The organism is Sphaerisporangium rufum, assembly GCF_016863395.1.
Taxonomy (GTDB): Bacteria; Actinomycetota; Actinomycetes; order Streptosporangiales; family Streptosporangiaceae; genus Sphaerisporangium; species Sphaerisporangium rufum.
The window spans coordinates 57,522-115,192 of the sequence record NZ_BOOU01000067.1 but is presented as its reverse complement, the minus strand read 5'-3'; the positions used below and the strand labels follow the sequence as shown (position 1 = coordinate 115,192).

At 74.6% G+C, this 57,671-nt stretch carries 44 protein-coding genes (1 of these 44 only partly in view); 28 read left to right on the top strand and 16 right to left on the bottom strand.

What is annotated here, in order from left to right; all coding sequences use genetic code 11:
- Window positions 1–132 precede the first annotated feature (132 nt).
- The 12 genes from Sru01_RS24855 (at window position 133) to Sru01_RS24800 (ending at window position 13,543) form a co-directional block, all read left to right on the top strand.
- Window positions 133–1,551 carry a coproporphyrinogen-III oxidase family protein gene (locus tag Sru01_RS24855; RefSeq protein ID WP_203990274.1) on the top strand — a complete coding sequence of 473 codons (1,419 nt, stop codon included), beginning with the start codon at window positions 133–135 and terminating at the stop codon, window positions 1,549–1,551.
- On the top strand, window positions 1,548–2,738 hold the full coding sequence (locus tag Sru01_RS24850) for an aminotransferase class I/II-fold pyridoxal phosphate-dependent enzyme (protein WP_203990273.1): 1,191 nt from the start codon (window positions 1,548–1,550) through the stop codon (window positions 2,736–2,738). Before Sru01_RS24855 ends, Sru01_RS24850 begins: the two co-directional genes overlap by 4 nt.
- A complete protein-coding gene (locus Sru01_RS24845; protein ID WP_203990272.1) occupies window positions 2,731–4,464 on the top strand; it encodes a thiamine pyrophosphate-binding protein in 1,734 nt (577 codons plus the stop codon). The genes Sru01_RS24850 and Sru01_RS24845 overlap by 8 nt, the downstream gene beginning before the upstream one ends.
- Complete coding sequence (locus tag Sru01_RS24840) at window positions 4,461–5,105, top strand: SRPBCC family protein (protein ID WP_203990271.1); 645 nt, start codon at window positions 4,461–4,463, stop codon at window positions 5,103–5,105. The genes Sru01_RS24845 and Sru01_RS24840 overlap by 4 nt, the downstream gene beginning before the upstream one ends.
- Window positions 5,102–6,148 carry a 3-oxoacyl-ACP synthase III family protein gene (locus tag Sru01_RS24835; RefSeq protein ID WP_203990269.1) on the top strand — a complete coding sequence of 349 codons (1,047 nt, stop codon included), beginning with the start codon at window positions 5,102–5,104 and terminating at the stop codon, window positions 6,146–6,148. The genes Sru01_RS24840 and Sru01_RS24835 overlap by 4 nt, the downstream gene beginning before the upstream one ends.
- A complete protein-coding gene (locus tag Sru01_RS24830; protein WP_203990267.1) occupies window positions 6,145–6,414 on the top strand; it encodes an acyl carrier protein in 270 nt (89 codons plus the stop codon). Before Sru01_RS24835 ends, Sru01_RS24830 begins: the two co-directional genes overlap by 4 nt.
- Before the next feature lie 16 nt (window positions 6,415–6,430).
- Complete coding sequence (locus tag Sru01_RS24825; protein ID WP_203990265.1) at window positions 6,431–6,682, top strand: phosphopantetheine-binding protein; 252 nt, start codon at window positions 6,431–6,433, stop codon at window positions 6,680–6,682.
- Window positions 6,679–8,001: a hydroxymethylglutaryl-CoA synthase family protein gene (locus Sru01_RS24820; protein WP_203990263.1), complete on the top strand. Its 1,323-nt coding sequence runs from the start codon at window positions 6,679–6,681 to the stop codon at window positions 7,999–8,001. The genes Sru01_RS24825 and Sru01_RS24820 overlap by 4 nt, the downstream gene beginning before the upstream one ends.
- A complete protein-coding gene (locus Sru01_RS24815) occupies window positions 7,983–8,834 on the top strand; it encodes a polyketide synthase (protein WP_203990261.1) in 852 nt (283 codons plus the stop codon). Before Sru01_RS24820 ends, Sru01_RS24815 begins: the two co-directional genes overlap by 19 nt.
- Complete coding sequence (locus tag Sru01_RS24810) at window positions 8,831–10,750, top strand: polyketide synthase (protein WP_203990259.1); 1,920 nt, start codon at window positions 8,831–8,833, stop codon at window positions 10,748–10,750. The genes Sru01_RS24815 and Sru01_RS24810 overlap by 4 nt, the downstream gene beginning before the upstream one ends.
- Window positions 10,750–12,033, top strand: a complete 1,284-nt coding sequence (locus Sru01_RS24805) for a beta-ketoacyl synthase N-terminal-like domain-containing protein (RefSeq protein ID WP_275412210.1) — start codon at window positions 10,750–10,752, stop codon at window positions 12,031–12,033. Before Sru01_RS24810 ends, Sru01_RS24805 begins: the two co-directional genes overlap by 1 nt.
- A 130-nt stretch (window positions 12,034–12,163) precedes the next feature.
- Window positions 12,164–13,543: a DUF4142 domain-containing protein gene (locus tag Sru01_RS24800; RefSeq protein WP_203990255.1), complete on the top strand. Its 1,380-nt coding sequence runs from the start codon at window positions 12,164–12,166 to the stop codon at window positions 13,541–13,543.
- Between the two features lie 116 nt (window positions 13,544–13,659).
- On the opposite strand, the gene Sru01_RS24795 is transcribed toward Sru01_RS24800, so the two are convergent.
- Together Sru01_RS24795 and arfA are read right to left on the bottom strand one after the other, a co-directional pair.
- Window positions 13,660–14,157: a MarR family winged helix-turn-helix transcriptional regulator gene (locus tag Sru01_RS24795; protein WP_203990253.1), complete on the bottom strand. Its 498-nt coding sequence runs from the start codon at window positions 14,155–14,157 to the stop codon at window positions 13,660–13,662.
- 38 nt (window positions 14,158–14,195) lie between these two features.
- On the bottom strand, window positions 14,196–15,686 hold the full coding sequence (gene arfA, locus Sru01_RS24790) for an arabinosylfuranosidase ArfA (protein WP_203990251.1): 1,491 nt from the start codon (window positions 15,684–15,686) through the stop codon (window positions 14,196–14,198).
- A gap of 186 nt (window positions 15,687–15,872) precedes the next feature.
- On the opposite strand from arfA, the gene Sru01_RS24785 reads away from it, so the two are divergent.
- The 3 genes from Sru01_RS24785 to Sru01_RS24775 all read left to right on the top strand — a co-directional run bounded on the left by Sru01_RS24785 (window position 15,873) and on the right by Sru01_RS24775 (window position 20,339).
- Window positions 15,873–16,697: an SDR family NAD(P)-dependent oxidoreductase gene (locus Sru01_RS24785; protein WP_203990249.1), complete on the top strand. Its 825-nt coding sequence runs from the start codon at window positions 15,873–15,875 to the stop codon at window positions 16,695–16,697.
- 92 nt (window positions 16,698–16,789) lie between these two features.
- Window positions 16,790–18,985 (top strand): NACHT domain-containing protein, encoded by a 2,196-nt coding sequence (locus Sru01_RS24780; RefSeq protein WP_203990248.1) that lies wholly within the window; start codon window positions 16,790–16,792, stop codon window positions 18,983–18,985.
- Between the two features lie 502 nt (window positions 18,986–19,487).
- Window positions 19,488–20,339, top strand: a complete 852-nt coding sequence (locus Sru01_RS24775) for a nitroreductase/quinone reductase family protein (RefSeq protein ID WP_239137712.1) — start codon at window positions 19,488–19,490, stop codon at window positions 20,337–20,339.
- Window positions 20,340–20,605: 266 nt separating this feature from the next.
- On the opposite strand, the gene Sru01_RS24770 is transcribed toward Sru01_RS24775, so the two are convergent.
- Both Sru01_RS24770 and Sru01_RS24765 read right to left on the bottom strand, forming a co-directional pair.
- Window positions 20,606–21,898, bottom strand: coding sequence for a lanthionine synthetase C family protein (locus Sru01_RS24770; protein ID WP_203990246.1), 1,293 nt, complete (start codon window positions 21,896–21,898; stop codon window positions 20,606–20,608).
- Window positions 21,895–24,879 carry a lantibiotic dehydratase gene (locus tag Sru01_RS24765; protein ID WP_203990245.1) on the bottom strand — a complete coding sequence of 995 codons (2,985 nt, stop codon included), beginning with the start codon at window positions 24,877–24,879 and terminating at the stop codon, window positions 21,895–21,897. The genes Sru01_RS24770 and Sru01_RS24765 overlap by 4 nt, the downstream gene beginning before the upstream one ends.
- A 200-nt stretch (window positions 24,880–25,079) precedes the next feature.
- Here Sru01_RS24765 and Sru01_RS24760 point away from each other — a divergent pair, with 200 nt between their 5' ends.
- The 6 genes from Sru01_RS24760 to Sru01_RS24735 all read left to right on the top strand — a co-directional run bounded on the left by Sru01_RS24760 (window position 25,080) and on the right by Sru01_RS24735 (window position 32,084).
- The gene (locus Sru01_RS24760; RefSeq protein WP_203990244.1) at window positions 25,080–25,298 is read left to right on the top strand and encodes a hypothetical protein; all 219 of its coding nucleotides are present in this window, start codon (window positions 25,080–25,082) and stop codon (window positions 25,296–25,298) included.
- 10 nt (window positions 25,299–25,308) lie between these two features.
- On the top strand, window positions 25,309–27,282 hold the full coding sequence (locus Sru01_RS24755; protein WP_203990243.1) for an ABC transporter ATP-binding protein: 1,974 nt from the start codon (window positions 25,309–25,311) through the stop codon (window positions 27,280–27,282).
- A gap of 136 nt (window positions 27,283–27,418) precedes the next feature.
- Window positions 27,419–28,687: a S8 family peptidase gene (locus Sru01_RS24750; protein WP_203990242.1), complete on the top strand. Its 1,269-nt coding sequence runs from the start codon at window positions 27,419–27,421 to the stop codon at window positions 28,685–28,687.
- A gap of 1 nt (window position 28,688) precedes the next feature.
- Window positions 28,689–29,915: a S8 family peptidase gene (locus Sru01_RS24745; RefSeq protein ID WP_203990241.1), complete on the top strand. Its 1,227-nt coding sequence runs from the start codon at window positions 28,689–28,691 to the stop codon at window positions 29,913–29,915.
- 72 nt (window positions 29,916–29,987) lie between these two features.
- A complete protein-coding gene (locus Sru01_RS24740) occupies window positions 29,988–31,307 on the top strand; it encodes a S8 family peptidase (protein ID WP_203990239.1) in 1,320 nt (439 codons plus the stop codon).
- Window positions 31,308–31,364: 57 nt separating this feature from the next.
- Window positions 31,365–32,084 carry a hypothetical protein gene (locus Sru01_RS24735; protein ID WP_203990238.1) on the top strand — a complete coding sequence of 240 codons (720 nt, stop codon included), beginning with the start codon at window positions 31,365–31,367 and terminating at the stop codon, window positions 32,082–32,084.
- Window positions 32,085–32,212: 128 nt separating this feature from the next.
- Here the strand turns inward: Sru01_RS24735 and adhE are convergent, their stop codons facing one another.
- The 4 genes from adhE to Sru01_RS24715 all read right to left on the bottom strand — a co-directional run bounded on the left by adhE (window position 32,213) and on the right by Sru01_RS24715 (window position 37,245).
- The gene (adhE, locus tag Sru01_RS24730; protein ID WP_203990237.1) at window positions 32,213–34,849 is read right to left on the bottom strand and encodes a bifunctional acetaldehyde-CoA/alcohol dehydrogenase; all 2,637 of its coding nucleotides are present in this window, start codon (window positions 34,847–34,849) and stop codon (window positions 32,213–32,215) included.
- 136 nt (window positions 34,850–34,985) lie between these two features.
- On the bottom strand, window positions 34,986–35,456 hold the full coding sequence (locus tag Sru01_RS24725; protein WP_239137711.1) for a hypothetical protein: 471 nt from the start codon (window positions 35,454–35,456) through the stop codon (window positions 34,986–34,988).
- The gene (locus Sru01_RS24720; RefSeq protein WP_203990235.1) at window positions 35,453–36,598 is read right to left on the bottom strand and encodes a glutathione-independent formaldehyde dehydrogenase; all 1,146 of its coding nucleotides are present in this window, start codon (window positions 36,596–36,598) and stop codon (window positions 35,453–35,455) included. The genes Sru01_RS24725 and Sru01_RS24720 overlap by 4 nt, the downstream gene beginning before the upstream one ends.
- A 233-nt stretch (window positions 36,599–36,831) precedes the next feature.
- Entirely contained in the window at window positions 36,832–37,245 is a 414-nt protein-coding gene (locus Sru01_RS24715) for a hypothetical protein (RefSeq protein ID WP_203990234.1), read from the bottom strand.
- Window positions 37,246–37,466: 221 nt separating this feature from the next.
- On the opposite strand from Sru01_RS24715, the gene Sru01_RS24710 reads away from it, so the two are divergent.
- Window positions 37,467–38,495, top strand: coding sequence for a LacI family DNA-binding transcriptional regulator (locus Sru01_RS24710; RefSeq protein WP_203990233.1), 1,029 nt, complete (start codon window positions 37,467–37,469; stop codon window positions 38,493–38,495).
- Window positions 38,496–38,638: 143 nt separating this feature from the next.
- Here the strand turns inward: Sru01_RS24710 and Sru01_RS24705 are convergent, their stop codons facing one another.
- Window positions 38,639–40,360 (bottom strand): carbohydrate binding domain-containing protein, encoded by a 1,722-nt coding sequence (locus Sru01_RS24705; protein WP_203990232.1) that lies wholly within the window; start codon window positions 40,358–40,360, stop codon window positions 38,639–38,641.
- A gap of 655 nt (window positions 40,361–41,015) precedes the next feature.
- Entirely contained in the window at window positions 41,016–41,888 is an 873-nt protein-coding gene (locus Sru01_RS36330; protein WP_203990229.1) for a DUF4142 domain-containing protein, read from the bottom strand.
- A gap of 456 nt (window positions 41,889–42,344) precedes the next feature.
- Between Sru01_RS36330 and Sru01_RS24695 the strand changes: the two genes are divergently transcribed.
- The 4 genes from Sru01_RS24695 (at window position 42,345) to Sru01_RS24680 (ending at window position 46,689) form a co-directional block, all read left to right on the top strand.
- On the top strand, window positions 42,345–43,526 hold the full coding sequence (locus Sru01_RS24695; RefSeq protein ID WP_239137710.1) for an acyltransferase family protein: 1,182 nt from the start codon (window positions 42,345–42,347) through the stop codon (window positions 43,524–43,526).
- A 107-nt stretch (window positions 43,527–43,633) separates the two neighbouring features.
- Complete coding sequence (locus Sru01_RS24690; protein ID WP_203990228.1) at window positions 43,634–43,897, top strand: GlsB/YeaQ/YmgE family stress response membrane protein; 264 nt, start codon at window positions 43,634–43,636, stop codon at window positions 43,895–43,897.
- 279 nt (window positions 43,898–44,176) lie between these two features.
- Window positions 44,177–45,250: a cellulose binding domain-containing protein gene (locus Sru01_RS24685; protein ID WP_203990227.1), complete on the top strand. Its 1,074-nt coding sequence runs from the start codon at window positions 44,177–44,179 to the stop codon at window positions 45,248–45,250.
- Window positions 45,251–45,345: 95 nt separating this feature from the next.
- Complete coding sequence (locus tag Sru01_RS24680) at window positions 45,346–46,689, top strand: poly(ethylene terephthalate) hydrolase family protein (RefSeq protein ID WP_203990226.1); 1,344 nt, start codon at window positions 45,346–45,348, stop codon at window positions 46,687–46,689.
- Between the two features lie 55 nt (window positions 46,690–46,744).
- Here Sru01_RS24680 and Sru01_RS24675 read toward each other — a convergent pair whose 3' ends face one another.
- Both Sru01_RS24675 and Sru01_RS35880 read right to left on the bottom strand, forming a co-directional pair.
- Window positions 46,745–48,091 carry a glycoside hydrolase family 6 protein gene (locus Sru01_RS24675; protein ID WP_203990225.1) on the bottom strand — a complete coding sequence of 449 codons (1,347 nt, stop codon included), beginning with the start codon at window positions 48,089–48,091 and terminating at the stop codon, window positions 46,745–46,747.
- Between the two features lie 374 nt (window positions 48,092–48,465).
- Window positions 48,466–50,739, bottom strand: a complete 2,274-nt coding sequence (locus Sru01_RS35880) for a beta-L-arabinofuranosidase domain-containing protein (RefSeq protein ID WP_239137709.1) — start codon at window positions 50,737–50,739, stop codon at window positions 48,466–48,468.
- A gap of 863 nt (window positions 50,740–51,602) precedes the next feature.
- On the opposite strand from Sru01_RS35880, the gene Sru01_RS35875 reads away from it, so the two are divergent.
- Window positions 51,603–53,057: an arabinofuranosidase catalytic domain-containing protein gene (locus tag Sru01_RS35875; RefSeq protein WP_239137708.1), complete on the top strand. Its 1,455-nt coding sequence runs from the start codon at window positions 51,603–51,605 to the stop codon at window positions 53,055–53,057.
- A gap of 69 nt (window positions 53,058–53,126) precedes the next feature.
- On the opposite strand, the gene Sru01_RS24660 is transcribed toward Sru01_RS35875, so the two are convergent.
- The 3 genes from Sru01_RS24660 to Sru01_RS24650 all read right to left on the bottom strand — a co-directional run bounded on the left by Sru01_RS24660 (window position 53,127) and on the right by Sru01_RS24650 (window position 55,828).
- The gene (locus Sru01_RS24660) at window positions 53,127–54,446 is read right to left on the bottom strand and encodes a hypothetical protein (protein WP_203990224.1); all 1,320 of its coding nucleotides are present in this window, start codon (window positions 54,444–54,446) and stop codon (window positions 53,127–53,129) included.
- 10 nt (window positions 54,447–54,456) lie between these two features.
- Window positions 54,457–54,843, bottom strand: coding sequence for a cupredoxin domain-containing protein (locus tag Sru01_RS24655; RefSeq protein ID WP_203990223.1), 387 nt, complete (start codon window positions 54,841–54,843; stop codon window positions 54,457–54,459).
- Window positions 54,844–54,922: 79 nt separating this feature from the next.
- Window positions 54,923–55,828 (bottom strand): copper resistance CopC family protein, encoded by a 906-nt coding sequence (locus tag Sru01_RS24650; protein ID WP_203990222.1) that lies wholly within the window; start codon window positions 55,826–55,828, stop codon window positions 54,923–54,925.
- A 543-nt stretch (window positions 55,829–56,371) separates the two neighbouring features.
- On the opposite strand from Sru01_RS24650, the gene Sru01_RS24645 reads away from it, so the two are divergent.
- Window positions 56,372–56,770, top strand: coding sequence for a ChaB family protein (locus tag Sru01_RS24645; RefSeq protein WP_203990220.1), 399 nt, complete (start codon window positions 56,372–56,374; stop codon window positions 56,768–56,770).
- Window positions 56,771–56,925: 155 nt separating this feature from the next.
- On the opposite strand, the gene Sru01_RS24640 is transcribed toward Sru01_RS24645, so the two are convergent.
- On the bottom strand, window positions 56,926–57,671 hold the 3' portion of the coding sequence (locus Sru01_RS24640) for a PaaX family transcriptional regulator (protein WP_203990218.1). The gene runs 88 nt beyond the window's last position; the window shows 746 of its 834 coding nt (coding positions 89–834); the start codon falls outside the window, past its right edge; the stop codon is at window positions 56,926–56,928.

Genomic DNA, 57,671 nt, shown 5'->3' with positions numbered 1-57,671 from the left:
GCGAGGCTCGTGTTATCGCAGCGAGGACAGGTATCGGATCCGGCGGGGAACATCCGCCCGTCCGTACCGCCCGGGCTGGGCGAAACACTGGAATACGCTCAGACGAAGGTCGGCGAGTTACCACTGGGCGAGTTGCGCGCCGCCGGCGTGCACCGGACGCCCCTGGAGTACTACCTGGTGGGCACCTACCCGCCGCTGAAATACCTGCGCGACATCGAGGAGGACGAGGTCTACGCCGGCCTCACCCCCTCGCAGAATCTCTACCTGCATCTGCCGTTCTGCGAGCAGTACTGCACCTTCTGCCACTTCTACAAGGAGATCCGGGCCGACGCCGGCCGGGTGGACCGCTACCTGGCCGCCCTGCGCGAGGAGATCACCCTCGCCGCCGCCCGCGCGCCCGGCGGATTCACCGCCTCCTCGGTCTACTTCGGCGGCGGCACCCCCTCCTACCTGGACGCCGCCCAGCTCGACGGGCTGTTCGCCCACCTGTGGCGGCACGTCCGGACCGGCGGCGACACCGAGATCACCTTCGAACTCCACCCCGGCGTGGTCCGCCGCCCCGACTACGAGGACCGGCTGGACGCCATCGCCGCCGGCGGGGTGAACCGCTGGGTGTTCGGCATCCAATCCATGGACGAGCAGGTCCTCGCCACGCTGAACCGCGGGCACGGGCGCGCCGAGGTGTACCGGCTGCTGGAGCTGCTGGCCGCCCGCGACGTCCGCGACCTGAACGTCGACCTGATCTTCGGCCTGCCCTCGCAGACCGTGGAGAACTGGTACGCCACCCTGGTCGAGCTGCTGGCGGCGGGCATCGAGAAGTTCAACATCTTCCCGCTGATGTTCAAGCGATCCGACCCGATCACCCGGCACTACATCCGCGCCCCCCAGGAGTTCCCGGACGAGCGCGAGCGGCTGGTCATGCACTACATGGCCGAGTACGTGCTCGGACACGCCGGTTTCACCCGCGGGCCGGTCTTCTACTACTCGCGGCGCGGGGAGCACTCGCGCCAGCAGCGCAACAAGTTCGACTCCATCGAGGCGGACAACCTCGTCGGACTCGGCGTGAGCAGCTTCGGCTACATCGGCGGCACCCAGTACTACAACCTGTGCGACAACTCCGCCTATATGGCCGCGGTCGCCGCCGGCCGGACCGGGGTGTGGCGCGGCCACACCCTGTCGGCCGAGGAGCGGGTGCGGCGCGCGGTGATGTTCGGCATCCGGTCCGGCGGCGTGGACTTCGGCGCGCTGCGGGACGCCTTCGGCGTCGACGGCACCGAGCTGTTCGCCGCCGAGCTGCGCCGGCTGCGCGCCCTCGGCCTGGTCGAGGTGGACGGCGCGCACCTGGCGCTCACCGACCTCGGCGGCGCCTTCGTGGACGGCATCGGGCACCTGTTCGCCAGCGACGAGGTCCGCGCGCGGGTGGCCGAGGCCAACGAGCGCATCGAGTCGCCCGCCTCCGACCCGGTGGACCGGCACGACTACTCGCCGATCGGCCGGCTCGACCTGCCGGGCGGCATCGAGGACCGGCACCGGGACCGGGCGGTCCGATGACCCGTACCGGGCTGCGCGCCGTCGAGGAGTGGCCGGATCTGGTGCCCTACCTGCTGGCCGGGTCCGGCCAGGGGCACAACCTGGCCACCGGCATGCCGCTCGTGCATCCGCCGGTCGCCGAGCTGGTCCGCTCGGCGTTCCGCCGCGCCGTCGAGGACGCGAGCTTCACCCGGCGGGTGAGCCTCTACCACGGCGTGCTCGGCGACCCCGAGCTGCGCGAGCGGCTGGCCCGGCTGTACGGCGAGCACTACGCGCTGCCGGTGACCGCCGAGGAGGTGCTGATCACCCCGGGCGCGCAGGCCGCGTTCCACGCGGTGTCGGCGCTGGCGGCGGCGCGCGGCCGGCGGGTGGTGTTCTTCGCCCCCGAGTACCCGGGCTACCGCACCCACCCCGAGGTGCGGTACGACATGCTGCTGCCCGAGGTGGTCGAGCAGGGCGACCGGGAGTTCCGCTACCTGCCGCCGGCCGGCCGGCTCGATCCGGACGTCGGCGCGGTCATCGTCTCCCGGCCGGCCAACCCGTCCGGCAACGTCATCGGGGACGCGGCGCTGGCCGCGCTGGCCGGCGAATGCGCGTCGGTGGGCGCGCTGCTGGTCGTCGACAACGCCTACGGCCCGCCGATCCCGGGGCTGGCCTACCGCGACATGGGGCTGCCCTGGGGCGACAACGTCGTCTGCGTGCAGAGCTTCTCCAAGGGGGCGCTGGCCGGCGAGCGGCTCGGCTTCGTGCTGGCCCCGGCGCCGGTGGTGCGCGAGCTCGGCGAGCTGCAGGCGCGGGTGGCCACCTTCCCGCCGCAGCTGGTCCAGTTCGCCGCGGCCATCCTGCTGCGCGACGGGCGGTACGTCGAGCTGTGCGGGGGCGAGCTGCGCGACGCCTATCAGGAGCGGCACCGGCTGGTCCGGGACCGGCTGGCCGCCGGCCTGACCGTGCCGTACCGGGTGCACGCGGTGGACGGCGGCCAGTTCGCCTGGGTGCGGCTGCCCGGGCTGGCCGGTCGCACGGCCGAGCTGTTCTTCACCCTGCTCGACCGCGGCGTGCTCGTGGCGCCGGCCGCGCCCTTCTATCTGCCGCACCTGCACGACGACCCGCATGCCCGGCAGTGCGTCCGCATCGGGGTGACCGCCCCGGCCGAGGCCATCATCGCCGGTCTGGACATATTCACCGAGGTGGTCAATGAGCATGGCTGAGCCGGTGCCTCCGGGCACGCCGGGCCGGGTCGCCGACCAGATCGTCGCGCACCTCAGCCGGGCGGCCGGGGTCCGGCACCTGTTCGGCGTGCACGGCGCCAACGTCGAGGACCTCTTCGACGCGGTGTTCCGGTCCGCCGAGCCGGTCCAGGCGGTCGTCGCCAAGCACGAGTTCTCCGCGGCGGCGATGGCGGACGGCTACCACCGGGCCGGCAACGGCCTGGCCGTGGTGATGGCCACCTCCGGCGGCGGCGCGCTCAACCTGGTGCCCGGACTCGGCGAGGCCTACGCCTCGGGGGTCCCGGTGCTGGCGCTGATCGGGCAGCCGCCCATCGCCCTGGAGGGCCACGGCGCCTTCCAGGACCAGAGCGGGCTGGCCGGCTCGCTGGACGGTCCGGCGCTGTTCGCGCCGATCTCCCGGTTCTGCGCGCGCGTCAACCATCCGGACGCCATCGGCCAGGCGCTGGACCGGGCGATCCGGGCGGCCCTCGGCGATCCGGGCGGCCCGGCCGTCCTGCTGCTGCCCAAGGACGTCCAGCAGGCTCCGGCCACCGGGCCCTGGCCGCCGGCGGGGCCGGCCCGGCCGGAGCCGGCCGAGGTCCGCGCCGACCCCGCGGCGGGCACGGTGCTGGCCGGGCTGCGCCGCGACCAGGCCGCCGTGCTGATCATCGCCGGGGCCGGGGTGGCCCGCGCGGACGCCCGCGCCGAGCTGGCGGCGCTGGCCGAGGGACTCGGCGCCTGGGTCGCCGTCGAACCGGACGCCAAGGACGTCTTCGACAATCACCACCGGCGCTTCGTTGGGGTGGCCGGCGCGAGCGGCCACCCGAGCGTGCGCCTGGCGCTGGACCGGGCCGCCGCCTGCCTGCTGGTCGGCACCCGGTTCCCGCAGGTCGCCCGGGCCGGGCTGGAGGACGGCCTGGCCGGCAAGGTGCTCATCTGCTTCGACCGGCGGCCCCCGCACGTGGACGCCGGGGTGCCGGTGCTGCGGGTGGACGGCGAGCTGCGCGCCGAGCTGCGGGCGGTGACCCGCGCGTTCACCGGGCCGGCGCCGCACGGGCCGGACGGCTGCCCGCCGCACCCGGGCCTGTCGTACCTGCCGCACGAGCGCAGCCGGGACGGGCGGATCGCCGTCCGCGAGGTGATCGAGACGGTGGCCGGATTCGTCCCCGAGGACGCCAACGTGGTGTCGGACGCGGGCAACACCGGCTGCGGCGTCCTGCACTTCCTGCCCGCGCCGCGCCGCGGCCGCAGCCTGCTGGCCCTCGGCATGGGCGGCATGGGGTTCAGCTTCGGCGCCGCCATCGGCGCCGCGTTCGCCACCGGCCGGCGCACCTTCCTGCTGGCCGGGGACGGATCGTTCCTCATGCACGGCCTGGAGGTGCACACCGCCGTCGAGTACGACCTGCCCATCACCTTCGTGATCTTCAACAACAACGCGCACGCGGCCTGCCTGTCCCGCGAGGAGCTGTTCTACGGCGGTGACACCTCCTACAGCGCCTTCCGGCCGAGCGATCTCGGTACCGGCGTCGCGCGCATGTTCCCCTCGATCAGGTCCGCGACCGTCCATCGACTGGACGAGCTGCGCGACTTCCTGGCCGACGGCGGCGCGAGCGGGTCGCCGTCGCTGGTCTCGGTCGAGGTGCGGCCGGAGGAGCCGCCCCCCTACCTGCCCCTGCTGCGACCGGCCGACCGGCCGCGACCCGTCGAAAGGACCATGGCGACATGAGGGTGTCCGAGGAAGAGCTGGCCGAGATCCCGGGGCTGGCGCGGTTCGAGAACATGCCGCTGCCGGAGGCGTTCAAGCTGGTGGGCGAGCACACCAAGGAGTTCTACTCCCACCAGGAGGTCTATGGGGACTTCTGCACGCTGCAGGGGTACATCGACTGCCCGCCGCGGCAGGTGTACGACTACCTGGCGGACATGTTCAGCCAGGAGGAGTACACCTACAGCGTCCGCGACCTGGAACCGGTGGACGACACCGGCCTGCACGTCGGGTGGGACCGGCTGTCGGGCACCACCCGCATCTACGTGCGGATCGACGCCAACCCCGACGCGCTCACCGTCGACTACCACGCGGCCTGGGACCAGGGCCACGACCTGTGGATGATCTACCTGTTCCGGGTGGTCGACGCGCAGACCGTGCTCAAGCGGCCCGGGTCGGTGGTGTTGTGGACGAACTGCCACCATCCGTACTACGAGAAGAACCCCTACCCGGAGCTGGCGCCCAGCCCGGACCGCCGCTGGGTCGGCGACTTCTGGCACCAGTTCTACGGCGGACACCTGCTGGAGCTGGAGAACCTCAAGGCCATCCTGGAGTACCGGCACCGGATGGGCATCCCGATCACCGCGGGCGGGGCGCGGCCGTGACCGCCGTCAGCCTGGTCGACGTGGCGAGCCACCTGCCGCCGGAGCGGGTGGGACGCGAGTACTTCGAGCGGTACTCCCGTCCGGACGATCCTCTGCTGCGCAACCCGATGTTCCGCGCCCCCGAGTACCGCCGGTACGCCGCCCGGGAGGACACCGGCGCCGACCTGGTGGAACGGGCCGCCGCGGTGCTGTTCGAGCGGCACGGGAGCGACCTGGCCGGCGAGATCGACCTGCTGGTCACGCACAACGCGCTGCCGGACGTGCCGTTCCTCGGCTCGGGCGCGGAGATCGCCCGCCGGCTCGGCTGCCGGCCGGCGCAGATCGTCGACCTGCACAACGGCCACTGCGCGGTGTTCCCGTACATGCTCGGCCTGGCGCGGTCGCTGATGCGCGACACCGGTGCCCGGACCGCGCTGCTGTGCACCGCGCAGACCGCCGGGCGGATCTTCACCCAGCCCGGGGTGCGCCGGTCGGCGCACGCCGCCGTTCCCGGGGACGGCGCGGCGGTGGGCCTGCTGCGCGCCTCCGGCGAGTCCCCGATCCTGGCCACCGAGGTCCGCCACTATCCCGACCACGCCCCCGACGTCGCGCTGAAGCTGGACGACGGGCGGCTGTACTGGGAGCCGGGCACCTCCGAGTTCGACGTCGCCTTCGACAACTCCAAGGCCTACAACATCATCGAGCGGGGCAGCGAGATCGTCCCGGAGGTCGTCACCCGGGTCTGCGAGCGCATCGGCGCCACCCCCAAGGACATCGACCTGCTGGTGACCAACCAGCCCAACCGGCTGCTGCTGCGCAACTGGGGGGCGGCGCTCGGCATCGAGGCGCCCCGGCACTTCGACACCTTCGACTCCTACGGCAACCTCTTCGGCGCCGGCGTGCCGGTGAACCTGGACCACGCGCTGCGCGCCGGCCGGCCGGCCGGCGGCGGGCTGGTCGTGATGGCCGGGTTCGCCGGCGCCGGCGAGCTGGCCGCGGCGGCGGCCGTCCGCCTGCCCGGCCCGGACCGGCCGGCCACCCCCACGACAGGAGGACCACGATGACCACCGAACCCGGCACCCGCGTGCCACCGGAGCCGGTCGAGCCGGTCGTGATGCGGCTGCTCGCCGAGATCCTCTACGTCGAGCCGGAGACGCTCTCCCTGGACACCGGCTTCGCCGACCTCGGGCTGGACTCGATCCTCGCTGTCGAGTACCTGGCGCAGCTCAAGCGGGAGCTCGGCGCGACCGAGACCGTCGAGTCGCTGCTCGACCTCGGCACGCCCAGGGCCCTGGCCGAGCGGCTGCGCCACCGGACGCTCGCCGGCTGACCGAGGGGGAGGGGGCATGGGCAGGGACCAGGTATTCGCGGTGGTCCGCGACAACATCCTCGCGGTCCGGCCCGGGCTGGACCCGGCGGAGATCCGGGAGGACCGCAGCATGACCGAGCTGGGCTGCGACTCGCTGGACCGGATGGACGTGGTCTCCGGCGCGCTGGACGAGATCGGCCTCGAACTGGGCACCGACCGGCTGGCGAAGGTCCGCGACATCGGCGGCCTGGTCGACGTGCTGTGGCACGGCATCGGCGGGCCGGCGTGACCGCCGCGACCGGCGGGCCGGCGACGGGCGGCGAGCCCGGGGGGCCGTGGAGGAGCACCGAGCCCGGGACGCCGCGGGGCGGCGGCGAGCCCGGCGGGCCGCAGGTGGGCATCGAGGCGGTCGCCGCCTACTGCGGCAGCGCGTACGTGGACGTGGCGGACCTGTTCCAGGCCCGGGGGCTGGACCCGGCCCGGATGGGGAACCTCGGCATGCGCCGCAAGAGCGTGGCCCTGCCCGGCGAGGACGTGGTGGCGATGGCGGCGACCGCCGCGCGCCCGCTGGCCGACGCGCTCACCGAGGCGGAACGGGCGAGCGTGCGGACCCTGATCGTCGCCACCGAGTCGGCGTTCGACCTGTCGAAGTCGGCGAGCACCCATGTGCACCGGCTGCTCGGCCTGCCCCGCCAGTGCCGGCTGCTGGAGATCAAGCAGGCCTGTTACGGCGGCGTCGCCGCGCTGCGGGCCGCGGCGGCGCTGGTCGCGGTGGAACCGGGCAGCCGGGTGCTGGTGGTGGCCACCGACCTGCCGGTGCCGAACCGGGGTACCTACGCAGAGCCGTCCCAGGGCGCCGGCGCGGTCGCGATGCTGGTCGGCCCGCGGCCCGCGGTGGCCCGGCTGGAGCTCGGCACCGCGGGGGTCTACGGCTACGAGGTGGCCGACTTCGCCCGTCCCCGCGCCGACCTGGACGTGGTGGACACCGACCTGTCGCTGCTGGCGTACCTGGAGTGCCTGCTCGGCGCGTTCACCGACCACGCGGCCCGGCGGCCGGGCACCGACTTCGCCGGCACCTACGACCTGCTGGCGATGCACACGCCGTTCCCCGGCATGGTGCGCGGCGCGCACCGCCACGCCCTGCGCCGGCTCGGCGGCCTGGCCCGCGACCGGGAGCAGGAGGACTTCGACCGCCGGGTGGCACCGTCCCTGGTGTTCCCGCGCGACGTCGGCAACATCTACGCCGGCACCGCGCTGCTCGCGATGGCCGGGGCGATCGCCCACGCGCCGTCCCCGGGGCCGCTGTCGCTGGGCGTGTTCGGCTACGGGTCGGGGTGCTCGTCGGAGTTCTTCGCCTGCCACGTCCCGGCGGGCGCGGCCCGGCTGGTCGCCGGGACCGGCCTGGCCGCCGAGCTGGCGGCCCGGCGGCGGCTGACGGTGGCGGAGTACGACGCGGCCACCGCGGCGCTGCCCGACATGGCGTTCGGCGCGGCGGAGGCGAAGTTCGACCCGGCCGGGCTCGCCGGGGTGGGCGCCCCGCGTCCCCGGGCCGTGCTGACCGCGATCCGCGACCACCACCGGGAGTACACGTGGCTGCCGCCCCGCTAGCCCGCGGCCGGGCGGCCGCGGCCGGGCCGGTGTCGGTGGAGTCGATCGGCCGGGTGGCGCTGGTACGGATGGCGGACGCCGCGCGCGGCAACGCGATCGGCCCGGAGCTGGCCGCCGGCCTGGCCGCCGCGCTGGCCGCGGTGGCCGGCGATCCGGCCGCGCACGTCGTCGTGGTGACCGGCCTGCCGAACGTGTTCGCCGGCGGGGCCGACCGCGATCACCTGCTGCGCCCGGAACGGGCGGCGGTGGAGCCGTTCGTCCGGGCCTTCGCCCGGTGCGCGCTGCCGGTGGTGGCCGCCATGCAGGGGCACGCCTTCGGCGGCGGGCTGACCCAGGGGCTCTATGCGGACGTGCCGGTGCTGAGCGAGCGGTCGGTGTACGCGGCGAACTTCGCCAACTACGCGCTGGTCCCCGAGTACGGGACGACCTGGCTGCTGCGGGAGCGGCTCGGCTCGACCCTGGGCACCGAGATGCTGCTGACCGCACGCGGCTACCGCGGCGCCGAACTGCGCGACCGGCGCGCCCCGGTCCGGATCGTGCCGCACGAGCAGGTGCTGCCGGTGTCGCTGGCGCTGGCCGAGGGCATCGCCCGGGCGCCGCGGCACACCCTGCTGCTGCTCAAGCGGCAACTGGCCACCCAGCTGCTGGCGGCCGCCGACGCGGCCACCGCCGTGGAGATCGGCCCGCACGAGGAGGCCTGGGCGTCCGCCGACCGCGGGCGCCTGGTCGCCGAGCGGTACGGGCGCCCGGAGGAGATCTGGCGCCCGGAACCGGCCGGCGCCCGCGGCACCGGGAATGGCGGCCCCGGCGAGAAGGAGGAGACCGCGACGTGACCGCACCCCATCCGGCTCCCGACCCGGCGTCCAACGCGACATCACGCCCGGCGTCCGACCCGGCACCCGGCCCGGCGTCCGACCCGGCACCCGGCCCGGCGTCCGACGCGGCACCTCGCCCGGCGTCCGACCCGGCGCAGGGCCTGGCCCGTGCGGCGGCCCCGCGGGCCGCGGGCCGCGGCGCGTCCGGCCCGCCGCCGGTGGCCGTCGTCGGCCTGGCCTGCCGGGTGCCCGGCGGCGACGGCCCGGACGAGCTGTGGCGCACCCTGGTCGCCGGCCGGCTGCGCACCGGGCCGGTCCCGGCCGACCGCCTGGACGGCTACGACCCGGACATCGCCGGCACCGGCGGGGGGCGTGCGGCGCTGCTCGCCGACCCGGGCTCCTTCGACCTGGACTTCTTCCGCATCGGCCGCCGGATGGCCGTCTGGATGGACCCGCAGCAGCGGATGCTGCTGGAGACCAGCTGGCACGCGCTGGAATCGGCGGGCATCCCGCCGTCGTCGCTGGCCGGCACCGACACCGCGGTGTTCGCCGCCGCGGCGACCGCGGACTTCCGCGAGCGGATGATCCGCACCGGCACGGTGGACCGCTACGCGGCGGTGGGGTCGCTGTCGACCTACCTGGCCAACCGGCTGTCCCATCACTACGACCTGCGCGGGCCCAGCGTCACGCTGGACACCGCCTGCTCCAGCGGGCTGAGCGCGCTCGCGCTCGCCGTCTCCGGGCTGCGCGCCGGGGAGTTCGGCACCGCGCTGGTCGGCGCCGCCAACCTGTGCGCCGAAGGCTGGTACTTCGCCGCGATGTCCATGATGGGAGCGCTGTCGCCGTCCGGGGTGTGCCGGCCGTTCTCCGCCGACGCCGACGGTTACGTGCGCGGCGAGGGCGCGCTGTGCCTCGTACTGCGCCGGCTGGACGACGCGCTCGCCGCGGGCGACCCGGTGCTCGCGGTGATCCGCGGCGTCGCGCTGAACCACGACGGCCGGGCGGGCGGCCTCACCCGGACCGACACCGAGTCGCAGGCCCGGCTGCTGCGCCGCGCCCTGGACCAGGCCGGGCTGGCGCCCGCCGATCTCGGCTACCTGGAGGCGCACGCCCCCGGTACCCGGGCGGACGTGCTGGAGGTCGAGGCGGTGCGCCGGCTGCTCGCCGCCGGCGGCGCGCCGGCCCGCTTCGGCGGCCCCGGGGGCGGGCTGTGGATGGGCTCGGCGAAGGCGGTCGTCGGCCACCTGGAGGCGGCCGCCGGGCTGGCCAGCCTGGCCAAGGCCGTGCTGGTGCTGGTCAACCAGGCCATCCCGGTGAGCACCGGAGTGCTCAGGTTCGACGGCGGCGCCGAGCCGGCCGCGACCGCGGTCACCGGGGGCGACGTCGTCCCCTGGCCGCGCGTCCCCGGACGGCCGCGGCTGCTCGGCGTCAGCTCGTTCGGCATCGGCGGGTCGAACGCGCACGTGGTGCTGGCCGAGGCGCCGGAGCCCGGCGGGCCGGCCGCCGCGGGTGACGGCGGCCGGTACCCGGTGCCGGTGAGCGGTACCGGACCCGACGGGCTGCGCGCGGTGGCCGCCCGGCTGGCGGAGTTCCTGGCCGGCCCGGCGGCCCCCGCGCTGCCCGCCACCGCGTGGACCCTGCAGACCGGTCGCGATCATCTGGCCGCGCGGGCCGTCGTCCCGGCCGCCTCGGTGCCCGAGCTGGTCGCCGGGCTGCGCGCCCTGGCCGCGGGCGGCGGGCCGCCCGAGCCGGACGGCTCCGGCCTGCCGGAGCGGGCGGCGGCCGCCGCGCGGGAGTGGCAGGCGGGCGGCGCCCCGGACTGGGCCGCGCTGTGGGACCGGCCGCCGGCCCGGGTGCGGCTGCCCGGCTACCCCTTCGCCCGGGTGCCGCTCGGGTTCGTGCCCGGCCCGCGGCCCGCCACGGCCGCCCGGTGATGGGGGCGCCTCGCCCTCTTCACCGCGCGCAGGTCGTCCTCACCGCCGCGGCGGTGAGCACCGCGGTGGCCGAGGATCTGGACGGTTTCTCCGCCGCGTTGCGTGCGGGGCGCAGCGGCGTCCGGGTCACCGGGGACGAGATGGCGGCCGAGGCGCGGACCCCGGTGGCCGCCTGGCCGGCCGAGCCGGACCTGACGGGGTGGGCGGCCCGCCGGTTGGCCGGCGACACCGAGGCCGCCGCCCGGCTGGTCCGGGCGGTGAGCCGCACCGCGCCACCCGCCCGCGGCGCGGCCCGCGTCGCCGCCGCCGCCCTGCACGACGCCGGACTCGGACCGCAGGAGCGGGCGGCGGCCGGCCTGATCGTCGCGGGCAACAACCTGGCGCTGGCCTACCAGGCGGAGGTCTGGCGCGGTTTCATCAGCCGCCCGGGCGGCGTGCGGCCCTCGCACGCCCTCACCCATCTCGACACCGACGTGATCGGCGCGGTCAGCGAGGCGACCGGGGTGGTGGGCGAGGGATGGCAGGCGGGCGGCGCGTCCGCGGCCGGCACGCTGGCGGTGATCCTCGCCGCCCGGATGATCGCCGCCGGCGATCTGGACCGCTGCCTGGTGGTGGCGCCGGTCACCGAGCTGTCCGCCGCCGAGCTGCGGGCCTTCCACGCCACCGGTGCGATGGTCTCGCACGCGGATCCGGAGCGGCCGTGGCAGGCGTGCCGGCCGTTCGACCGGCACCGCCAGGGGTTCGTGTACGGAAAGGGCGCGGCGGCGGTCCTGCTGGAGGAGGCGGGCGCGGCGGCGGCCCGCGGTGCCAAGCCGCTGGCGCTGGTCGCCGGGTACGGCCAGCGGCTCGACGGGCGCCGCGGCACCCGGCCGGATCCGGCGGGACAGGTCGCCGCGCTGCGCGCCGCGCTGGCCGCCGCGGGGGTGGACCCGGGCGAGGTGGACTACGTGAACGCGCACGGCACCGGCTCGGTGGTCGGGGACGCGGTCGAGGCCCAGGCGCTGCTGTCGGTCTTCGGCGCCGGCCCGGCGCCGCTGATCAACTCCACCAAGCCGCTGACCGGCCACTGTATGGGCGCGTCCGGGCTGCTGGAGCTGGTCGCCACCGTGCTGCAGATGCGCGACGGCTTCGTGCATCCCAACCCGAACCTGGCCGAGCCGCTGGACCCGGAGCTGCCGCTGGCCGGGCGGTCGGCGACGCCGGCCACGATCCGCACCGCGGTGTCCAACAGCGTCGCCTTCAGCGGCATCAACTGCGCGCTGGTGCTGCGCAGCCCCGGGTGACCCATCAGCCATAACAATTGCTCTGAGGCAAATTTTGCATCATGCCGAACCGTCGGCGGCCGCGTCCCGTACCTCCCGATGACGCCGGGAGGATCCTCGGCCTTCGGCCGCGCAGATGGGACGACGGAACATGCGACTTCAGCAGACCCGGGTGGCGCTCGCCGCGGCGAGCGGTCTCGCCGCGATCCAGTTCACCGGTGGATGCGCCGGCGACCAGGGGACCGACGGCGCCACGGCGGCCGGCGCCCCGGCCTTCGCCGCGCCCACGGCGACCCCCGCCGGCGGCGTGCCGCTCGCGCCGGCCCGCGGCGGCCCGCTGAGCGGCGCCGACCGTGACCTGCTGGTCAAGGTCCGGCAGGCCGGGCTGTGGGAGACCCGGGTCGGCGACGAGGCCAGGACCCGGGCGTCCCGGGCGAAGACCCGCGAGCACCTGGGCGAGATCGCCCGCCAGCACCGCAAACTCGACGCCGACGTCCGTTCGGTGGCCACCAGGCTGCGGGTGCCGCTGCCGGACGAGGCCACCGAGGAGCAGCGGGGCTGGATCGCGGAGATCTCCGGGAAGTCCGGTCTCGACTACGACCGCACCGCGGTGAAGCGGCTGCGGCTGGCGCACGGCAAGGTGTTCCCGGTGATCGCGCAGGTCCGGGCCACCAGCCGTAACACGCTGATCCGCGACTTCGCCGAGCGCGCCGCCCGCTTCGTCAACGACCACATGGACATGCTGGAGGCCACCGGCCTGGCCGGCCCGTCGGCGATACCGCCTCCGCCGCCGGTGCTCACCGCCCCGGACGTGGTGCCCTCCGGCGAGCCCGCACCGGTCGCGCCGCCGGTCGAGGAACTGAACGCGCGGCTCGGCAACGGCCATCCGGCGGCCGACCGGATCCGGGTGGACGGACCGGCCGCCACCGGGTACGGCCCGCTCAGCGGCGCGGACCTGGACCTGCTGGTGAAGGTCCGCCAGGCGGGACTGTGGGAGATCCCGGTCGGCCGGCAGGCGGAGCGGCGGGCGTCGCGGTCCAGGACGCGGCGGAACCTCGGCGAGATCTCCCGGCAGCACGTGCGGCTGGACGCCGACGTCCGTTCGGTGGCGGCCCGGCTGCGGGTGCCGCTGCCGGACGAGGCCACCGAGGAGCAGCGGGGCTGGATCGCCGAGATCTCCGGGAAGTCCGGTCTCGACTACGACCGCACCGCGGTGAAGCGGCTGCGGCTGGCGCACGGCAAGGTGTTCCCGGTGATCGCCCAGGTCCGGGCCACCACCCGCAACACCCTCGTCCGGGCCTTCGCCGACCGCGCCCAGCGGTTCGTCGGAACGCACATGGCGCTGCTGGAGGGTACCGGTCTGGTCGGCCCGATGGCTCTGCCCTCCGCGCCGCCGGTGACCTCCGCGCCGCGGCCGGCGCCGCCCGGCGGCCCGGCGCCGAGCGCGCCTCCGGCCACATCCCTGCCCCTGTCCGGCCTGCCCCTGTCCGGCGATTCGGACGAGTACGCAATGAACGGCCACGGTATGTGAGGCACCGGAACCGGCCCGGCGACCCGGCCCGGCGACTCGGCCCGCCGGTCCGCGCCCGCCGGTCCGCGCCCGCCGGTCCGCGCCCGCCGGTCCGCGCCCGGTGGGCCGGGCGGTGGTCAGGCCGGTGGCGCCTCGGGCCAGCCGAGCGGGAAGGATGCGCCGGCCGGCGGCTCGCCACCGGCCTCGGTGAAGGCGCGCATGGCGGTCACCAGTGCCCGCCGCTGGTCCGGCGCCATCCGCGCGACGATCGCGGAGATCTCGGCCAGCCGCCGGTCGGTCACGTCCTGGACGATGCGGCGGCCCTCGCCGGTCAGCCGCAGCACGGTCTCCCGACGGTTGCGCGGGTTGACCTCCCGGCTGACCAGGCCGGCCGCCTCCAGCCGGTCGATCATGCGCATGGCGGTCGAGGGATTGACCCCCAGGCGGTCGGCGAGCGCGACCAGCTTGGTCTCGCCCTGCCCGACGACCACCAGCATGCGGAACTGCGGCACCGTGACCCGGTCCTCGGCGGCGGCCAGCGACCGGGCCGAGATCCCCACGAGCAGCCGGGAGGCGGTCAGCACGGCGGAGGTCACCGCCGCCAGGTCGTCGGCGGCGGTGTCGTCATGTTGCATGAAAGGTGTTCTACACGTTCGGCGCCGCCGCCGGAGGGTCAGCCCAGCCGGATGACGTTCCAGGAGACCGGCGGCAGCACCACCCGCGCCGGGTCGTGCCGCACGTCCGGGTTGGCCCGGGGGGCGATCCGGTCCGGGTCGTCGGCGGTGTTGGCCGCGTAGAAGTCGTCGTCGGCGAGCGTGACGGCCTCGACGATCCGCACGTCCCCCAGGGCCCGGGCGTCGATGTCCAGTACCAGCGGCCGGTCGGTCGCCCGGTTGACGGCGAACAGCGTGGTGCCCTCGGCGGAGTGGGTGGCCACCGCGTGCAGCAGCGGGACCTCACCGTAGGCGGCGGTCTCGTACACCGGCGACACCGCCGCGAGCCGCAGCACCTCGCCGGCCGCGTACCGGGAGGCCTGGGCGAACGGATGGAAGGTGGTCTGCCGCCACGCCCGCCCGCCCGGCTCGGTCATGATCGGCGCGATCACGTTCACCAGCTGGGCCAGCGACGCGGCGGCCACCCGGTCGGTGTGGCGGAGCAGGGTGATCAGCATGCTGCCGACGGCCACCGCGTCGGCCAGATGGTAGTGGTCCTCCAGCAGCGGCGGCGCCACCGGCCACCCCTCGGGCGGGCCGGCCGCCATGGAACGGCTCATGTACCAGACGTTCCACTCGTCGAACGAGATGTCGATCTTCTTGCGGGAGCGGAGCCGGGCACCGACGTGGTCGGCGGTGGCCACCACCGTGTCGATGTAGTGCTCCATGTCGGCCGCGCAGGCCAGGAACCCGCCGAGGTCGCCGTCCTTCTCCTCGTAGTAGGCGTGGGCGGAGATGAGGTCGACGACGTCGTAGGTCTCCTCCAGCACGGTGGCCTCCCAGGCGCCGAAGGTCGGCATGCCGGTGCCGGAACTGCCGCAGGCGACCAGTTCCAGGCCGGGGTCGGCCATCCGCATGGCCCGCCCGGTCGCGGCGGCCAGCCGCCCGTACTCGCGGGCCGGGCGGTGCCCGAGCTGCCAGGGCCCGTCCATCTCGTTGCCGAGGCACCACATGCGGATGTCGTGCGGATCCTTGGCGCCGTTGGCGATCCGCAGGTCCGACAGCGCGGTGCCGGACGGGTGGTTGCAGTACTCCAGCAGGTCCAGCGCCTCCTCGATGCCCCGGGTGCCGAGGTTGACGGCCATCATCGGCTCGACCTCGGCCCGCCGGCACCAGCGCATGAACTCGTCCACGCCGAACTCGTTGGTCTCGGTGGTGTGCCAGGCCAGGTCGCGGCGGCGCGGGCGCTCGGCCACCGGCCCGATCCCGTCCTCCCAGCGGTAGCCGGACACGAAGTTGCCGCCCGGGTAGCGCACCGTGGACACGCCGAGCTCCCGGGTCAGCGCCAGCACGTCCTGGCGCAGGCCGTCCTCGCCGGCCGCCGGATGCCCCGGCTCGTGGACGCCGGTGTAGACGCACCGCCCGAGATGCTCGATGAACGCGCCGAACGTCCGGCGCCGGACCGGCCCGACGCGGAAGGCCGGGTCGATGGTCACCTGAGCCTGATGCACCGTGGGACTCCTCAGGGGTGCCCGCGCGGCCGGAGCGCTTCCCGCCCGCCGCGGGGGACGTGCGGGATCATTAGGATTGTTAGCGCTACCACTCCGCAGGTCAAGACCTCTCACCCGGGTGGTGGCGCACGCGCCGGCGGCGAAAACCGGTGGCGCCCGCCGGGCGCGGGCAGGCAGGGTGGCCGAATGATCGATCCGAGGCTGGACGGGCGGGTGGCGCTGGTCACCGGGGCGAACCACGGGATCGGCGCCGCGATCGCGGTGGCACTGGCCGGGCAGGGCGCGCGCGTCCTGATCACCTACAAGCGGCTGGATGCCGCCGAGTACGCCGGCGACCCGGCCTTTCCCGAGCAGTACGGCCGGCTGCGCGCCGCCGGCGCCGGCGAGGTGGTGGCGCGCGTCCGCGCGGCCGGCGGGCAGGCCGTCGCGGTGGAGGAGGACCTGGCCGACCCGGCCGCGCCGGCCCGGCTGTTCGACCGGGCCGAGGCGGAGCTGGGCCCGGTGGAGATCCTGGTCAACAACGCCAGCGGCTGGCTGGGCGACACCTTCCTGCCCGACGCGCGCGACCGGTTCGGCCGCCCGCTGCGCCCGGTGGACGCGGCCGGCCACGAGCGGCTGTTCGCGGTGGACGTCCGGGCGCCCGCGCTGCTGATCGCCGAGCTGGCCCGCCGGCACGTCGCCCGCGGCGCCGGCTGGGGACGCGTCATCGGCCTGAGCTCCGGCGGCCCGGACGGCTTCCCCGAGGAGGTCTCCTACGGTGCCGCCAAGGCCGCCCAGGAGAACTACACGATGTCGGCCGCGCACGAGCTGGGCCGGTACGGCATCACCGCCAACATCGTGGTGCCGCCGGCGACCGACACCGGCTGGGTCACGCCGGAGATCGCCGCGCACGTCGAGTCCTCCAGCCCGCTGCGGCACGTCGGGACCCCCGAGGAGGTGGCCGAGGTGGTCACCTACCTGGCCTCCCACCAGGCCCGTTGGCTCACCGGCCAGATCATCCGGATGCGCTGACCCCGGCCGCCGGGCGTGCGGATCGTCACGCCTTGGTGACAGGGCGTCGGATTTTTGGCGGATGAGCGGATCATCCAGCCATCATCTGGTTCATGCAGCTGTGGATCGGACGCCGGATGGCCGGCTTATGGGCGGCGATGGCCGTGATCATCTTCGCCGGTGCCGTGGCGATAGTGGTCCGATACGACCTGCGGGCCGGCGACATCGACCCGGCGGGGCTGGTCATCGGCGCCGCGGGGCTGTGCTTGAGCCTGTTCTCCTGCTGGATGGCCGTCCGGGCCGCCCGCTGGCAGGAGTCGGACATCGAGGCGGCCGCGGCCCGGCTGCGGCTGGCGGTGCTGACGGGTGAAAGTGCCGCGCGCGTCCAGATGCTGGGTACCGACGCCGGCCGGATCGACCTGGACTACGCGCTGGACGGCAGGCCGGTGGACCGGGTGGCCGGTGCCGAGCCCGAGGGCCGGCTGACCGAGATCGTGGCGTACCACCGCAAGCTGGACCCGCGCCGCATGGTGATCACCGGGGCGCCCGGGGCGGGCAAGACCGTGCTGGCCGTCGAGCTGATCCTCGGGCTGCTGGACGGCCGCGCACCGGGCGAGCCCGTGCCGGTGCGTATTTCCGCGGCGTCGCTGGACACGACGCCGCCCGCAGCGGTCGCGGTGCGGCAGTGGCTGTTCCGCCACCTCACCGAGGTATTCCGGACGCCGCGGGCCGAGGCCGAGGCCCTGATCGCCGCGCGACTGGTCATGCCGGTGCTGGACGGGCTGGACGAGCTGGACGAGCGGCACGACCCGGCGGAGGACGGGGCCGAGCCGCCGGCCGACCGGATCGCCCGGGTCATCATGGCCGTCAACGCCTACCAGGACGTCGAAGGCCGGGCGCCGGTCGTGCTGACCTGCCGCACCGAGCAGTACCGGCGGGTCAAGGAACTGAAGATCTGGGTGCGCGACGCCGCCCAGGTGGAGATCCGTCCGGTCGCCGGGCGGGCCGCCCGCACGTTCCTGGCCCGCCGCGCGCAGGACCCGGACCGGTGGGAACCGGTGCTGGCCGAGATCGAGCGGGCGCCGCGCGGGCCGCTCGCCGCCGGGCTCGCCACCCCGTGGCGGCTCACGCTGGCCGCCATCGTCTACGAGGAGCGGGCCGCGGACCTCACCTTCCTGCGCGACCCGGCCGACCTGGTGCGCCTGGCCGCCCGGACGCCCGAGGCGGTCCGCGATCACCTGCTGGAGCTGCTCATCCCGTCCGTACTGGCCCGGACGCCCGCACCGGGCGACCCGGACCCGGAGCGGGTACGGCGCTGGCTCGCCACGCTGGCCGCCTATCTGAACGCCAACGCCGCCGGCCGCGCGCTCGGCGGCCGGCGGCTCTCGGCGACCGACCTGGCGCCGCACGCGCTGTGGCCGCTGGCCGGCGCGCTGTCCCCCCGACTGGTCACCGCCGCGGGCGTGGCGGCCGGCTACGCCGCGCTGCTCGTCGTCGTGCGGCGGTCGTCGACGCCCGACCTCACGGATCAGGCCATGCTCGGAGTGTCCGCACTCGTCTCGGTGACCATGGGCTTCTGGCGGACGTCGACGCCGCCCAGCCGTTTCGACGCGCGCCGGCTGCGCAGTGCCGCCGGGCGCCGGGCGCTGCGGCACACCATCCTGTCCTGCACAGTGATCGGGTTCGTCTTCGGTGCGATCGGCGTTCTGGGGACGATGGCCGGTTTGGTGTTCTATGGCGGGAAGGTGGTGGTCTGGAATCCGCAGGGGGCCGCCTCGCTGGCCGGTTACCTCGCCCTGGCGGGGCTGCTGTTCGGCGTGATGGCCGCCTTCCACGCGCCCGCCACCGGACAGGCCCGCGATCCCCGGCACGTGCTGCGCACCGACGCGGTCTTCGGCGTGGTGGGCGGGATCTTCGCCGGCGCCTGGTTCGGGCTGCCCGACCTGCTGGTCAACGGTCCGGTGGCCGCGGTCGGCACCGGTGCCGCGTTCGCGATCCCGGTGACGTTGCTGGGCGGCTTCGCGGGGTTCCGCTACCTGGCGATGCTGGCCTGTACCCGGCGGTGGACGGACCGGTGGCTGCCGTGGCGGCTCGGCCGGTTCCTGCACTGGGGCCGCCGGGCGGGGCTGCTCCGGGTGGCCGGGGTGGCCTACCAGTTCCGGCACCGGGAGCTGCAGGACTTCCTCGCCCCACCGGCGGAACCGCCGGTGACCACCCCGCCGGCGCGACCGCCGGTCACCGGCCCTTCGGCCGGGCGGGCGACGCCGGGCGGCCGGCGGTCCGGGCGGCCGCGGTCCCGGCGGCGTTGACAGGCGGGGGGACGGCGGGCTGTAATGATCAGCGGTGCCGAGCTGCCGCGGTGGACATCACCCCGCCGGCGGGCGGCACCCCGATCACAAGGGGATGATGTCGTGAGCGTTTACATCACGGACCACGCCTGATCGCACCGCGCCCGCGCGCCGTTCCCGCGCCCGGCCGCCGTTCGCCGTGGTGACACCCCTTCCCTGGAGCTGACCGGCCGTCCACCGGCCCCGGTCGGCATCGTCGCCTCGGTCCGGCCCGCCGGTGTCCGGGGACGTCGCGCGCCGCCGTCCCTTCGACGGCCATCGCCCCTGCGATGGCCGCCCCCCGGGCACGCCTTCCCGGCCCTTTCGTTGCCGCCCCGCCGGTTCGCCATGCGCCGTTCTCTCCGCGCCGGCGTCCGGCGCGGCGGTCGCGTGGGGCCGTACCGGGTGCCCGGCCCTGGTCTGCCGACCGATCCATTCCGCGGCCCGCGCCGGCGCGGCCGCCACCATGCCCTGGAGCAGTGCATTGCCCGATCTGAACGAGTTCCACGACTTCAACCAGCGGATCATCGACGAGTTCCGCGCCAACGCCGGCCGGGTCGCCGGCCCGTTCGAGAACGCCCGGCTGCTGTTGCTGACCACCGTCGGCGCCCGCACCGGCCGGCCGCACACCGTGCCGGTGGGTTACCTGCCGGACGGCGACCGGCGCCTGATCATCGCCTCGGCCGGCGGCGGGCCGCGGCACCCGGCCTGGTACCACAACCTGGTGGCCCGGCCACGGGTCACCGTGGAGGACGGCGCCTTCACCTACCAGGCGGACGCGACGGTGCTCGGCGGTGCCGAGCGTGACCGGGCGTTCGCCCGGGCGGTGGAGGCCGACCCCGGCTGGGGGGCCTACCAGGCGAAGACCGAGCGGGTCATCCCGGTGGTCGCGCTGGTCCGGGCGGACGTCGGGCCGCCGCCGGGACGGTTCGGCGACGCGCTGATCGCGATCCACGGGGCGTTCCGCCGCGAGCTGGAACTGATCCGCCGGGAGGTCGCCGAGTCCGGGCCCGGCGGCCTCGGCGCGCAGCTGCGGGTCAACTGCCTGACGCTGTGCCAGGGGCTGGAGATGCACCACGGGCACGAGGACGCGGCGATGTTCCCCACGATGGACGCCCGGCACCCCGAGCTGGCCGGCACGATGGCCCGGCTGCGCGAGGAGCACGAGGTCGTCGCCTGGCTGGTCGGCCGGCTGCGGGAGGTCGTCTCCGAAGGCGGCGCCGGTGACCGCGCAACGGTGCTGGCCGAGGTGGACCGGCTGGTCGCCGAGCTCACCGCACACCTGGACCACGAGGAGGAGCGGCTCGTCCCCATCCTCAACGCGATGAGCCCCTGACCGGGCTCGTACCCCCATGCAGCGGCCGGGTGGACCCGCCGCCGCACCCCCGAAACCCTGAAAGGCGACATCCTGAACATCACGCACATCCCGAGCACCGAGGACGGCGTGGCCGCGCACTCCCTCGGTGGCGTCTGGAGCCGGCCGTCCCGGGTGAGTCGGAGCAGGACGCCTTCCGGTCGCCGGTCGCCGGTCAGCGGTCACGGCGACGGCGACAGAGACGGAGACAGAGACGGAGACGGACAGATGGCCGTCACGGCCGGTGGCTAGTTCAGCAGCAGCGCGGCGTCCCAGCCGGTCGCCGGGGCGGTGCCGGTCGCGTAGTGGTGCAGGGCGAGCGCGATGCCAGTGGCCCCGTCCAGCAGCCCGGCGCGGTCCGGCGCCATCCGCGCCTCGCCCGCCACGGCGTAGCGGAAGCCGAACGGCGCGTCCGGTTCGAAGCACTCCATGAGCCGCCCGGCCAGCGCGTCGGCCCCCGCCGCGAGCAGCGGGTCGCCGCTCTCCCGGGCGATCAGGCAGGTGACGTGCAAGATGCCGGCCCAGCCGTGGCACAGGCCGGCGTCGGTCATGCCCCACTCGTCCAGGGGCTGCTCCAGCGCCCGGCGCAGCGCGAGCACGGCGGCGGCGCGCCAGTCCGGCCGGTCCAGCGCGGTCCCGGCGAGATACAGCGCGCGGGCGATGCCGCCGGTGCCGTAGCACCAGCCGGGCCGGGCGGGCGGTCCGGGCGCCGGCGGTCCGGCGGCCTGCCGGCACGGTGTCACGGTGAACGGCCACCCGCCGGCCGATTCCCAGCCGAGCAGCCAGCCGGCGATCCGCTCGACCGCGGTGACCAGGCCGGGCGGGCGCGCGCCGTCGCGGTGGGCGAGGGCGAGCAGCGCGAGCGGGCCGGCGATGCCGTGGGCCAGGCCCAGGTTGAAGTGGCCGCCGCCGTCCGGGCGGCCCTGGATCGGCGCGTGCCGCACCCACCATCCCGGGACGCGGGCGCCGTTCAGCTCGATCGGCTCGGTGAGGGCGACCAGGTACGTCAGGGCCTCGGTGTCGCCGTACGGCAGCACCAGGCGGCCGAGTCCGGTGAGGCCCTCGATGACGTCGTAGGCGGTGAACCGGGTCCCGGGCGGCCCGGCCGCCGGCAGTTCCCGCTCCTCGGCGGCCCGGCCGCGGGTCATCGCGCGCACCTGGGGCTCGATGCGGGCCAGCAGGGACGCGTAGTCGCCCGGCCGGGTGACCGCCGCGCGGGTGGCGAACAGCAGGGCCGGCAGGCCGGTCAGCAGCGAGCGGCCCCGGGCGCCCTCCGGGCCGGCCAGGAACCGGGCCGCGCCGCTCAGATGGGCGTGCGCCGCCGCGCGGTCGCCCAGCTCGGCGTGCAGCAGCGCGACGCCGAGCGGCCCCTCGTTCAGCGAGCCGGGATACCAGATCGGCACCTCGCCGTCGGGGAAGACGTCCACGGCGGCCCCGGTGATCGCGGTGACCTCGCCGGGGTCGGCGAGGCCGCGGGCGACCCGCGCCACGATCTCCGCCGCCCGCGCCGCCAGGGCGGCAGGTGAGAGCGTCGCGCTCACCGGCCGTGCCTCGCGCGGTCGCGCAGCGCCCGGACGGCGCCGCGCGCGATGGCGTAGGAGGCGCCCTCCGACGACTCCGACACCCCGACCAGCCGGTTGTGGTGCATGTGGAGCAGCGCGGCCGGGGACGCCCCCCGGCTGAGCGCGCGCACCAGCTCGCCGTATCGGGCGACGGCCGGCCGGCGGGCCCGCCAGATCTCCGCGACCCGCGGGTCCAGGTCCGCGCCGCCGATGAAACCGATCGCCGTCCGCCGGATCGCCTGGAACGCCGCGTGGTGCTCGGCGGAGCCGCGCGCCGCCGTCCAGTCGTCACCGTGCTCGGGGTCGAACGCCCGGACCAGGTCGACGTGGTTGGCGGCGGCGAGCAGGCCGGTGGGCAGGTCCAGCCGCAGCCGCAGCTGCGCGAGCACCGCCACGCTGTCGGCGTGGAACACCCGCTCGGCCGCCTCCAGCGCCGCCGGGCCGCCGTAGCGGTCGACCTCCGGCTCGTAGGCGTCCAGCAGCATCGCCCGGGCCAGGCCGGCCCGGCACAGGTCCGCCGACCAGTCGTGCACCAGCGGCAGCACCTCGGCGGCGAGCCGCGCCGGGTCGCCGTGGAAGCGCAGGCGCAGGTGCGGGGCGGGGTCGAAGTAGCGGATGAAGAACCATCGATCCACACATTCGGGCAACGCGTCGGTCAGCACCGGCAGCCGGTCCCGCAGCAGTTCGGTCTGCCGGCCGGCCGCGGCGTAGAGCTTGGCGAACAGCCACTCGCCGCCGGGATGGTGCCGGACCGCCCGGGCCCGGGTGCGGACCGGCAGCCGGACCGGCCCGCGGACCGCCGGGGCGGGCGGTTGCGCCGAGCGCAGCGTGACGACCAGCTCGCCGGCCCGGCCGTCCAGCCAGCCGGTGCCGAAACCGGCGCCGCCGGGCGGCTCCACCAGCAGCGAGCCCGGCCGGCGCGCCAGCTCGTGCCGCAGCAGCTCCCGGTGCACCGGGGCGTCCAGGTCCAGGCCGACCCGGTTGTCGCCGCTGGTCAGATACGCCTCGCGCGGTACCCCCCACCGCTCGCGCCACCGGTCGAACAGCCGGTTCCAGGTGTCCTGCGGCAGCTCCAGGTCGTTGAGCTCGGCGGCGATCCGCCAGGAGGCCGGGGAGAGCACCAGCCGGCCGCGGCGAACCCGGGGCAGGTAGGGGAGCGTCGCGGCGACGCTCCCCCAGTCCCAGGGGTGGATCGCGCGGCGGGCGGCCGAGGCCACCTCGCACAGGAACCGGGCGGGGGCGGGGGAGTTGTACCGCAGGACGAGCATGTGCAGCACGGCCGGTGCGACCTCCGCGCCGATCCGGGGGGCGTAGACGAACATCCGGTCGCCGGTCGAGCCGATGGTCAGGTCGTCCAGGGACAGTACCGCCGGATCGCCCCGGTCGGCGAAGCCGCCCACCGGCAGCCGATGGGCGGCCACGATCGGCGCCCGGGCCACGTTGGCGTTCCGGCTCCAGTTCGTCTCGAACGTCACCTGGGCGGGCACCGCGGCGGCGGCCTCCCGCCACAGCGCGGCGGCCTGGTCGCGCAGGTCGTCCAGCAGGTAGGCGACCCGGCCGCTCAGCGCGCCGGCCCGGCGGGGCATCGGCATGTTGGCCAGCACGAGCCGGAAGTCGCCGGCGTCCAGGGCCTCGGTCGAAGCGGCGATCAGATGCGCGCCGATCTCCACCACCGGCGGCAGCCGGCCGTCGTCCCGGTGGGCGAGCCGGTCCACCGCGGTGTCGTCCAGCTCGATCTCGCGCGCCCCGTCGAGCAGCGCGCCCTGTACCAGCTCGCCGAGCACCCGGTCGCGGAAGCGGTCCGGCTCGTCGTCCACCTCCGGGCGTTCCGACCCTTGGTACCCCGCGGGAAGTCCGAGCCCCAGCTCCGGGTCGAGGAGCTCGCGTACCGGGACGAGCCGGGCGGTGCCGTAACGTTCCAGGAATTCGTCGTGGTAGGCGCGCAGGGCGGCGGTGCCGGTGCCCGGCGGGGTGAGGCGGGCCAGCAGGGCGCCGAGGGCGGCGAACTCGGCGGCGACCGCGTCCGGCAGCCGGACGTCGGCGTCGCATCGCAGGTCGACGTGCGGCGAGCGGTGTTCGGCGCGCAGCCGGGAGGTGGCGGCGGTCAGCTCCCGCCAGGCGGGCAGCCCGCCCCCGGCCGGCGCCGCGGCGTAGGCGTCCACCGCGGCGGCCACCTCGCGCAGCCCGGCCGCCGCGTCCGGGGGCAGCAGGCCGATGACATGGGCGAGCGGGTCGGCGGCATCGTCCGGCGGCACCAGCTCGGTCAGCAGCACCGACCGCTCGACGAGCTGCGCGAGGACATTCTCGATCTTGGCCGCGGCCGCGCCGGGGAACGCCTCGGCCAGCGAGGCGGCCAGGTCGGCGAACCGGACCGGCCGGTCGGCGCCGGCCAGCGCCACGCCGACCAGCGGGGTCATCCGGATGGACAGTTCGCGGGCCGCCGAGGAGTCGACGTTGCGCGGCAGGTGCGCGAGCACCAGCCGGTCGCCGCGCACCGCGCACAGATCGTTGCGGACCACGCGCAGCGTGCGCAGCACCGCCGGGTCGCCTTCCAGGTCGCGGACGACGGCCAGCAGCCACCCGGCGTCGGGGCGCACGCCCTTGGCCGGCCGGTCGCCGAGCCGGATCTTGGCGGCGTCGTCGAACCCGGCGGCCGCCACCCCGGCCATCAGCCCGAACGGCGTGGGCCGGGTGGCCATGCGCAGCACGTACCGGGTGGTGGACCGGACGGCCCGCCGCAGCCGCCGCTCCTCGACCGGCCGGCCGTCGTGCACCGCGTCCAGGACGTGCGCCAGCGCCGGGCTGGACACGGTGATCGCCTCCCGGACCATCGGGTCGGCGGTGAGCGCGCGAAGATGGGCGGCCGGGTCGCCGCCGTCGTCCCGGGTGGCCGCCACCCGGCCGGCCGGCAGTGTGGCGATCCGCAGCAGCGCGTGGCCGGCGGCACCGAACTGTTCCATCGTCTTCCCCCGTCTCCGGTGACCTGCCCTTTCCGGCACCGCGAACCTACGAGGCCGGGCGGGCGAGGGGGCCATGGTTCAAGATTGTTGGAAGTTTCGCCGTGCCTCCCGTCATGGCCCGTAGGTTCCTTTCCACCGCCGATGCCGGATGACCGGCCGATCGGTGGTGATGAAACCGAGCAACGGAAGGACGGGGACATATGAGCCCGGTAGCGCAGCTGGACCTGGACGCGGACATCTTCGATCTGGACCTGGAGTTCGTGCTGGAGGCCGAGCTCCCGGCCGCCATCCAGGCGTGCAGCGGCAGCGACTACACCTGCACCACCAACGTGTCGTACAGCGGCACCTGCGCCGCGACGCAGAACTGCGGGGGGTGCACCCCGACCTACGGGCGGCAGGCCCCCGGCATGTGCTACTGACGGCCGACCGGTGGGGCGGCACGCCACGGGGGGGCCGGCCTCCGCCGGGCACGACGAGCTGTTCGGACGGGGCATCCGCCTTGAGGGCGGCCGGACGCGGCACGAGGGCGCGGGGACGCGCACCGGCTTCCTCACCATGGCCCGCGAGCTGCCCGCCCTGGTCGCGGTGACGGCCCGGCTGGGCCGCGAGGCGGCGCCGGGTCCGCTGGCCGCCGTGGTGGCCGCCGAGGTCGTCGCCGGCGCGGCGACCGCGGTGACTTTGCTGTCGACCTACCACGTGCTCACCCCGCTGCTGGCGGGCGGGCCGTCGGCGGCGGGGTTGCTCGCCGCCGGGCCCGCCATCGCCGTGCTGTCGGCCGCCGCGGCGGCCGCCAGTGCGGCCCGGGCCGCGGGCACGGCGGCGGTGAGCCGGCTCGGGCCGGCGATCGAGCGCCGGGCCTACACCCGGCTGCTGGAGCACGCGGCCGGGACCGAGCTGGCCGCCCTGGAGGAACCCGGATTCCACGACCTGGTGGAGTCCGCGCGCCAGGGCACCCGGGCCACCCGCCTGGTGGTCACCGGGGCGGTGCAACTGCTCGGCGGGCTGACCGGGCTGGTCGCGGTGGCCGGGGTGCTCGGCGTGCTGCACCCGCTGCTGCTGCCGCTGCTGGCCGCCACGGTGGTCCCGAAGGGCTGGAGCGCGGTCCGCGCGGCCCGCGCCAGGTTCACCTCCGCCAAGCGCAACATCGAGCTGACCCGCCAGTTGGAGGTGCTGAGCGGCCTGCTCACCCGGCCGGACGTGGCGCCGGAGGTGCGCGCGCACGGCGCCGGCCGTTTCCTGCTCGGGCACTACGAGCGGCTGTCGGGGACGGCCGAGCGGGAGCAGGCCCGGCTCGGCCGCGGCGAGGCCCGGCTCGCCCTGGCCGGGGACGCGGTGTCCGGGACGGCCGTCGTGCTGACCTACGTCACGCTCGGCTGGCTGCTGCTGGCCGGGACGGTGCCGCTCGCGGTGGCCGGCACCGCGGTCATCGCCATCCGCACCGCGAAGGCGGGGTTGCTGAACCTCGTCATGTCCGTCAACCAGGTGTACGAGCAGGGGTTGTTCGTCCTCGACTGGGAGAAGGCGTGCCGGGAGGCCGCCGGCCGGGCGCTGCGCAGCGGGGACGTGCTGCTGCCCGCGCGGCCGGTGGAGATCCGGGCCGACCGGCTGACGTTCGCCTACCCGGGCCAGGAGCGCTTGGCGCTCGACGGGGTGGACGTGCGGATCCGGCCGGGCGAGATCGTCGCGCTGGTGGGCGCGAACGGTTCGGGCAAGAGCACGCTCGCCAAGCTGCTGACCGGCCTCTACCTGCCGACCTCGGGCGAGGTGCGGTGGGGCGGCGTGCCGATCGGGCGGTTGAACCGGCAGGGGGTGTTCGACCGCGTCGCGCTGATGACGCAGGACTTCGCCCGCTGGCCCACCACGGCCCGGGTGAACCTGACCATCGGCCGGGCCGAGCAGGCGGCGGACCGCGACCGCCTGTGGTGGGCGGGGTTCGAGAGCGGCACCGACGCGGTGGTGTCCGGGCTGCCGCATGGCTGGGACACCCTGCTGGCCATGCAGTTCCTCGGCGGCACCGACCTGTCCGGCGGCCAGTGGCAGCGGATCGGCCTGGGCCGGGCGTGGTTCCGCAACGCGCCGGTGCTGGTGTTCGACGAGCCCACCTCCGCGCTCGATCCGCGCGCGGAGGTGGAGGTCTTCGAGAAGGTCGCCTCGCTGGCCGCCCACGGCCGGACGGTCATCCTGGTCACGCACCGGCTGGCCTCGGTGGCGCGGGCGGACCGCATCTACGTGCTGGACTCCGGCCGGGTCGCCGAGCACGGCACCCATGACGAGCTCATGCGGGCGGGCGGTCCGTACGCCGAGATGTACCGGCTGCAGGCCGCCCAGTTCGACCGGGCCGCCGCCGCGCCCCCGGACCGGCACCGGCCCGCCGCGCGCGGCCGGGTGGCGCACCGGCGCTGACGCCGCGCGCCCGCGGCCGGGCTTTGCCGATCACGAATGCTCACGGAGAGTAATATTGATCATCCAGGGGTAGTTGATCACTGTCTTCCCGCGCAGCCGCCGCCCGGGCACGCCGGCCGATCAGGAGAGGGACGCGATGACGACCAGCCCCACCATCAGGGTTCCCGGCGGTGTGCGGCGCGGCGGCCGGGTGCTGTCGATCGTCCTGCCGGCGGTCATGCTGCTGTCGGCAGTGGCGCCGCCGGTCGCGCCGCCGGCCGGGCCGGCCGCCCGGGTCGACGCGGCCGCCGCCGGCCGGCGCCCGCTGGAGGTGATCCGGGCGCCGGCGGGCACCGCGATCCCGAACCGGTACATCGTGCGGCTGCGGCCCGGCGGGCTGACGGCCGACGTGGTGATCCCCCTCGACGTGCGGCCCGACTTCGTCTACCAGCAGGTGATCAGCGGCTTCACCGCGAACATGAGCCCGGAACAGATCGGCGAGGTGCTCAGCCACCCGGAGGTGGCCGCGGTGGAGGAGGACGGCGTGGTCCGCGCCTTCGGCCCCGGCCCGGCGCCCGTCGCGGGCCGCGGGGCCCCGGACCTGACCACCTCCTGGGGCCTGGACCGCATCGACCAGCGCAGCCTGCCGCTCAACGGCCGGTACGACGTCACGCACACCGGTGCCGGGGTCACCGCCTACATCGTGGACAGCGGCATCGACCCGGCGAACAAGGACTTCACCGGCCGGCTGGTCCCCGGGTTCAGCGCCGTCACCGACCAGCGCGGCACCGGCGACTGCCTGGGGCACGGCACCTCGGTCGCCGGCATCGTCGGCGGCACCAGCTGGGGCGTCGCGCGCAAGGTGAAGCTCGCCCCGGTGCGGGTGCTGGGCTGCGACGGCAGCGGTGCCTATTCCGGGGTCATCGCCGGCCTGGACTGGATCGCCAAGAACGCCGCCCGCCCGGCGGTCGTGAACGTCTCCCTCGGCGGGCCCAAGTCGCCGTCGGTGAACGAGGCGGCCAACGGGCTGGCCCGGGAGGGGATCTTCGTCGCCGCGGCGGCGGGCAACGCCTTCAGCAACGCCTGCGACGTCTCGCCGGCGTCCGCCCCGGGGATCCTCACCGTCGGCGCCTCCACCCGGGTGGACGGGCAGGCGATCTTCAGCAACACCGGGCCGTGCGTGGACGTGTTCGCGCCCGGCCTCGCCGTCACCACGAGCAAGGCCGGCGGCGGCAGCCGGGTCGGCAACGGGACCTCGTTCGCCGCCCCCTACGCCACCGGGGTGGCCGCGCTCTATAAGCAGGCCCGCGGGGACGCGCAGAGCGCCGTCCTGGAGAACTGGCTGGTGCGCGAGGCGACGTCCGACGAGCTCAAGGGCATCCCCGAGAACACCTCCAACAAGCTGCTGTACACCGGCGGGCTCTGAGGTGCTGCGGGTCCTGTGCGCCACGGCGTGCCTGCTGGCCGCGCCCGTCGTGCCGGTGCCGCCGGCGGCCGGCGGGCCGGCGGCGGGCGTCGTGGCCCGCGCGCCCGCCCCGGGCCCGCCGCCCGTGCCGAGGTTCATCCCCGGCCGGTACGTGGTCCTACTCCGGCCCGGCCAGCGGCCCGCCCGCCTCGCCGCGCTGGCCGGCGCCCGGCCGATCTACGTGTACACCAAAGTGATCAACGGGTTCGCCGCCCGGCTGACCGAGGCCCAGGTCGTCCGGCTGCTGGGCGACCCCGGGGTCGCCGCGGTGGAGCGGGACGCGGTCATCCAGGCCTACGAGGGGACGGTGCGGCCGGGGCCGGCCCGGACGCCGGCCGCCCGGCCCACCACCTCCTGGGGGCTGGACCGGCTCGACCAGCGGTGGCCGCCGCTGAACGGGCGGTTCGACAGCCGGTACGACGGCCGGGGGGTGACCGCCTACATCATCGACACCGGCATCGACCCGCGCCATCCGCAGTTCACCGGGCGGATCGCGCCCGGCTACACCGCCATCGACGACAACCACGGCACCGACGACTGCGCCGGGCACGGCACCTCCGTCGCCGCGCTGGCCGGCGGCACCACCTGGGGGGTGGCGCCGAAGATCCGGCTGGCCCCGGTGCGGGTGATGGACTGCGGCGGCACCGGCTCGTACTCCTCGGCGATCGCCGGGCTCGACTGGGTGGCCCGCAACGCCGTGCGGCCGGCGGTCGCCGGCATCTCGCTGGGAGCCGCGGCGTCCCCGGCGCTGAACCTGGCGTCGCACGAGCTGAGCCGGCTGGGGGTGTTCCTGTCGGTGGCCGCCGGCGACCACGCCACGACGGCCTGCCTGGTGTCACCGGCGGCCGTCGCGACCTCGCTGGCGGTCGCGGCCGCCACGTCCGCCGACCGGCCGGCCGCGTTCACCGACACCGGCCCGTGCGTCGACCTGTTCGCGCCCGGGGTGGACGTCGTCACGGCGTCGGCGGGCGGCGGCACCCGCCGGGTCAGCGGCACCGCCTACGCGGCCGGGTACGCGACCGGAGTGGCCGCACTGTACAAGCAGGCGCGCGGTGACACCGACTCGGTGACCCTGCTCGCCCAGATCATCGCCGACGCGACGCCGGGCGCGGTGCGCGGCGTCCCGGCCGACACCACCGACCGGCTGCTCTGCACCGCCGGGCTGGCCGGCCCGGCCCCGCCCGGCTGACCTGATCTTGACCCGGCCGGGCCGGTCACCGAGCGTAATCGACAGGACGGCCGGGTAATTGATCATCGACTGATGCCGACTCTGGCCGGTGGCCGATCTCCCGGCCCCGGCGACGACCACGAGGGGGACGCGATGACCCTCCGCCCCGCCGTCCCGTACCGGCGGCGCCGCCGGTGGCGCGGGCAGGCGCTGTCCGTGGCGTTCCTCCTGGCCGTGCTGCCCGCCATGACCGGAGCCCCGGCGGTGGCGGGCGGCGAGGCCCGGCGGGTGGTCGTCCCGCCGGTGGGCCAGCCGCTGCCCAATCGCTACATCGTCGTGCTCCGCCCCGGCGTCAGGCCGGAAACGGTGATCAAGCTGATCGGGGTGAAGCCGATCTTCATCTACACGACGGTGCTCAACGGCTTCTGCGCCCGGATGACCCCGCAGCAGCTCACCATCCTGCTCCGGGAGCCCACGGTCACCTCGGTAGAGCAGGACGCGTTGGTCGGCGGCGTGCCCGGCGGCGGCCTCGGCATGCCCGGCGCCGCCGACTCCGCCGCCCGCCCGGCCGGCCGGCCGCGGGGCGCCCCCACCACATCCTGGGGGCTGGACCGGATCGACCAGCACGGCGGCAGGTTGAACGGCCGCTACGACGTCCGGCACGACGGGACCGGGATCACCGCCTACATCGTCGACAGCGGCATCGACCCGCGCAACTCCGACCTGGCCGGACGGGTCGTGCCCGGCTTCGACGCCGTCGGCGACGGCCGCGGCACCGGCGACTGCCTGGGCCGGGGCACGTTCGCCGCCGGCCTGGTCGGCGGCCGGACCTTCGGGGTGGCGCCCAAGGTGCGGCTCGTGCCGATCCGCGTGCTCAACTGCCAGGGCGCGGGCTCCAACTCGGCGGCCATCGCCGGGCTCGACTGGGTCGGCGACCACCTGGTCCGCCCCGCGGTGGCCAGCGTCTCGCTGGGCACGCTCAAGTCGCCCTCGCTCGACGACGCGGTGAACGAGCTGAACAGCAGGCAGATCTTCCTCGCCACGGCGGCCGGCGACCACGGGGGGAACGCCTGCGACGTCTCGCCCGCCTCGGCGCCGGGCGTGCTGACGGTGGCCGCGTCCACCGTCCGGGACCGGCCGGCCGCCTTCAGCGCGGGCGGGCCGTGCGTCGACATCTACGCGCCGGGGGCCGACGTCGTCTCGGCCGTCCCCGGCGGCGCCACCCGCCGCGGCAGCGGCACCGCGCTGGCCGCGGCCTACGCCGCGGGCGTGGGCGCGTTGTTCAAGCAGGCCAACGGGGACGCCACCGCCGTGACGATCATCAACTGGATGCGGCAGTCCGCCACCCGCGGCGTGCCGGCGCCGGTCCCGGCCGGCACCCCGGCCCGCCTGCTGTACACCGGCGGCCTCTGACCCCCCGGCGCGGCGGCGGCGAAGGTGCGAACCGCGCCGGGCGGGTAGGGAGGCGCCATGGACCCCTTCGCCTACCGGCTGGTGAGCTCGCTGGCCCGCGCGGTCGCCGCCGCCCGCCACGGCCGGGCGCTGCACCCGGCGGGCCGGACCTTCACCGCCACCCTCGACCCGCTGCCGGGCGCCCCTCGGCTGGGCGTGCCGGCACTGGACGGGCCGGCCGGCCGGCCGGTGGTGGTCCGGCTGTCCCGGGCGCTGTCCCTGCCGCCGCCGCTGCCGGACGGGCTCGGCCTGGCGCTCCGAATACCCGGCGGCGGCGACCCGGGCGACCTGGACCTGCTGTTCACCACCGGCGGCCGGCCGCCGGCGCCGCCCTGGCTGCCCTATCCGGTCCTGGACTTCGCCGCCGGTTTCTACTCCACGCTGCTGCCCTACCGGAGCCGGCTCGGCCGCGTCCGGCTGCTCGCGGTGCCGGTGGACCGGCGACGCCGGCTGTCCGGCGACCCCGGCCGGGTGGCCGCCGTGCCGGCCGCTGTGCCGGCGGGCGCGGCGCCCGCCGGGCCGCTGGAGTTCGTCCTCGGCCTGGACGGCGCGGTGCGCGCCCCGCTGGCCCGGCTGCGGCTGCACGGCCCGGTGCCGCCGGGCGAGGAGGTCGCCGCCTTCGACCCGATCCGCAACGCCCATCCCGGGTTGCGGCCGACCGGCGCCGTCCAGCGGGCCCGGGCCGCCGCCTACGCCGGCTCGCAGCAGGGGCGGTCCGCCGCCGGCCGGAAGGGGTGACCCGCCGGGGCGGCGGGCGCGGTGGCGCGGCCGACCCGTCGCGACGGCGAGCGCGGTGGCGCGGTCACCCCGCCACGGCGGAGGGCTCGGCCCTCCGGGATGGCGGAGGCGCCTGGTCTCGTCCCAGGTCAGCGGTCGGCGTCCGCCGGGCCGTAGTAGGCGGCCCGCATCAGCTCGCGCATGTCGTCGAGCATCGGCATCCGCGGGTTGGCCGGCGCGCACTGGTCCTCGTAGGCGTTGCGGGCCTGCCCGGGGAGCGCGGCCAGGAACTCCCGCTCGTCCACGCCCAGGGCCTGGAAGGACGGCTCGATCCCGGCGGCCGCCCGCAGCCGCTCGACCGCGGACGCCAGGGACGCCACCCCTTCCGCCGGGTCGGCGGCGGGCAGGCCGAGCGCCCGCGCGATCTCCTGGAACCGCTCCGGAGCGCGGTAGTGCTCGTATTTGGGCCAGCCGGACGGCTTGCCCGGGACGGTGCCGTTGTAGCGGATAACGTGCGGGAGCAGCACCGCGTTGACCCGCCCGTGCGCAAGGTGGAAGGTGGCCCCCAGGGTGTGCGACATGGCGTGCACGATGCCGAGGAAGGCGTTGCCGAAGGCCATCCCGGCGATGGTGCCCGCGTTGTGCATCGCCTCCCGCGCCCGCGGATCGGCGGCGCCGTGCCGCACCGCCCGCTCCAGGTTGCCGAAGACCAGCTTGACCGCGTGCAGCGCCAGGCCGTCGGTGAAGTCGCTGGCGTAGACCGAGACGTACGCCTCGATCGCGTGGGTGAGCGCGTCGAAGCCGCTGTCGGCGGTGACGACGGCGGGCAGGTCGGCGGCCAGCGCCGGGTCGACGATCGCGACGCTCGGGGTCAGGGCGTAGTCGGCCAGCGGGTACTTCTTGCCGGTCACGGTGTCAGTGATCACCGCGAACGGCGTCACCTCGGCGCCGGTGCCCGACGTGGTCGGCACGCAGACCAGCCGGGCCAGCGCGCCGAGCGGCGGGAACCGGAAGGCGCGCTTGCGGATGTCGAAGAACTTCTGCCGCATGTCGGCGAAGACGACCTCCGGGTGCTCGTAGCGCAGCCACATGACCTTGGCGGCGTCCATCGCCGAGCCGCCGCCGAGCGCGATGATGGTGTCCGGCCGGAAGTGCCGCATCTGCTCGGCGCCGCGATCCACGGTGGCCACGCTGGGCTCCGGCTCCACGTCGTCGATGATCTGCAGTGCGACCCGCTCGGGGCGGCGGCCCAGCACGGTCAGCACGCGGTCCACGTAGCCGAGCCGGGTCATCGTCGGTTCGGTGACGATCGTCACCCGCCGCACGTCCGGCAGGTCGGCCAGGTAGCGGATCGCGTGCGGCTCGAAATACACCTTGGCCGGCACCTTGAACCACTGCAGGTTGTTGGTGCGCCGCCCGATCCGCTTGATGTTGAGCAGGTCGACCGCCGAGACGTTGTGCGAGACCGAGTTGCGGCCGTAGCTGCCGCAGCCCAGCGTCAGCGACGGGGTGAAGGCGTTGTAGATGTCGCCGAGGCCGCCCTGCGAGGACGGGGCGTTCCAGATGATCCGCACCGCCTTGACCCGGCGGCCGAACTCCTCGGCCAGCGTGGCGTCGCGGGTGTGGACGGCGGCGCTGTGCCCGAGCCCGCCGAACTCGACCATCCGCTCGGCCAGCACGATCCCCTCCTCGCGGCCGCCGGCGCGCAGCACCGCGAGCACCGGGCACAGCTTCTCCCGGGTCAGCGGTTCGGCCGGCCCCACCTGGCCGACCTCGGCAAGGATCAGCGAGGTGCCGGCCGGGACGGTGAAACCGGCCCGCTCGGCGATCCATGCCGCCGGCCGGCCGACGGCGTCGGCGTTGATCCGCGCCTCGCCGCACGACTCGCTCCCCGCGCCCGGACCGAACAGGAACTCCTCCAGCAGCCGCTTCTCCTCCGGGGTGGCCCGGTAGGCGTGCAGCGTGGCGAACTCGGCGAGCGCCGCCTCGTACACCGCCGCGTCGATGATCGCCGCCTGCTCGGAGGCGCACACCATCCCGTTGTCGAACGCCTTGGACAGCACGATGTCGTTGACCGCCCGGCGCAGGTCGGCGGTGGCGTCCACGTAGGCCGGGACGTTGCCCGCCCCGACGCCGAGCGCCGGCTTGCCGGCCGAGTACGCCGCGCGGACCATGCCGTTGCCACCGGTCGCCAGGATGGTCGCCACCCCCTCGTGGCGCATCAGCGCCGTGGTGGTGGCGAGCGACGGCTCGGTGATCCACTGCACGCAGTGCTCCGGCGCGCCGGCGGCCACCGCCGCGTCCCGGACGACGCGCGCCGCGGCGGCACTGCACTCCTGGGCGGCCGGGTGGAAGGCGAACACGATCGGGTTGCGGGTCTTCAGCGCGATGAGCGCCTTGAAGATGGTGGTGGAGGTCGGGTTGGTCACCGGGGTGATCCCGCAGACGACGCCGACCGGCTCGGCGATCTCCACGATCCCGCTGATCTCGTCCCGGGAGACCACCCCCACCGTCTTGAGCGTCGCCATGCTGTTGGTCACGTGCTCGCAGGCGAAGATGTTCTTCACCGCCTTGTCCTCGAACACGCCGCGGCCGGTCTCGCGCACCGCCGCCTCGGCGAGCGAGGCGTGCTCGTCCAGCGCGGCCACCGATGCCTTCTTCACGATGTGGTCGATCCGGTCCTGGTCGAAGGCCGCGTACTCGTCCAGGGCCTTGAGCGCGGCACCCACCAGGGTGTCGATCATCTCGGTGACGGGGGTCGGGACGTTCACGGCCGGACCGGCCATGCGGATCACCTCGGGGTGTCTCGGCTGCTGCGATCACCTTCAGCATCCGCCCTCCCCGATCTTCCCGCCGGAGCGTTCCGTCCCCGGATCACCAGGACCAAGGACCCGATCTTTCAGGACCTTCCCGCGCCGGGTGTCAACGCCCCCGGCCGTCCAGGGCGGACAGCGTGGCGGCGGTCACCGCCCCGTAACCGAGGTGCGGCAGCAGGTCGGCCGCCCAGTCGGCCGGCTGCCAGGTACGCGGATCGGACACGCCGAGCGCCGCCATGGACAGGTCGGTGGCCGCCATCGCCGCCAGGCCGATCAGCGCGGCCTCCACGGCGGGCGGCGGGTGGACGCCGGCCCGGCGCAGCGCGCCGAACGCGGCGCCGACCCCGATCCCGGTGGCGATGCCGGCCAGCGCGCCCAGCCCGCCGAGCCGGTTGCGCCGGGTCTCCGCCGCGCCGGGGACCGACAGCGGCGTGCGCGCCTCGACCGCCTCGACCAGCCGTTCCGGCGAATCGCTCGACGGGCGGCCGCGGACCGACATGTCGAGGTAGGTCAACGCGTTGAGCGCCGTGGTGCCGGCCGCGCCCGCGGCGGCGCCGGCCAGGATCCCCGGGCTCACGCGGCGGCCGGGTGCAGCAGGACCTTGGTCCACCCGCTCTCCCGGCGGTCGAACCGCTCGTAGCCGTCCGGCGCCTCGTCCAGCGACAGCTCGTGCGAGACCAGGAACGACGGCTGGGCCCGCCCGGTGATGATCAGGTCGCGCAGCCGGCGGTTGTACCGCATGACCGGGCACTGGCCGGTCCCCATCCGCTGCCCCTTGGTGAAGAATGTGCCGTAGTCGAAGCCGATCCGGCCCTGCCTGGCGGCGTCGGTGGCGGCCTGCGGGTCCTGCGGGACGTACACCCCGACCACGCCGATGCCGCCGGTGGAGCGCACCGACTTCACCAGGTTGTCCAGCACCAGCTCCGGGTGTTCCTGACCGGTGCCGTCGTGGGCCTGGTAGCCGACCGCCTCGACGCCGCAGTCGGCGCCCCGGCCGCCGGTGGCGTACATGATCTGCTCGACCGGGTCCGCCCGGGCGAAGTCCACCGGCGTCGCGCCGATCTTGCCGGCCAGGTCGAGGCGGTCCTTCTCCTTGTCCACCACGAAGACCTGCGCGGCGCCGCGGATCATCGCGCTGTGCGCCGCGAGCAGGCCCACCGGGCCGGCGCCGAACACCGCGACCCGGTCGCCCGCCCGCATGCCCGCCAGCTCCGTGCCGTGCCAGCCGGTCGGGAAGATGTCCGACAGCATGGTGAAGTCGTTCTCGTGCTCGGTGCCCGGCGGCAACTCCAGCAGGTTCACGTCGGCGTAAGGCACCCGCAGGTACTCCGCCTGGCCGCCGTCGTACGGCCCCATGTTGGCGTAGCCGTACGCGGCTCCGTCCACCCCCTCGGTGGGGTTGGTCCGCAGGCAGAAGCTGGTCCAGCCGTCCAGGCAGTTGCGGCAGGCGCCGCAGGCGATGTTGAACGGCACCGAGACCCGGTCGCCGACCTTGATCCGGTCGACCGCGTCGCCGACCGCCTCGACGACGCCCATGTTCTCGTGGCCGAGGACCTTCCCCTCCTCCACGGTCGTGCGGCCCTCGTACATGTGCAGGTCGGACCCGCAGATGTTGGTGGTGGTGATGCGGACGATCGCGTCGGTCGGCGCCTGGATCACCGGGTCGGGGACCTCCTCGACGGCGATCCGGCGCGGGCCCTTATAGATGACTGCTTTCACGGTGGGTACCTCCGGTGGCATCTCGTGCGACGCGGCGGCGGTCGCCGCCGGGCGCGGCAGGAGATCGGTGACACCGTCGAGCCGGCGGTCCCCCTTCCGTCATCTGGACGCGATCCCCCGGCCCATGCGGCGGCCGTACCCGTCGCCCGGAGCGGGAAACGACCGGGGCCCGGCGATCGGTCACCGCCTGAACAGGGCTTTACGCCCGCACCAGGGACGGCGCGCCGATGCGATCAGCGCAGGCTGCGGCGGCGGATCTCCCGCAACATGCCCCGCACGGCGACGACGTGCCCGCCCGAACCGATCACCAGGGCGCGGTAGAGGCGGCCGTGCGGGCCGGGAAAGGCGGCGTACGACCGGGCGCGCACCGTCGTCGAGCCGTTCGCCGCGTCGGCGAGCTCGAAGACCAGCAGGTAGCGGCTGAACCGGTGCCGCCCGGCCAGGCCGAGCCGCTCGTTCGGCACCCGCTCCACCTCGGCGAAGCCGGTCGGCGGCACCGTGCCGAGCAGCAGGGCCAGCGGGTTGCCCGCGCCGACGCCCAGGGACGCCGCGTAGCGGCGCAGGGCCGTCCAGACGGCGGCGCGCGGCGCGTCGACCGTGGTCCGGTGCTCGTCCACGTACGGCAGGTCATCGGTCTCGACGCTCATGGCGGCCGCCTCGCTCCCCGTCGCCGGCGGGCCTTCGGCCGGCGAGGATCAGGCTACTCCGCCGCCGCGCCAGGGGGCCGCGGCGCCCCGCGGCCGGCGCGACCCCGCCCCGCCCCGCCGGTACGGTGCCCGCCCGGCCGCCCGACCGCCCCACCGGCCGAGCGCGCGCCCGGCCGCACGGCGGGCGGGCGCTGCCGGGCCGGAAAGGTAAGTTGGCCACCATGACAATGCGCCTCGCCGACATCGCCGCCCAAGCGGGCGTGAGTGAGGCGACCGTGAGCCGGGTGCTCAACGGCCGGCCGGGAGTGGCCGCGGGCACCCGCCAGGCGGTCCTCACGGCCCTCGACGTGCTCGGCTACGAGCGCCCGGCGAAGCTGCGGCAGCAGAGCACCGGTCTCATCGGCATGATCCTCCCGGAGCTGACCAACCCCATCTTCCCGGCGTTCGCCCAGGTCATCGAGAGCGCGCTGGTGCTGTCCGGCTACACCGCCGTGCTGTGCACGCAGACTCCGGGCGGCATCACCGAGGACGACTACACCAATCTCCTGCTGGAGCGCGGTGTCGCCGGCATCATCTTCGTCAACGGGCTGCACGCCGACTCGCGGTCGGACCGCCGGCGCTACGCCCGGCTGATCGAGATGGGCCTGCCGATGGTCCTGATCAACGGCTACCGGGCCGACATCGACGCCCACTTCATCTCCAACGACGACGCCGCCGCGCTCGACATGGCCGTCAACCACCTGGTCTCGCTCGGCCACCGCCGCATCGGGCTCGCGGTCGGGCAGGAGCGCTTCGTCCCGACGATCCGCAAGACCGACGGCTTCGGCCGCGCGCTGGCGCAGTACGCGGGGATCGCCGACCCCGCGGAGCTGGTCGTCAACACGCTCTACACGGTCGAGGGCGGGCAGTCGGCCGCCCGGCAGCTGCTCGACCGCGGGTGCACGGCCATCTGCTGCGGCAGCGACATCATGGCGATCGGCGCGATCCGCGGGGTCCGCCAGGCCGGGCTGCGGGTGCCGGAGGACGTGTCCGTCGTCGGGTTCGACGACTCGCCGATGACGGCCTACCTCGATCCGCCGCTCACCACGCTGCGCCAGCCGGTGCGCGACATGGGGCTCGCCGCGGTGGCGAGCCTGCTGGACGAGATCCGCGGGCTGCCCGCGCCGCGCACCGAGCTGCTCCACCGGCCCGAGCTGGTCGTCCGCCGCTCGACCGGTCCGATGCCGGCCAGGCTGTCGGCGGCCGGCTGACCACGCCGCCGGCCGCCCGGGGGCCATGAACGGCCGGCCGGCGTCCCGGACGGACCCGAGACCTCCGGGTGCCGCGGGAGCCGGCACCCGCGCCACACCGGAGGCCTTCATCGATCAGGCGGCGGCGCCGACGACGCCCGTGGTCAGCACGGAGCGGTCGCGTTGCCGGTGACCACGCCGTCGGTCACGGTGCTGACACCGGTGCCGATGGTGTAGTCGCGGCCGCCGTTGTTGTCCCAGCTTCCCGAGCCGTTGTTGAAGGTGACCTGGAAGGTGGCGGCGGTGCCGAGGGCGACGGTCTTCTTCTTCCAGCCGGCGCAGGCGGTGTCCATGACCGCACCCGGCACCGTGGTCCAGGTGCCGTTGACGCCGTAGTGGATGTAGGCGGGGTTCCAGCCCGTCTGGTAGTAGACGGTGGCGGTGCCGTCGCCGGGCGGGTTCGTCGGCGGGGTGGCCGAGCCGGTCCGGATGGCCACGGCGCTCTTGGCCGGCACGGTGACGGTCGCCGTCCCGCCCGCGCCCACGGTGACCGAGCCGCTTCCCGCCACGTTGGGGTAGGTGCCGGCGGGCAGGCCGGTGGTGAACGTCCGGGTGACGGCGGCGTTCTCGTTGTTGATGGCCACCCATCCCCGGTCGCCGCGGCTGAAGGCGATCAGGTTGCCCCCGTTGTCGGTCCAGTTGCCGACCGGGGTGCCGGCCACCGCCTCATGGAAGCCGGCCATGCCCGCCAGCTGCCGGTGGAAGCAGGTCCACCGGCCGTTCGCGCAGTCGGCGTCGGTGACGAACCCGCCGCCGGCCGACGGCGGCCCGCCCTCCTTGTCGCTCCAGGTGAAGGAGGAGTAGACGTTCGGCTTGCCGAACGGCCAGGCCAGCATGAAGACGTTGGCCAGCTTGTAGGTGGCGCCGTACTTGTAGGTGAGGGTGGCGTCCCCGGCGGACGCGTCCTTGCGCTCGGTGTCGTGGTTGTCGACGAAGACCATCGCCTTGTCGCCGGAGACCGACAGCCCCCAGCTCTCGCCGAAGCTCCGCAGGTACTTGATCTGGCCGGTGAACTGCTCTTTGAGCTTGCGGCCGTACACGAACTCGTCCACGTCGCCCACGCCGGTGTACTGGTCCGGCCGCACCGCCTCGCCGGCGCCGTGGATCACCTCCTGGTGGATGTAGGGCGAGCCCTGGAGCCGGGACCGGATGGCCGCCAGGTCGCCGGGGTCGATGTGCTTGGCGGCGTCGACGCGGAAGCCGTCCACGCCCAGGCCGGTCAGCCGGTTCAGGTAGCCGGCGATCTGGCCGCGCACGTAGTCGGAGCCGGTGTTCAGGTCGGACAGCCCCACCAGCTCGCAGTTGCGCACCCGCCAGGCGTCGCCGGCGTAGTCGGAGTCGTTGATCGCGCAGGGGGAGTGGAAGTCCCAGGAGGAGTAGAGCCCGGGGTAGTTGTACTTGCTGAAGCCGTAGCCGCCGTAGCTGGTGGACCCCTGCCCGGTCATGTGGTTGACGACCACGTCCACCTGCACCTTCACCCCGGCGGCGTGGCAGGCGGACACCATGTTCCGAAAGGCGGTCTCGTCGCCGAACTTGCTGGTGAGGGTGTAGCGGGCGGGCTGGTAGACGTCCCACCAGACCGAGCCGCCCTTGGACATCGAATCGGTGGGCGGGGACACCTGGACCGAGCCGTACCCGGCCGGTCCGAGGACCTCGGTGCACTCCCTGGCCACCGACCGCCAGTTCCAGTTCCACAGGTTGACGGTCACGCCGGGGTCGGCCGCGGCGTGCGCGGCGGTCGTGCCGAGTACGGGCGCCGCCATCGCGATGCCCGCGACCAGGGCCGCGGCCGGCGCGCCCCTGGTGATGGTTCGATAGAGTCGCATGTGGGGTCTCCAGAAGCCTGCGAATGGGATCCCGTCAGCGGGCCGGGTGGTGATGACACCCGGCCCGATTTCTGTACGTCGCCGGTGGGCTGCGCGACGGCCTGGCCGCGGCGTCGCCCGCCCGGTAGCCCGATATCCGGATATGTCTGGATATTCGGGTGAAGAGATCGGGTGGTGGGCGGGGATCGGGTGGCCGCGGGTCGCCGGTCCGGGCGGTCCGGGCGGGGTGCGGCCGGAAGGGCGGCGTCAGGTGGCGGCGCGCGTGCGGCGGTGAGCGGAGGGCGCACCATCGAGGCTCCCGGTCCAGGGTTCGGGTGTTTCCTGGAAGTTACTCGGCGGCCATCTTGTTAGCAAGAGTTTGCAGATATTTCCAATCGATTCCAGATGCCGATCCGGAGTTATGTGAAGTTAATAGCTATTCGTCCGGTTTCATGCGCCCCGCTCGGCTTTAATAGGCGAATCCTGGCGAGCTTCCTGCGTAATATGACTGAAACTTCTTCCGCAACTTGCGGGCAGTTGCAGATCGGCGGCCACCGGCGGCGTCACCGGCCTTCGGTGGTCGTCGCCCCGCACGGCACGCCGGCCCGGTGGCGTATCGCCACCGGGCCGGCGTGCCGAGCGCACGGCCGGCCCGTGCGGGGCCGGCCGGTGGGCTTCAGTGATTGACGATGTGGTCCAGGGTGGTGGCAGGCGGGGCGCTCGGCGCCGGCTCGCCGGACGGGACGGTGTCGGGCGCGCCGCTGACCGTAGGGGCGGGCGGCATCGCCATGGACCCGGCCAGGCCGGTGCCCTCCAGCAGGCCCATGTGGGTGTTCACGAAATTGGCGCAACTCTGCGCGAACTCCCGGATCAGGGTGTTTCGGGTGCTGGCGCGGACCGCGCCGATCGCCGGGAAGATCTTCCCGTGCGCCAGCCGCAGCCGCAGGACCGCCGTCTTGTCGTACTCGAGCCCCTTCTTGCTGGAGATCTCGGCGATCCAGGCCTGCTGGTCGGCGTTCGGTTCGTCCGGCAGCGGGATGCGCAGCTTGGCCGCCACCTGCCGGTCCTCCGCATCCAGCAGGACGTGCTGGCGGGCGATCTCGCCCAGGTTCTTGCGGGTGGCGGCGCGTGAGGCGCGCTTGGCGGCCTCCCGCCCGACCGGGATCTCCCACAGGCCGGCCAGCCGGACCTTGGCCACCAGATCCCGGTCGGCCGCGGTCAGCGGCCCCCACGGGGTGGACACGGTCTCCTGGCCCACCGCCTCGGTGACCACGCCGCCGTTGTCCCCGGAGGGCTGGGTGGTGGGGTAGTTCTGGCCCTGCTGGCCCGGATCGGCCGCCGGGGCCGCCGCGGCCGGGTCGCCCGCGCCCGCCTGGGCGGCCGGGTCCGCCGCCGGGTCCTGCGCGGCCGGGTCCTGCGCGGCCGGGTCCTGCGCGGCCGGGTCCGCCGCCGCGGGGTCGGCCTGCGGTTCCTGGGCGGGAGGTTGCTGCTTTTCGATCAGTTGTTCGGCGGGCGGGGCCATCGGCACCGGACCCCCGTAAGCGCTCACCGCCTGCTGATCGGGCGCCGCGGAGCACGCCGTGGTCAGCTGAAGTGCGAGGAGGCCGCCCGCCACGACGGCCGCGGTGGTGGAGTGTCGGCTTCTCATACTCGCCCGAATCCCTTCGTCCCAGGGGATCGCGGCCGGCCGGCCGCCCCGTCGTCGTCACGACGATCGCCCTTCGGGCAGAGGTACGGGCGATCGGCGCTCCTGGTTCGATTCCAGGACGAGATACGTGAGCGATCCGCGCCACTCGGCCGGTGAACCAGGCGGAAGCTGGACGGACGCCCGGCGAGCAGCCGACCTTTGCCCAGCTAAAGTGCGAATCATGGTGAGTCGTCATGCAGTGCCGGATTTCGCACCGTTGTCGGGCCGTGCACCGGCTCGGCCGTGGTTCCCGGTGGCCATCCCGGGGGACCGGGACCCGCAGGTCGCCCCGCGCCGCCCGGGCCCGCCCGGGCGCCGGTGCCGGTGACGCCCGGCCGGCTGGACTGGCTGGACGCGCTGCGCGGGGTCGGCGCGACGGCGGTGCTGGCCGAACATCTGCTGCCCTGGGTCGTCCCCTCGCTTCGGCCGTACTGGTTCAACCTCGGCATCTACGGCGTGATGGTGTTCTTCCTGGTCAGCGGTTACATCATCCCCAGGTCGCTGGAGCGCCGGGGCGACCTGCGGGCCTTCTGGATCGGCCGGATCTTCCGGCTGTACCCGCTGTACCTGGTGGTCATCGGCCTGGTCCTGGCCATGGCCGGTTGGATCTCGATTCCGCGGACCGTGCCGCGGGACGGCTCGGCGGTGGCCGCGCACGCGACCATGCTGCTGGACGTGGTCGGGCTCGGCGGCGTCGCCGACACCATGTGGACGCTCTCCTACGAGATGGTGTTCTACCTGCTGGTGGCCGCGCTGTACACCACCAGGACCCGTCCGGCCGGTGGCGGGCCCGCCGTGCTGTTCGGCCTGGCCGCGGTGGTCATGGGACTGCTGCTCCCGGCCGCGCCGCTGGTGGACCGCCGGGTCGCCTGGATCTCCTGCGCCGCCTTCCTGGCCGGGCTGGCCTGCGTGCTGGCGAACCGGTTCCCGGTGGCCGCCGCCCGCGCCCTCGGCGTCCTGGCGCTCGCCCTGATCCCGCTGAGCAGCCGGACCCCCTGGTTCGGCGCGGTGATCCTCGCGGTGATGTTCACCGGTACCGCCGTGCACCGGTGGGAGCGGGGGACGGGGCCGTTCTGGCCGATCCCGGTCACCGCCGTCCTGGTGGCGCTGTCCCCGATATGGGCGCTGCAGTCCGGCTGGTGGTGGGTCGAACCGGATGTCTGGATCACCACGCTGTGCCTGGCCGCCGTGACGTTCGCCGCGGCGATGGCGCTGCGGCGCCGCCGGCTGCCGCGCTTCCTCGTCTGGACCGGGCTGATCAGCTACTCCCTGTACCTGCTGCACCACCCGCTGCTCAAGCTGTTCACCTGGATCACCGGAGACCTGCGCTGGTCGCCGTGGTACGTGCAGATCCCGGCCGCCGTGGCCTTCGTCGCCCTCATCCTGGCGGCCGCCGCGCTGGCGTACCGCTTCGTCGAGCGCCCCGGTCTGCGGCTCGGGCGGCGTTTTACCATCTCCACCCCGCCACATCGCGCTTTCGTGAGCGAGGATGGACATTAGCCGTCGAAACGCCACGTCATCGTGGCATTCGCGCCGGCCGTGACCGAACGCGGCGCGGTGTCTCGACGGCGGCAGCGGCCGGAGCGGCCGCGGGAAGGAGCGTGACCATGGAAGTAGACGGAATCATCTCCGCCATCCTCGTGGGCATCGTCATCGGCGTTCTCGGCCGGCTGGTCGTGCCGGGACGGCAGCGGATCGGCATCCTGCTGACCATCCTGGTCGGCATCGTCGCCGCGCTGATCGGCACCGCCATAGCGGCCGCGATGAACGTGGCCGACACCGGGGGCATCGACTGGATCGAGCTGGTCATCCAGGTCATCGTGGCCGCGATCGGCGTGGCCCTGCTGTCCTTCCTGAAACGGCGCGCCTAGCCGTACCCCTACCGGACGCCCGGTCCCGTCACCCGACGGGACCGGGCGTCCGGCGTCCGGGACCGGGCGGCGGCCCGAGCGCGCGGCCGGTTCCGTCCGGCCCGGCGGGCCGCCGGCCGGTAACTTACGGCTGCCGGATACTTGAAAGTTTCAGGCAACATTTCGGGATATGTACGAAACATACCGCCCGCCTTTGACGGAGGCCCCGGCCCGGCCGGATCATCCCAGCGAAGCACCAGGCAGGCGGGGACCTCCCCGGCCGACGAGGTGGGAGTGTTCATGAGACTTCCCGGAGCCAGGATCTTCGCCGCCGCCGCGCGGGCCGTGCCGGCCGCGGCGGGGGCGACCGTACTGATCGCGCTGGTCACCGCGCTGACCGGGGCGGCAGCGGTGCCGGCGGACGTGACCCCGCCGTCCAGCCCGGCCCAGGTGCAACTGTGCCCGCCGCCGCTGCCCGCCGGAACCACCGTCGGCTACGTCGGCCTGTGCTGGTCGGCCGCCACCGACGACGTGGGCGTGACCGGGTACGAGGTGTACCGGCTGGACGCCGGCGGCTTCGTCCGGGCCACGACCACGACCGGGACGACGGCCGTCATGGGCGGACTCACCTACGGCCAGGCGTACACCTTCTACATCGTGGCCAAGGACGCGGCCGGCAACACCAGCGAGCCGACCGCGCCGGTGACCGCCACCGCGGTGACCGGGGTGGTCGTCACCCCCAGCCCGCGCCCCGGCGACATCACCCCGCCCAGCAGGCCGGCCGGGCTGCGCGAGGGCTGCATCGCCGACTTCCCCGGCACCGAGTTCTGCTGGACCGCCGCCACCGACGACGTGGGCGTGACGGCGTACGACGTCTACCGCCGGACCGCCACCGGCTGGATCCGGGCCGGCAGCACCTCGATGACGTACTTCACCGAGGGCGGCCTGGTCACCGGGAAGACCTACACCTACTTCGTCGTCGCCAGGGACGCCGCCGGCAACATCAGCCGGCCGTCCGACCCGCTGTCGGTCCTGGCGAGTCCGGGCCTGCCCGTGCCGGGCTGCGAGGTGGCGTACGACGCGCGGTCCTGGAGCGGCGGATTCGGCGCCGATCTCACGATCACCAACACCGGGAGCGCGGTTCTCAACGGCTGGATGCTCCGCTTCACCTTCCCGGCCGGCCAGCGGGTCGTCCACGGCTGGTCGGCCACCTGGTCGCAGGCGGAGGCGGTGGTCACCGCCGCCAAACCGTCGTGGGACACCCCCCTCCGGCCGGGCGAGTCGCGGCGGATCGGCTTCATCGGCACCTACATCGACGAGAATCCCGAACCCGCGGCGTTCACCCTCAACGGGGTGCCATGCGCCGTGCGATGAGCGTCGCGAACCTTCCCGTACCTCGAAACCTCGACGAACCCCGACCGACTCGACGGTCCTCGACGGACGTCGACGCCCCAGAGAGGGAAACCACGATGCGACCAGATGAGCGCCGCCCGCCCGCGGCCGACGACCCCGGGTCGCGCCCCCGGGTCCGCGGCGGTGCGGTCCGCACCGCGATCACCGCGGTGGTCGCGGTCCTGGGAATGCTCTCGGTGACCATGGCGATCCGGCCGGCGTCCGCCGCCGACAACCCCTACCAGCGCGGCCCGGACCCCACCCTGGCCAGCGTGGCGGCCAGCCGCGGCACCTTCGCCACCGCCCAGGTCAACGTGCCCGGCGGCAACGGCTTCGCCAGCGGGGTGATCTACTACCCGACGGACACCACCCAGGGCACCTTCGGCGCGGTCGCGATCGTGCCGGGCTACTCGGCGCTGTTCGCGAACGAAGAGGCGTGGATGGGACCCTGGCTGGCGTCCTTCGGCTTCGTCGTGATCGGCATCGAGACCAACAGCCGCACCGACAGCGCGGACGCCCGGGGCACCCAGCTGCTCGCCGCGCTGGACTACCTCACCCAGCGGAGCCCGGTGCGTGACCGGGTCGACCCGAACCGCCTTTCGGTGGTCGGCCACTCCGCCGGCGGCGCCGGCGTGCTCAGCGCCGTGGTCCGGCGGCCCTCGCTGAAGGCCGCCATCGGCCTGGCGCCCGGCTCGCCGGTCGGGAACTACGACCTGTCCACCGCCAAGGTGCCGACGATGTTCATCTCCGGCCAGCGCGACACGACGGTGACCCAGTCCTACCTCAACGGGCTGTACAGCACGATCCCGGCCGCGCTGCCGAGCGCGTGGGTGGAGATCGCCGGAGTGGACCACCTGTTCGCGACGCGCGCGAACAACACCGAGATGCGGGTGCTGATCCCGTGGTTGAAGATCTGGCTGGACAACGACACGCGGTACCCGCAGTTCCTGTGCCCGTTGATGGACTCCACCAACATCTCCATGTACCGCAACAAGTGCCCGTACGTGCCCCCGGGCGGCGGGCCGTCGCCGTCGCCGTCGGCCACCCCGTCCCCGTCCGTCACGCCCTCGCCCAGCCCGTCCCCGTCCCCCTCACCGTCACCGTCGCCGTCGCCCACTCCCACGCCTGGCGCCTGCACCGCGACCTACCGGACGGTCAACTCGTGGGGCGGCGGTTACCAGGGTGAGGTCACCGTGAAGGCCGGCGCCTCGGCCGTCAACGGGTGGACCGTGCGGTGGACGCTCAACGCCGGGCAGACGGTCAGCCAGGTCTGGAACGGCACGCTCAGTACCAGCGGATCCTCGGTGACGGTGAAGAACGCCTCCTACAACGGCTCGCTCCCGCCCGCCGGGACCACCGTCTTCGGCTTCCTGGCGAACGGGACGCCCGCCACCCCGGCCCTCACCTGCGCCAGCCCTTGATCAGAACGCCCGCGGTGCCGCCCGGCCCGGCTGCGAGCCGGGCCGGGCGGCACGGTCACTTCGGGTGGGCGTTGGCCAGGAGCTGCCGGAACTGCGCGCCGAACCACTGCCCCGCGGGCGGGGCGCCCGGCAGCGCCCCGCTCGGCCGGTAGCCGCCCATCACCGGGGAGTACGCGGGATCGCACATCGGGTCGTGGCGGTCACCCTCGGGGCCGGTGACGTCGGTGCTCGAACCGTCGGAGACGCCCGGCGGCTTGATCCAGGCGTAGGCGTCGACACCGGGGACGGGCATGGCCCGGGGCCGCTCGCCGAGCCCGGCGCCGGCCTGGTTGCACCAGTTGCCGGTCCGGTACCGGCGGTCCACCCGCGAGCCGTCGACGAACGCGTCCACGGTGGTGGCCGGGCCGGCGTGCGACGGCCGGTCCGGGCCGCCCCAGCCGTTGCGGGAGGTGTCGATCACCATGCCGATGCCGGCCGGGAACCCGATCGCGACGAGCCGCTGCCGGAAATCCTGGGCGAAGGAGAGCTCGTCCACGTAGTCGTTCCAGTCGACCCACCGGGAGAGCTTCACCGGCTGGCCGTTGATCACCATGCGGGCGTTGTAGTACGGCTCGACCAGGCCGCCGTAGCCGGCGACGTTCACCGTGAAGCCCTGCACCGGCGCCGGCCGGCCCGCCGTCACCCCGGCGACGTCCGCCAGCAGGCCGGCGGCCCGGCCGAAGTTGTCGGCGTAACCGGTGATGCCGTACCCGGCCGCGTCGAGGTAGACGTACACGTTGGGGATGGCGGCCAGCCGGGCGACCGCGTACCGCACCGCCTCCAGGTGGGCACCGCTCGCCTGCGCGGCGGCGCACCGGTCGGTGGTGGCGGGCGTCAGCAGCCCGGGCAGGAAGTCGGGTTCGACGACCGCCACGATGCGCAGCCGCCGGTAGGCGGGTTCGGCCAGCATCGCGGCGATCGGATCGACGTACTCGGACCGGTAGCGGTTCAGGCCGTCGGCCGCCACGCTGAAGTCCCCGTTGGACACCAGGTGGGTGCAGTTGCGGTCCGGCAGGTCGTTCAGCACGAGCTGGATCGTGAGCGGGGCCGGTTCGACCGCCGCGTCCTGCAGGGTCGCCTCGTTCAGCCGGCTGCGCAGCAGTCCGGGGCCGCCGGGCGTGTCCCGGACGTGGGAGACCCGGTCCAGCCAGACGCCGGTCGGCTGGGCGGCCACCGCCGCGCCGCCGGGTTCGGACGCGGCCCAGGCCGACCACGATGAATCGACGTACCATTGCGCGCCCGCGTACGGATTGCCGGCGCGGGCGCCCGCGGCCGCCGGGGCCGCGGCACCGACCGCGACCACCGGTGACAGGACCAGCGCCGCGATGAGCACGGCGAGACGCCTTCCCGGTCGGACCACCATGCCGCGCCTCCTTGGGACCGTGGTGGGAGGACCTCCGCGACGGCGGAAGGCCGCCTCCACGATTCGCACAGCGGGGCGGGCTTGTACAGCGGCCGGCCGGACGGCCGGCGTCCCGCGGTGCGGGCGCCCGTGCTCATCTCGATGAACGCCTGTTCATCGGGTGCCGCCGCGCCGCACGGCGATGAAACGTTCACCCGGCCGGCGGCGGCGAGCGCTCGCGGCCGGGCGGTCCCGCCGGCCGTGCCATGGTCACCCGCGGCCCTGAGTTCACCGATGGATCCCACCGGACGGCAGGCAGCCGAGATCGAGCCGGTGGCGCCCGACCCGCCCCGGGGCACTCCGATGGATCCCCGGACGCCGGCCGGCGGTCCCGGTCATGCGGCGGTGATGGTCCATCGGTCGCCGGCGCCGGAGTTCGGCGGCCGCAGCACGACGGCGGCGCCGGCGGAGGTGCCGCCCATGCCGTCCAGCGCGGTGCCGGTGCCCCGGTTGATGATCTGGTAGCGGCCGCCGCCCACGCTGTTGAGCCACCACTGCTGGTCGTCACCGCCGTGCCACGCCGCCTGCCGGCACACCGCGCCGGCCGCGGTGTCACCCCGGCTGTCGAGCACCAGGCCGTTGGTCCGGTTCACGATCCGGTACCACCCGCCGCCCAGGTCCACCGGCTGCCACTGCAGGTTGGTGCTGCCGTCCCAGTCCCACTGCTTGAGTACCGACCCCGGCGCCACCTCCCCGCCGCCGTCCAGCACCAGCCCGGTCACGGCGTTGCCGATCCGCGCCCAGCCGCCCGGCAGGCCGCCGCCACCGCCGATGTTCCAGTAGACGTTGTAGTTGACGCCGTGCGCGTCGTAGAACGGGATCAGTCTCACCGGTGCCCCGTTGGCGGTGGCGGTGAACGCCAGCGTGGTGCTCCCGGTGCGGATGACGGACGTGGTGGCCAGGCCGGGCACCGCCCCGAGCGCGGTGTCGCCGTAGTCGCCGGCCAGGACGACCGGCCCGTAGGTGATCGCCGCCAGGTTCGGGTCGTCGCCGGCGGCCCGGACGGTGACCTGCATGGGCAGCCGGACGGTGACGGTGTCGCCGTCGGCCCAGGCGCGGGTGAGGATGGCGTAGCCGCCGGGGTCGGTGGCGACGCGCTGCCGGGTGCCGTTGACGCCGACGGTGGCGCCGGCCGCCCAGGCGGGGATGCGGATCCGCATGGACCAGGATCCGGCGACGTTCCCGGTGACCCGCAGCGTGGTGGTGTCGCTCGCCGGGTACGCCGTGGTCTGGGTGACGGTGATGCCGCGCTCGGTCCAGTCCAGCACCGACGGCGTGAACAGGTTCACGATCAGCGTGGTGCCACGGTGGAAGTAGATGGAGTCCGCCAGCCCGGTGTGGGTCTCCAGGCCGGTCCCCTGGCAGCAGGTGAACGTGTCGTAGTCGGTGCCGTAGGTACGGCGGGCGCCGGGGTGCAGCGGGGTGAAGTGGCAGACGTGGCCATGGTCGTCGGCGGGGTTCTGCTGGCCGATCAGCTGGTTGAGCAGCGCCCGCTCGTAGTAATCGAACAGCTCGGCCCGGTCGGGGTGGAGGGTGAAGAGTTCCCGGGTCAGCTTGAGCAGGTTGTGGGTGGTGCAGCTCTCGCAGACGTCGCCGGTCAGGTGGCCGGCGACGGCGCCGGGCGGCCCGAAGCGCTCGGCCTGGCCGGTGCCGCCGATGACGTAGGTGTGCGCGCCGACGGCGATGTTCCAGGCGTTGACCGCGATGTCGCGGTAGCGGGTGACGCCGGTGGCCTGGTACGCGCGGGCCGCGCCGATCCACTTGGGCACCTGGGCCCGGGCGTGCAGCCCGTCGAGCCGGTCCTGGCCGGCCGCCAGCGGATCGAACGCCGCCGCGTGGTCGAAGCGCCGCGCCACCCCCGACCATCGGGCGTCCCCGGTCCGCAGGTAGAGGTCGGTCAGCACCGCGCCCATCCCGCCGAACTCGGTGTCCAGCACGGACTGCATCCGCTGCCCGCCCAGCCGGCCGGTCCGCCGGTCCACCCACCCGGCGAGGGCGACGGCCACGGTGCGCGCCCGGGAGTTCCCGGCCAGCACGTGCTGGTCGAGCAGGCCGGCCATGATCTTGTGCAGGGTGTACCAGGGCGCCCAGCCGCCCTGGCCGCTCTCCAGGCGGTCGAAGAAGCCCTCCGGGAACGCCGACAGGTAGCCGGCGTGGAATCCCCGGCCCGGCGCGGCCGCCTGGCAGGCCGCCAGCGCGTCGACCAGGTAGGCGCCCTTGCTCTGGTAGGCGGGGTCGCCGGTGATGGCGTACGCCTGGGCCAGCGCGGACAGGACATGGCCCGTCGTGTGCCCGCGTAACTCCACGCCGGGCGCCTCCCAGCCGCCGCACGGCCGGGCCGAACTGGCGATCCCGGCGTTGAGCCGGAAGGTGTGCAGCAACCGGTCCGCGTCGAGGAACCGCAGATAGGCCAGCGTGCGGTTCTGGCCGTCCAGCCAGCGACCGGCCGACAGGCGCACCTGTCCCGGCCGGAACGGGTGGGCCGACACGCCGATCTCCGCCGCGGCGCCGGCCTCGCGCGCACCGAGCGCCTGGCCGGCGGCGGTGCCGGCGAGGGCGATCCCGGCGGCCTGCAGGAGGCGGCGACGGCTGAGCGCTGCGGGCGACATGGGACCTCCTGACGGCGGCCGCCGGCGCTACCGGCCCGCGCCGGGCTCTGCCAAGACCCATCGTACGGAGGGATCACCCGTCCGCCCGCCGCGATCGGCACCTCCGGAGACGAGGCCGAGATCGGCGGTAACGGCCTCGGCCGGAATCGCGGCGGGCGGACGGGAGTACTAGGCGCGCTCTTGGCGCGACGGCTTGGCGAGCTAGTACTAATTAGCCCTACACCGACAGGGCGGTCAAGCAGTAAGACTCATACTCATCCGCCGAGAATCATCACTATTGGTGACTTTCTCGCATTCCGCTGACCGTTCATGGCCATCTGCCTGTTGTTACTGCCACCGACACCGACCGATGAGTACTACTCATCGGTGCTGGCGCCGAGAGCTTTCCCGGCCATGGTGGTGAAATTTTCATCTTTATCCGCCGGGGCCCCCGAGTCGTGCCGTCCCGCGCACATGTCCGGCATGGCCGGAGGCAGGCGGTGCCGGGGGTGCCGGGGGCGCGCTCCAGCGCGCCCGCCCGGCGGGCGTGGGCCGGCCGGCCGCGGTTCGCGGCGTGAAAGTTGCACGGCGCGTGCCGCATCGGCCTTACTCGCCGGCGGGATTCCGGGCGGGTGCTTGACCCGGCGGCGCCGCGGAATCAGACTCCGCGTCACCGGTGCGCATCCGCGCACCTGACCTCCAGGGAGAGTACGCATGCCTGGCCTGCTCCACCACCAGCACGCCGGCGTGACACCGCTCGCCGTCACCGCCGCCGATATCGGTTCCGCGGTACCCGCTCCTTCCGCGAGCACAAGTGTTAGCGCTAACAATCGTCGCCGGTCCGGGTCATCCGCGCTCCCGACCGCTCGGAAGGCAGGTCGCAGATGATCCAAGGAACCCTCAAGAAGGTGCTCGCCGCCGGCGCGATCACCCTGGCCGTCGCCGCCGGGCTCACCGGCGCCGGCCCGGCCCAGGCCGCGGCGTCCCAGCCGTGCGACATCTACGCCGCGGGCGGCACGCCCTGCGTCGCGGCGCACAGCACCACCCGGGCGCTGTACGCGGCGTACAGCGGCCCGCTCTACCAGGTCAGGCGGGCGTCGGACAGCACCACCCGGGACATCGGCGTGCTGAGCGCCGGGGGGTACGCCGACGCTGCCGCGCAGGACTCGTTCTGCGCCGGCACGAGCTGTCTGATCACCGTCATCTATGACCAGTCCGGCCGCAACAACCGCCTCACCCAGGCACCGCCCGGCACCTGGAAGGGCCCGGAGCCGGGCGGCTGGGACAAGCTCGCCGTGGCGAACGCCGCCCCGATCACCGTCGGTGGGAACAAGGCGTACGGGGTCTACATCTCACCCGGAACCGGCTACCGCAACAACGCCACCAACGGCGTCGCCAAGGGTGACCAGCCGGAAGGCATCTACGCCGTCGTGGACGGCGTCCACTACAACAACTGGTGCTGCTTCGACTACGGCAACGCCCAGACCAACAACCAGGCCAACGGGCCCGGCACCATGGAGACCGTCTACTTCGGCGCCGACCGGCAATGGGGCTACGGGGACGGCAACGGGCCGTGGATCATGGCCGACCTGGAGTTCGGCCTGTTCTCCGGGGTGAACGCCGGCTACAACCCCAACCCGCCGGTCAACCACCGGTTCGTCACGGCCATCGTCAAGGGCGAGTCGAACCACTGGGCCATCCGGGGCGGCAACGCGCAGTCCGGCGGGCTGTCCACCGTCTACGACGGGCGCCGGCCCAACGGCTACCACCCGATGAAGAAGGAGGGCGCGATCCTGCTCGGCATCGGCGGCGACAACAGCGTCAGCGGCGCCGGCACCTTCTACGAGGGCGTGATGACCACGGGCTACCCGACCGCCGCCACCGAGGACGCTGTGCAGGCCAACATCGTCGCCGCCGGGTACGGCGCGGGCGGTGGCACTCCGCAGCAGGGCGGCCAACTCGTCGGCGCCCAGTCCGGCCGGTGCGTCGACGTGCCGAACGGCAGCACCGCCAACGGCACCCAGGTGCAGCTGTGGGACTGCACCAGCGGTGCCGCCGGGCAGCGCTGGACCTACACCGCGGCCAAGCAGCTCCAGGTGTACGGCAACAAGTGCCTGGACGCCAACGGCCAGGGCACCGCGAACGGCACCCAGGTGATCATCTGGGACTGCAACGGCCAGGCCAACCAGCAGTGGAACCTGGCGGCCGGCGGCGCCGTCACCGGCGTGCAGTCCGGCAAGTGCCTGGACGCCAACGCCGCGGGCACGGCCAACGGCACCAAGCTCATCCTCTGGACCTGTAACGGCCAGGGCAACCAGCAGTGGACCCTGCGCAACTGACCCGGCGGCCCCGCCCGCCCGCCACGGCATGGTGGCGGGCGGGCGGACCCGCGGACGGGGGACCGGGCGCTAGGCGGCGAAGAGCAGCAGCAGGCCGGTCACCGTGTAGGCGACCATCAGCAGCAGGAGCGGGATCTGCCCCGGCACGGCCGTGCGGCGCGGGAAGAGCGCCAGCGCCCGGTCGTGGGCCAGCACGGTGCCCATGACGTGGCCCACCACGATCACCGTGACCTGGAACATGGCGACCGCCGCCGGGCTCAGCCCGGCCGCGCTCACCGTCCACCCGCCCGTCCCCAGCCAGTCCGCGCCGATGACCAGCGGGTCCGACAGCAGGGACACCGTCCGCTGGCCCTCCAGCACCAGCAGGGTGAAGTAGTGGGCGACCAGGTAGCCGACCGCGATCGGCACGATGGAGTGCGCCAGCTCGCCCGCCGTCCGCCCCGGCGCCGCGCCGCCCCACCGGCCGGCCAGCGCGGTGGCGCCCAGGTAGGCGGCCAGCACCGCGGCGATGACGACCACCAGGCCGGTGGTGCCCGGTATCACGGCCGGCGTGCCGCTCTCCTGGACGAATCGCACCCAGAACGGCGCGTTGGACACGCTGTCGTACATGGTGGACCCGAGCAGCACCACCACCAGCCCGGTCAGCCCGGGGGCCGGCGCCAGGCCGGCCATGCCGTCCAGCGGGTTACGCCAGGTGAGGGTGCCGTCGGGGTTGCGGCCGATCGGGGCGAGCCGGCCGATCAGGTCGCTGTAGGCCTCGAAGGCGTCTCCCTTGTCGAACCATCCGGAGCCGAAGAGCACCGCCCCCGCGAGCATGGCCACGCTGTAGGCCGCCAGCCAGGCACCGATCACCGGCAGGGTGGCGCGCTCGGGCGCGACCAGCTCCAGCCAGGTGAACGCGAACAGGCCGGCCGCGGCGGGCCGGTAGCCCAGCCCTTCGGGCAGCGGCCGCACCCCCCGCCGCGGGTCGCGCCGGAGCGCGGCGCAGGCCAGTAGATGCAGGGTCCGCAACGGGTTCAGCGCCCGCCAGACCGGCCCGAACAGCAGCGACAGCGGGATGAGACCCACCCAGAACAGCACGTAGAGCACGCCGGCCGTCGGGTTGGCGGCCCGGTCCGGGCCGAAGAGCAGGCCGAGGCAGAAGTACGCCGCGCCGAGCAGGCCGGCGATCCGCACCGACCACCGCCACGCCGGAGCGCCGCCGAGGTCCTGCAGCCACCTCGCCACCGGGCGGGCGTACCGGAGCGCCCCGGCCAGCCGCGGCTCGGTCCACAGCATGCCCAGCCCGGCGAACGACAGCACCAGTGCCAGCACGGCGCCGGTCAGCGCGGCCGCGAACGGGATCGGCAGGTCCTGGCGGCCGCCGATGCCATGCGCGAGCGGGAGCACCCGGCGCCGCCTAGCGCACCACGAGCTGGAAGAGCTGCAGCTCCTGCTCGTGCGTCTCGACCTCGAACAGTCCGGTCTGCCCGGCCACGAACTCGACGGTGGCCGGGGTGCCCGGGCGCAGGTCGGCGGCCTTGTCGTAGCCGTGCACGTGCGCCTGGTCGGCGACGTCGCTGGTGACGGTGATCCGTACCGTCTGCCCCTTGGCCACCTCGATCCGGCCCGGCGGCGGGGTCACCTTGCGGTCCTTGATGGTGACCGCGATCTCCTTGGCCTGCTGGGCGCCCGCCGGCGCGGGGGCGGCGGCGTCGGTCCCGCCGCAGGCGGCGGAGCCGAGCAGCGCCGCCCCGAGCAGCGTGGCGGCGGCGAGTGATCGGATGCGGGCGGCGAAGCGCTTCACGTTCGAGCTCCTGAGATGGAAGGGGAATGGATCCGCGCCGGGCTCGGTGCCGGATTCGGCGCCGGATTCGGTGCCGGACTCAGCGCCGGCCGGCGCGCGGCGCCTTCCCGGGACGCCGGGCGGCGGGACGCTTTCCGGACCCGCCGGGGCGGCCGGAGCGACCGGCGGCCGGTCGCCCGCCCGCGGCCCGCGGCCGGGCGGCCCGCGCGATCATGACACCGGCGCCGATGACCAGGAGGGCGGGCAGCAGCCACACCAGTAGGCCGCCGCCGGAATCCGCCGGGGCCGCCGGCGCGGCCGCCGGAGTCGATCCGGCCGCCGGTTCCGGGCCGTGGTCGCAGCCGGTCTCCGGCATGGTCCGCGGCGTGCACGCGGCCGACGGGGCACCGCTCGCCGTCACCGCGGCCTGCGGCCCGTCGGTCGGCGTCTGGCCGGACGCGACGAGCAGCGCGGGGTCGGGCGGATCTTTCGGGGTCTGCCAGCCCTTGGGGGCCTTGGTGGTCCGGCCCGCGTAGGTGAACCGGACCTCGCCCCGCACCACGTCCCCGTCGGAGGCCGCGGTCCAGTAACTCGCGACGTAGACGCCCTTGGCCGGCCAGTAGGCCACCGGGACCCGCGCCTCGAAGCCCTCGTGGTACAGCTTCGGCTCCCAGACGCCGTTGACGAGGAACAGCTCGCGGACCGGTTCGTCCAGGCGTTTCACCGCACCGTGCGTCCAGTGGCGGTCCACCCGGTCGCCGTTCGGAGCGGTCACCGTGAAATAGGCGTACGAAATCGGTCGTTCGGTGAAATACAACGATACGGCGGCCAGCGGCTCGGTCACCCGGCCGTCCTTCGCGGGCATCGACAGCGCCAGCTGCCCGTGCGCCTCGGCCGCGGGGGCCAGGCCGGCGATGACGAGCATCCCGGTGACGACCGGCAGCAGCACCCGCCGGAGGAACCGGACGGCCGCCCGGCCGGCGCCGGCCGGCGATTCGAAACGCACTCGGTGAGGATTCGCGGGCGTGGGCGAAGGCAACGAGTTCCTTCCGAGGGAGTCGAGGGGATACGTGCGCCGACCACGTGATTTACCACCGGGAACCGCCCGACCAGGAGTGCCATTCCTCGCCTAACGGATACAGCGTCCACATTTTCCTCACTGATGCACTAGAGCGTCAACCCTCCCCGTCACGGGCCCACCCCGGCACCGCGGGAGCGGCCGGCGCGACGGTGGAGATCGAATTCGAACCTGTGTACGAACCTGTGGATACTGTGGATAACTCGGCCGTCCGCGTGCCGCGCGCCGATCGGCGCCGCTCGGATCCGCCGCGCGTAGCAGGCGACCACCTCCCGCGGCCGCGGTGAGCCGACCACCCGGACGGCGTGCCGGATCGGCTTCACCGGCTCGGCGGCGGCGCGCCGAACTTCATCGTCGACGTGCGTTACCGGTCCGCCACGGCAGAGACGGCCCGAGCCGGCCGGGTGACCTCGGGCGTTTGGCGGGCGGTCCGGGGGGCACGCGAGTTCGTGACGAGCCAAGGAGGTTGTCATGCCGGCACGGAAGGACATGCCAAGCACGCTGCGGCGGTCGCCGAAGAAGGCGCAGGACACCTATGTGAAGGCGCACGACGCGGCGGTGCAGGAGTACGGCGAGGGCGAGCGGGCGCACCGGACGGCGTTCGCCGCGGTGAAGCACTCGTTCGAGAAGACGGGCGACCACTGGGAGCCCAAGGCGAAGAAGGGCCCGAGCGACGCCAAGGCGGCCGGCGGCCGGGACACCAAGGCGAAGACCGCCGGCGGGGTGGACGCGAACGCCAGCAAGGAACACCTGATGGACCAGGCGAAGAAGCTGGACATCAGCGGGCGCAGCCGGATGACCAAGTCCGAGCTGGTGGATGCGATCCAGAAGGCGAACGACCGGAGCACCCGCAAGGCGCGCGAGAAGTAGCCGCCCCGGCGTCCCGGCCGAACCGGCCACCGGGCCGGTCCCGGGCCGACCGCCGGGCGCCACCAGCTCGAGACCGCCGGGAGCCGCCACGCGCCCGGCGCCGCGAACACCCGCCGGGCAAGGCGCCGTCACCCGGGACGGGTGACGCGCGGCGGTCAGATGGCCACGGTGTCCAGGACGCCCGTGGCGAGGTCGGCGGCGGGCCGGTCGTACGCCTGGGCGAGCGACTGGAAGGTCTGCTCGGCCCGGATCGCCGGCCAGTCGCCGGGCAGGTGCTCGGCCGGCAGGTGCGGGTCCTGCCGGACCAGTTGCAGCCAGTCGGTGTGCAGCAGCAACTGCCGGGCCAGGTTGTCCGGCGCGCCCGGCAGCGGCCGGGGCACGTCCCACTGGGCGAGGAAGGCCCGGTACCGCCCGGCGATCCGCTCGATGTCGAACGCCTTGCGCACCAGGTCGGCCGCCTCCGTCGGCTTGAACGCCCGCGCGGTCAGCACGGTCACGTGCTCCCCCAGGCCGAGCGAGACCAGCACGTCGGTGACGTCCTTGGCGCCCGGCGCGATCCACAGCCCGCTCTGCAGCGGCCCGAACCCCTGCCAGATGAGCCGGGACCGCAGATCGTGGCGGGCACTGCGGCGGCTGTCCGGCAGCGAGAACCCGACGAGCGTCCAGGTGCCGTCCCAGTCGCGGTTCACCGCGCCGGTCTCCCACACCCGGCGGCGGCCGTCCTCCAGGACCTCCACGGCGTGCGGGGTGAGCCCGAAGTACACTTTCCGGCCCTGCCGGTGCCGGACCAGCAGGTTCCGCTTGGCCATCCGGGCCAGGGTCGAGCGGACGGCCTCCTCCGAGACGCCCAGCCGGGCGAAGACGTCGATGACGCTGCCGGAGTAGACGGCGACGCCGCGGC

Excerpts from the sequence above, each read along its gene's own strand:
- Sru01_RS24850 (WP_203990273.1), top strand. The coding sequence starts at position 1,548 with ATGACCCGTACCGGGCTGCGCGCCGTCGAGGAGTGGCCGGATCTGGTG.
- Sru01_RS24845 (WP_203990272.1), top strand. The coding sequence starts at position 2,731 with ATGGCTGAGCCGGTGCCTCCGGGCACGCCGGGCCGGGTCGCCGACCAG.
- Sru01_RS24840 (WP_203990271.1), top strand. The coding sequence starts at position 4,461 with ATGAGGGTGTCCGAGGAAGAGCTGGCCGAGATCCCGGGGCTGGCGCGG.
- Sru01_RS24830 (WP_203990267.1), top strand. The coding sequence starts at position 6,145 with ATGACCACCGAACCCGGCACCCGCGTGCCACCGGAGCCGGTCGAGCCG.
- Sru01_RS24825 (WP_203990265.1), top strand. The coding sequence starts at position 6,431 with ATGGGCAGGGACCAGGTATTCGCGGTGGTCCGCGACAACATCCTCGCG.
- Sru01_RS24805 (WP_275412210.1), top strand. The coding sequence starts at position 10,750 with ATGGGGGCGCCTCGCCCTCTTCACCGCGCGCAGGTCGTCCTCACCGCC.
- Sru01_RS24800 (WP_203990255.1), top strand. The coding sequence starts at position 12,164 with ATGCGACTTCAGCAGACCCGGGTGGCGCTCGCCGCGGCGAGCGGTCTC.
- Sru01_RS24795 (WP_203990253.1), bottom strand. The coding sequence starts at position 14,157 with ATGCAACATGACGACACCGCCGCCGACGACCTGGCGGCGGTGACCTCC.
- Sru01_RS24785 (WP_203990249.1), top strand. The coding sequence starts at position 15,873 with ATGATCGATCCGAGGCTGGACGGGCGGGTGGCGCTGGTCACCGGGGCG.
- Sru01_RS24780 (WP_203990248.1), top strand. The coding sequence starts at position 16,790 with ATGCAGCTGTGGATCGGACGCCGGATGGCCGGCTTATGGGCGGCGATG.
- Sru01_RS24765 (WP_203990245.1), bottom strand. The coding sequence starts at position 24,879 with ATGGAACAGTTCGGTGCCGCCGGCCACGCGCTGCTGCGGATCGCCACA.
- Sru01_RS24760 (WP_203990244.1), top strand. The coding sequence starts at position 25,080 with ATGAGCCCGGTAGCGCAGCTGGACCTGGACGCGGACATCTTCGATCTG.
- Sru01_RS24750 (WP_203990242.1), top strand. The coding sequence starts at position 27,419 with ATGACGACCAGCCCCACCATCAGGGTTCCCGGCGGTGTGCGGCGCGGC.
- Sru01_RS24740 (WP_203990239.1), top strand. The coding sequence starts at position 29,988 with ATGCCGACTCTGGCCGGTGGCCGATCTCCCGGCCCCGGCGACGACCAC.
- Sru01_RS24735 (WP_203990238.1), top strand. The coding sequence starts at position 31,365 with ATGGACCCCTTCGCCTACCGGCTGGTGAGCTCGCTGGCCCGCGCGGTC.
- adhE (WP_203990237.1), bottom strand. The coding sequence starts at position 34,849 with ATGGCCGGTCCGGCCGTGAACGTCCCGACCCCCGTCACCGAGATGATC.
- Sru01_RS24715 (WP_203990234.1), bottom strand. The coding sequence starts at position 37,245 with ATGAGCGTCGAGACCGATGACCTGCCGTACGTGGACGAGCACCGGACC.
- Sru01_RS24710 (WP_203990233.1), top strand. The coding sequence starts at position 37,467 with ATGACAATGCGCCTCGCCGACATCGCCGCCCAAGCGGGCGTGAGTGAG.
- Sru01_RS24705 (WP_203990232.1), bottom strand. The coding sequence starts at position 40,360 with ATGCGACTCTATCGAACCATCACCAGGGGCGCGCCGGCCGCGGCCCTG.
- Sru01_RS24690 (WP_203990228.1), top strand. The coding sequence starts at position 43,634 with ATGGAAGTAGACGGAATCATCTCCGCCATCCTCGTGGGCATCGTCATC.
- Sru01_RS24685 (WP_203990227.1), top strand. The coding sequence starts at position 44,177 with ATGAGACTTCCCGGAGCCAGGATCTTCGCCGCCGCCGCGCGGGCCGTG.
- Sru01_RS24680 (WP_203990226.1), top strand. The coding sequence starts at position 45,346 with ATGCGACCAGATGAGCGCCGCCCGCCCGCGGCCGACGACCCCGGGTCG.
- Sru01_RS24675 (WP_203990225.1), bottom strand. The coding sequence starts at position 48,091 with ATGGTGGTCCGACCGGGAAGGCGTCTCGCCGTGCTCATCGCGGCGCTG.
- Sru01_RS35880 (WP_239137709.1), bottom strand. The coding sequence starts at position 50,739 with ATGTCGCCCGCAGCGCTCAGCCGTCGCCGCCTCCTGCAGGCCGCCGGG.
- Sru01_RS35875 (WP_239137708.1), top strand. The coding sequence starts at position 51,603 with ATGATCCAAGGAACCCTCAAGAAGGTGCTCGCCGCCGGCGCGATCACC.
- Sru01_RS24645 (WP_203990220.1), top strand. The coding sequence starts at position 56,372 with ATGCCGGCACGGAAGGACATGCCAAGCACGCTGCGGCGGTCGCCGAAG.